Here is a 57671-nt window from a genome sequence, read left to right as displayed (position 1 = left end):
CCAGGACCAGCGACAGGGGGAACATCGGCAGCATCAGCCGCAGTGTCGAGGTCTGCGGAGTGAAGAACAGCAATAGGTAGACCACATAACAGGAGACGAACAGCTGGCCGGTGAGGCCCATCAACCGACCTGCCGGGCCGAAGATCATTCCGGCCAGGCCTACGAGAAGCACGGCCAGGAGGACCGGCCCCCAGGATCCGGCCAGATCCTCCGACATCCTCACCCATTGGACGAAGACCTGTGAATGCCCGGTCCACGCGGATTCGGTATCGAAGTAGGCCCGCGGTTGCCCGGTGACGATCCAGGCCGCCACAGGATGGACCAGTGCCGCACAGCAGGAGAGCACGCCCAGTGCCCACGAGCACACGATCTGGGGAACCGGATATGCCTCGTCGCGGCGCCGGATGCTGCGCGATACCAGGTGGACCAGCATGAAGAAGGAGAACGCCACACCGATCGGCCGGGACAGGTCCATGAGGAACACCACCGGGATCGCCCACAGGTAGTGCCGCCGGGCGACCAGCAGGAGGGCCGCGGCCAGTAGCAGGAACGTCAGCGCCTCGGCATAGCCGGTGTTGAATACGACTGCTGCGGGAAAGAAGAAGGTGACGGCCAGCCCGGTCAGGGCCTGCTCGGCGCTCGCGTGCAGCCGGAACAGATGGAGCACCAACACGGCCGCCCCGGCGGCGTACAGAGTGGACAGCAGCGGTGACACCAGTTGGTAGTCAAGGCCGGTGACCTGAGCGGTCCATCCGGCCAGCCAGGGATGCAGAGGATAGAAGGCCCAGGAGCTCTGCCCCACGGAACCGTCATCGCGCAGCGGCAGGACGCTCGGATAGCCCTCGGTGGCGATCCTCTCATACCAGCCGGCATCCCAGAAGTTCAGAAAGACGCGCAGTGGGGCGCTCTCGCCCTCGGTCCACCAGGACGGTCCCTGGCGCCGTGCCGCGGCGGCCATGATGAACAGCGATACCACCCGCGACGCAGCGTAGACGGCCAGCGCCTGGAGCCAAACGGGCAGTGCCAGAAGCCATGTCCCCAGCCGGTCCAGACCGGACCGGCTGAGCGTCCGCGGGAGGAGCCCCACACCCTCATCGGCCGCATAACGAGTCCGTTGCCCCCGCTCACGGCTGCGCTTCCGGGCTGCGGCCGCCTCCCACCGCAGGGGAACCCTCTCAGGAATCGGACGGCTCCTTGGGGACTGGGGCGAGCTGCGCAGGCGCCGGCTGTGCACCGGTCTCCAGCTGGGCCTCGAGCTCCGCGATCCGCAGCCGGCACGCGTCGAGGACCGCATCGACCTCGTCGGGCCGGTAGCCACGCAGCGCCGGGGTGAAGCGCAGGGTCGACAGTTCCTCGGGTGCGAAGCCCTCCGGCAGCGCGGCCACCGGTACCGAGGTGGTCTCCTGGGACATGGGCTGATTGAACACGCCCAGCGACCCCGCCAGGGCCACGACCAGGACGAAGAGTGCCGCTGCGACTCCGATGACTAGCCAAATGGACATGCGCTCATTCTTTCACATCCGCCGGCTCACACCAGCCCGCGCAGCGCCCGGCGCGGTGGCCGGTCCCCGGTGATCGCCAGAACCATGTCGATGACCTGCCGTGTTGCGGCCACATCGTGGGTGCGGATCAGCCCCACGCCCGCTTCGATGGCCAGGGCGGTGGCCGCCAGTGTCGCCGGCAACCGTTGGGCGGGGGTGTCCACGCCCACGGATTCGCCGACGAAGTCCTTCCGGGAGATCGCCAGGAGGACGGCATGGGCACCCGCGCTCAGGCGCGGCAGTTCGCGCATCACCTGCAGGGACTGGTATGTGTTCTTCCCGAAGTCCGGGGTGGGGTCGACGATGATGCGCTCATCGGGCATGCCGGCCGCCCGGGCCCGCTCCACCAGCGCTGCCAGGCCGGTGTCCAGGGCCCGTGCGAAGTCCGGACTCGCCAGGCCGTACCGGTTGCGGTGGGCATCGGTGCGCGGATCGAGGCCGCCCGTGTGCGAGCAGACCAGGGCACAGCCGCCGGCTGCGGCCACTCGGGTCAGCTCGGGATCGTAGCCCGCCCAGGTGTCGTTGATGATCAGGGCGCCGGCGTCGATCACCGCGGCACCGACCTCGGCGCGCCAGGTGTCGACGCTGATGACGAGTTCGGGCAGTTCTGCGCCGACCGCCGCCACGATGGGCGCCACCAAGTCGATCTCCTGGGAGGCGCTGACCGCGGGGCCGCGTCCGGCGCGCACTCCCCCGATGTCGACGATCGTAGCGCCGGCCTCCCAGGCGGCACGGGCCGCGGCGACCGCCGCGGCGGTGGATGCCGATGACACGTAGAAGGAGTCGGTGGACCGGTTGACGACAGCCATGATCGCCGGATTCCCCGGCCCCGCCTGACAGCCGGGCAGGTCCAGGCGAGCCGCGGACCCGGTTACCCGGTGCCGGCCCGCAGTCCCCGCGTCCGGCGCACTCATGCCCACGGCGCCACGGCCGCGGGCTCGAGGAAGCTCAGCAGGGCCGAGGCGGCCGCGGTGATCTGTCCCGCCGGGGCGTGCTCATCGGCTTTGTGGGCGAACAGGGCGTCGCCGGGCCCGAAGTTGACTGCGGGGATGCCGAGTTCGGAGAACCGGGCCACGTCCGTCCACCCCAGCTTGGCCGCCGGCGTCGAACCGATCCCCGGCAGGCCGTCCAATGCGGCGATGAACGCCTGGGCCGCCGGCTGGTCCAGGCCCGGCCGCGCGCCGGCTGAAACGTCTGTCACGCGCAGCTCATAGCCGGCGAAGAACTCCCGCAGCCAGGCCTCTGCCTCTTCCGGCGACTTATCGGGGGCGAAGCGGTAGTTCACGGTGACCGTGCACAGGTCGGGAACCACATTGCCGGCCACGCCACCGGATATCCCCACGGCAGACAGGGACTCGCGGTAGTCAAGGCCATCCACGCGCACGGTCTGTGCGGTGTGCCCGGCCAGGCGGTCGAGGATCGGGGCGGCCAGGTGAATCGCATTGACGCCCTTGAAGGCACGGGCCGAATGTGCGCGCACGCCCCTGGTCGTCACCTCCACCCGGATGGTGCCATTGCACCCACCCTCGATCCCGGCATTGCTGGGCTCGCCCAGGATGGCGAAGTCACCGGCCAACCAGTCGGGGTGGTTGCGCGCCACCCGGCCCAGCCCGTTGAGGGACGCTGCGACCTCTTCATGGTCGTAGAACACCCAGGTCACGTCCCGCACCGGATCCCGTAGGGCCGCGGCCGCGGACAGCTGCATCGCCACCCCGGATTTCATATCGCAGGCCCCTCTGCCCCACACCACACGTTGTCCGTCGAGCTCGCGCATCTCCGCTGGCACATTGTCCTCGATCGGCACCGTGTCCAGGTGGCCCGCCACGATGATCCGTTCGGCCGCACCCGTCCGGGTCGCAGCAACCAGGGTGTCGCCGTCGCGGCGGATCTCCAGGGGCGTGCCCTGGGCCGAAATCAGCTCAAGCAGTCCGGCCACCGCATCGGTGATCCGGCCCTCGTCGCCGGAGACGGAGGGGATGTCGCACAGTGCCTGGGTCAGTGCGGTCGGGTCGTCCAGGAGCCCTGCCAGGGCCAGGGTATCGGGGTTGTTCGGCGTCAAAGCAGTCATATCGTCCATCCTAGCCAGGGTGCTCGCCGTGGACCCGGAAACCGCTAGGCTTGTCCTATGACTTCACGTTTCGTATCCGGCGTCGGCCTTGCCACCGTGCACTCCGGCCGCACGCTCTCCGTCTGGTATCCCGCACCCCGTTTCGCCGAGGACGCCGAGGTCGCCCTGACCCTGGCCGAGCAGGCGGTGTCCGAACTCGACTTCGTGCCGCTGACCGGCACCGACTCCGACCGTGCCGTCGAGAAGTCGGTCGTCACGGTGACGGTGGACTTGGACGCGGCACCTGCCGATGCCGCTGACGCCTATCTGCGCCTGCACGCACTGTCCCACCGTCTGGTCCGTCCCAATGAACTCAACCTCGACGGACTGTTCGGCCGTCTGGAGAACGTGGTGTGGACGAACCACGGCGCCTGTGCCCCGGAGGACTTCGAGGCGACCCGCGCCCGCCTGTCGGTACACGGGCAGGTCAACGTGTACGGGGTCGACAAGTTCCCGCGGATGACCGACTTCGTCATCCCCGACGGGGTCCGCATCGGCGACGCCGATCGGGTCCGCCTGGGCGCCCACCTGTCGCCCGGCACTGTGGTGATGCACGAGGGCTTCGTGAATTTCAACGCCGGCACGCTGGGCACGGCGATGGTCGAGGGCCGGATCTCCCAGGGCGTCGTGGTCGGCGACGGCACCGATGTGGGCGGTGGCGCCTCCATCATGGGGACCCTGTCCGGTGGAGGGACCCAGCGCATCACGCTGGGCGAGCACACCCTGTTGGGTGCGAACGCCGGCGTCGGGGTCTCCCTGGGCGACGATTGCGTGGTCGAGGCCGGGCTCTACGTCACGGCCGGCACCCGGGTGCTGCTGCCCGCCGACGGCGACAAGGTCGTCAAGGCCGTGGAGCTGTCCGGGACGGACAATATGCTGCTGCGGCGCAATTCGATCACCGGCGGCGTCGAGGCGCTGCCCAGGACCGCGGGTATCAGCCTCAATCCGGACCTGCACTGAACCGACCGTTACCGCTGAAGGCCCCCGGCCGATGACGAACCATCGTCATTGGCCGGGGGCCTTCAGCATGCGGCAAGCGCCGCGAGAACCGTCCAGAACTCGGGGTCCGGGAGCTCAGCGCTCCGCGATCGGGGTGTAGTCGCGCGCTGCAGAGCCCGTGTAGATCTGGCGCGGACGGCCGATCTTGCCCTCGGGGTCGTTGATGCCCTCACGCCACTGCGCGATCCACCCGGGCAGGCGGCCCAGGGCGAAGAGCACGGTGAACATGTTCGTCGGGAAGCCCATCGCCTTGTAGATCAGGCCCGTGTAGAAGTCCACGTTCGGATACAGGCTGCGGGAGACGAAGTAGTCGTCGGCCAGCGCGATCTCCTCGAGCTTCATGGCCAGGTCGAACATCTCGTCGTTCCCGCCGAGCTTCTCCAGCACCTCGTGCGCGGTCTTCTTCACGATAGCGGCACGCGGATCGTAGTGCTTGTACACCCGGTGGCCGAAGCCCATCAGACGTACGCCCTTCTCCTTCTTCTTCACCCGCTCCATGTACTTCTCTGCGCCATCGTCGCTCTGTGCGATCTCCTCGAGCATTTCGAGGACCGCGGAGTTGGCTCCGCCGTGCAGCGGGCCCGACAGGGCATTGATGCCGGCGGCCACGGACTGGAACAGGTTGGCCTGGGCGGACCCGACCAGACGCACGGTGGAGGTGGAGCAGTTCTGTTCGTGGTCGGCGTGCAGGATGAGCAGCTGGTCCATCGCCTTGGCGATCACCGGGTCGACCTCGTAGTCCTCGGACGGGAAGCCGAAGTTCACGCGCAGGAAGTTCTCGACCAGGTTCAGATTGTTGTCGGGGTAGACCACGGGCAGGCCCTGGCTGCGCCGATGCGCCAGAGCCGACAGGGTCGGCATCTTCGCCAACAGACGGACGCTGGAGATGTCGATGGCCTGTTCGTCGAAGACATCGAGCGAATCCTGGTAGAAGGTCGACAGTGCGTTGACCGCGGACGCCAGCATCGGCATCGGGTGCGCGTCATAGGGGAACGCCTGGAAGAAGCGACGCAGGTCCTCGTGGACGATCGTGTGCTTGCGCACCCTCTGGTCGAAGGCCGCCAACTGTTCGGCGGTGGGCAGTTCGCCGTACATGAGCAGGTAGCTCACCTCGACGAACGAGGATTTCTCGGCCAGCTGTTCGATGGGGTATCCACGGTAGCGCAGAATGCCCTCATCGCCGTCGATGTAGGTGATGGCCGAGGACAGCGAAGCGGTGTTCGCGAATCCGGGGTCATAGGTTACCTTGCCGGTTTCCTTCAGCAGGGAGCCGATCCGCAAGCCATCGTTTCCTTCGACAGCATCGACTTGGACGAGCTCGAGTTCGGAATCACCCACCCGCAATACGGAATCCGCCGACATATTCTCTCCTCTGCGTTGACTGCATGGAACCCTCTTGGGGCCTCATGGAAGACTACCGTTATTCAGCACAAACTCTAAATCTGTACTCAAACTTCTCCGATTCTAGACAACCCTCGAATCGTGGGGAGTATGAGGTTCGCCCTGCGGACGCGGCCGGGCGGATCAGGTTGGCCCGCTCAGGACCTGGCGGCATCGCGTAGCCGCGTCGCCGCGGCCAGAATGCGCTCATCGGTTGCCGTCAGGGCGATCCGCACGTGTTGGGAGCCGCCTGCCCCGTAGAACTCACCGGGACCGGCGATGATGCCCAGTTCTGACAACCGGCCCATCGTGATCCAGCAGTCCTCGCCCGCAGTGGCCCACAGGTAGAGGCCTGCGCTCGAATGATCGATTCGCAGGCCGAAGGCCTCGACTGCCGGATACAGGGTGTTCCGACGGGCGCGGTAGACCTCCTTCTGGGCCAACACGTGAGAGGTGTCCTGCAGGCCTGCGACCATCGCGGTCTGGATGGGGCCGGGCACGATCATCCCCGCGTGCTTGCGCGAATTCGTCAGCTCCGCGATGAGCTCGGCATCGCCGGCCGCGAAGGCCGCGCGGTAGCCTGCCAGGTTCGACTGCTTGGACATGGAGTAGACGCTGAGCACACCGGTGTAGTCGCCGTTCAATGCCGAGAGCACGCTGGGGGCCGGTTCCTCGGACTCCCAGTTGAGCAGGCCATAGCATTCGTCGCTGGCGACGACAACCCCAGCCCGGCGGGCCCGCTGGACCACCCGGGCCAGCAGCTCGGCGGGCAGGACCTCGCCGGTGGGATTGCCCGGGCTGTTGATCCACAACAGTCCGATGCCCTCCAGGGAGGCGCCGGCGGCGATGTCGCGGACGTCGAGGCGGACGCATTCAACCCCGGCGATCACCGCGCCCATCTCATAGCTGGGGTAGGCCGCTGTCGGTGCCGCGACCTTCAACCCCAACTGGCGCAGGCCCAGCAGGGTGGGCAGCCAGGCCACGAGTTCCTTCGAGCCGACGGTGGGCAGGACCTGGGTTGCGGGATCGAGTTCGATCCCGTGCCACTGCGCGTACCAACCGGCGATCGCCGCGCGCAGCTGAAGCGTACCGGCCGTGGTCGGGTAGCCGTGCGAGTCAGCGCCGGCGGCCAGGGCCTCCTGGATCACCCGCGGTGTCGCATCGACCGGGGTGCCGATCGACAGATCGCATACACCGTCCGGGTGCGCCGCGGCACGGTCTCGGTAGGGGCCCAGCTTGTCCCAGGGGTATTCGGCCAAGTGCAGCCCGAAGTCCGCGGAGGTCCTGTGCATATTCATAGTCCTTCAGTCCTGGTTCTGCGGGGGGAGGTCGGCGATCATCGGATCGTCGGAACCGATGTTACCGAGTTTGGCGGCGCCGCCGGGCGAACCGATCTCATCGAAGAAGTCGGCGTTCGCCCGGGTGTAGTCCTCCCATTCCTCGGGCACATCGTCCTCGTAATAGATGGCCTCGGTGGGGCAGACCGGTTCGCAGGCGCCGCAGTCGACGCATTCGTCCGGATGGATGTACAGGGTCCGTGCACCCTCGTAGATGCAGTCGACCGGGCATTCGTCGATGCACGCCTTGTCCTTGATGTCGACACAGGGCTGTGCAATGACATAAGTCACGTGAGTCTCCTCGGATGAGCGGATAACACAACGCCACCAGCGTACTCCCCGGTAGGCTTGGACATAAGTAAGTAGGGCCTAGTGCGCAGCCGGTCGTCCACCGGCCGCCGGCCCTCCCCCGACACCGAAGAAGGTCTCCATGCTCGAACCCCGGATCGGTATGCGCATCGTCGTCCGCAGGCGCATACCGGACGGTTCCACGGATGTGCTCGGAGAGGTCGCCGCCGTCACCGACGAGGCGATCTCACTGGCCACGAAGACGGGCCCGCAGACGGTGCACCGGGCGGAGGTGGAGCTCATCCACGAACTTCCGCCGGCCCCGCAGGCTGCGGGCCCCCTGCACCGGATCGTTTCGGCGGCCGATCTGCGCAAGGTCTCGGCCGCGGTCTGGCTGCCGAACGATGTGGCCTGGCTCAACGCCGACAATCTGCGCGCTGAGGCAGCGGGTGCCGCCGGCGAAGCGGGCGCCGCGGATGCCGCGACCGTCCAGACCGGCTGGCTGTTGCGCGCCGCCGGCGGGGTATCCTCCCGCGGCAATTCGGCCCTGCCCCTGCCCGGTTCGGGTCTGGAGGCGGGCCAAGCACTGGACCTGGTCCAGCAGTGGTACCAGGACAGGGGCCTGCCGGAGTCCGTTCACATCTACTCCGGTCGCGGCACGCATGCCCTCGACGAGGCCTGTGCTCCCCTGACTCCCCTGTTCAAGGCCAGGGGCTTCTCGCCCAGCGAACCCACGCTGACGCTGACAGCGGATACCGCCGCCGCTGCCGGCGTGGACGCAGCCCAGGCCGTGCCGACGCCGGCGGGCCTGCAGATCGTATTGGCCGATGCCCCGCACCAGGTCCACTTCTCCGCCTGGGGATATGGGGCCGAGGATGAGCGCCGCGCGCAATTCGCGCAGTTGGTGACATCACCACAGGACTTCACGATCCTGTCCGCTGTGGCGACCCATCCGGACGGGTCGAAGTCCCTGGTGGGCACCGCGCGCCTGGCGATCGCGATGAAGTGGGCGGTCGTGTCGAATCTGGTGGTGGCGCCCGGCCTGCGCCGCAGGGGTGCCGCCCGGTCACTGGTACGCACGGCCGCCCACCTGGCGGCCCGGCGCGGAGTCCGCTCGGTGATGGCCGAGGTCGCAGCCGGCAATGCGGCTTCGCTGGGCCTCTTCGCCTCCTTGGGGTTCACCGAGCACCACCGGTACTGGTACGCCAGGATGGCCTCGGCGAACTAGCCGGGGTCCCGTCCGGCGCGCAGGTTCAGCGCCGCGCCGCCGGCAGTTTCAGGGACTTGAGGGTGAAGGCCTCCACCACGGCGATGATCATCGGACCGAACAACCAGGCCAGGCTGCGCAGGGTGCCGGTGACCAGCAGGTCGTGGCCGGGCCACAGTGACTGCTGACTGAACAGGAATGTCACCCCGGAGACCACGATGGCGAAGAGCAGCACGACGAGGGTGGAGCGGTAGGTGTTGGCCAGATGCCACATGGCCACACCGGCCATCGCCAGGGACAGGACGACGCCCCAGGGCAGGATCACCGCCTGACCGGCCAGGTCCACTGCAGTCGCGTTAAGGTGTTGCAGGGTACCCAGGACCGCGACGATTACCGCCAGCAGCAGTGTGTACAGATAGCCGGCGATCCCGGGGCGTCCGGCTTTCGCCTCCCGAGCGGCCGCTCGGGCCTGACCTGGCGACATGCCGGACAGGGCGGGAGCGGAATCGAGCCCGATGACGTCGAGCACGCTCGTGGCGTGGTCGACCGCGCGGGGTACCGCGCCCACGCCCGAGGCCGTGAAGTACTCAACGGCGCCGATTCTCTGGCCGATGCCGTTGGACAGGGCGAAGAACTCTCCGCGCACCGTGATCTGGGTGGCGTGGGCGGCCATCGCGGCTGCCTTCTGCGCGAATACCCCCTGCACGTCCTCGGCCACAAGAGGGGTGTCCGCGGCCGCGATTGTGGGAGCCGGACCGGCGGCGAAACCGGTCTCGGCGAAGCCCGGCTGGCGCGGGTCGAAAGCCGCTTCCGCCTGCTCGGCGGGGACCTCGGTGTACAGCAGGACGGGGGCCGCGTCCGTCGGCAGGGCGGAGACCGCGGCGACGGTGGCATCATGGGCCCGGCGGTGATCGGGATGGCCATAGCCCCCGCCGGGCCCATAGGTGACGACCAGGTGTGGGCGCAGCTGCGCGATAACGGCACCGATGTAGGCAGCGACCTGGGCTACGGGTGCCGCGCACAGCGCTTCCCCGACCATCGCGGGGTCGGGTGCGGCGTGCCCGTCGGCGCCCCACACCATGCCCGAATCCTCGAACCTGCGCACGGGCCGGCCGGGGCCTGCTCCCCCGGGTTCGCCGGCGCCGAGGAAGCGGTGGTCGGTGACCCGCAGTGCCCGCATCGCCGCGGCCAGTTCACCTTCGCGATGGGCCGCGAGTGCGGCCCGGCGACCCTCCAGGTGAAGGGAGTCCTCGCCGATCACCTCGCCGCCCTCGCCGCGGGTGCAGGTCAGCAGCGTGACCTGGGCGCCCGCGGCGATCAAGCGGGCCATGGTGCCACCGGTGGTGATCGACTCATCGTCGGGATGAGCGTGCACGAACAGCACACGGGCGGCCTGCTCACCGGTGACCTGGGCGTTCAACGGGGCGTCCTGAACGGATTCGGGCACTGCGGCTCAGAACCTCTCAGGCGTTCTGACGGCGACGGGCGCCGGCGGCCTTGTGGCGTTCCTTGCCGTCGAGGATCACCTTGCGGATGCGCACGAAGGCCGGGGTGACCTCCACGCACTCGTCCTCATTGGCGAACTCGAGGGATTCCTCCAACGTCAGCTTGCGCGGGGGCGTCAGGGCCTCGAAGGAGTCAGCCGTCGCCGAACGCATGTTCGTCAGCTTCTTCTCCTTCGTGATGTTGACGTCCATATCGTCTGCGCGCGAGTTCTCGCCGACGACCTGGCCCTCGTAGACCTCGGAGGTCGGTTCGACGAAGAAGGAACCGCGCTCCTGCAGGTTGATCATCGCGTAGGGGGTGACGACACCGGCCCGGTCGGCGACCATCGAGCCGTTGGTGCGGAATTCGATCGCACCGGCCCAAGGGGCGTAGCCGTCGGCGATCGAGTTGGCGATGCCGGTGCCCTTGGTGTCGGTCAGGAAGCGGGTGCGGAAGCCGATCAGGCCGCGCGCGGGGACCCGGAACTCCATCCGGACCCAGCCGGTGCCGTGGTTCGACATCGCCAGCATGGTGCCCTTGCGGGCGGCCATCAGCTGCGTGACATTGCCCAGGAACTCCTCCGGCACGTCGATCGTCATGATCTCCATCGGCTCGTTGAGCTTGCCGTCGATGGTCTTGGTGACGACCTGGGGCTTGCCGACGGTCAGCTCGAAGCCCTCACGGCGCATCTGCTCGACCAGGATGGACAGGGCCAGTTCACCACGGCCCTGGACCTCCCAGGCGTCGGGGCGTTCGGTCGGCAGAACCTTCAGGGACACATTGCCCACGAGTTCCTGATCCAGACGGTCCTTGACCATCCGTGCGGTGACCTTCGTGTTCTTCTCGCGGCCGGCCAGCGGCGAGGTGTTGATGCCGACGGTCATCGAGATCGCCGGATCGTCGATCGTGATCGGCGGCATGGGCCGCGGATCCTCCAGGTCGGTAATGGTATCGCCGATCATGATCTCCGGAATACCAGCGATCGCGACGATGTCGCCGGGACCGGCGGTTTCGGCGGGAACCCGCTTCAGCCCCTGGGTCTCCAGCAGTTCGGTGACCTTGGACTGGGTGATGGTGCCATCACCGTGTGCCCAGGCGACCTGCTCGCCCTTCTTCAGGGTGCCGCCGTAGATGCGCAGCAGGGCCAGACGGCCCAGGAACGGGCTGGCGTCGAGGTTGGTCACGTGGGCCTGCAGCACACCGTCGTCGTTGTACGCCGGGGCCGGGATGTGCTCGAGGATCGTGGCGAACAGGGGTTCGAGATCATCGTTGTCGGGCAGTTCGCCGTCGGCGGGCTGGGTGGTGCTGGCCGCGCCGGCCTTGCCGGAGGCGTAGACGGTGGGCACGTCGAGGACGGCGTCGACATCCAGGTCCGGGTGTTCCTCGGACAGGTCGGCGGCCAGGCCCAGCAGCAGGTCCTGGGTCTCTTCGAGCACACCGTCGATCCGGGCGTCGGGACGGTCGGTCTTGTTCACGACCAGGATGACGGGCAGGTTCGCGGCCAGCGCCTTGCGCAGCACGAAACGGGTCTGCGGCAGCGGGCCCTCCGAGGCGTCGACCAACAGCACGACGCCGTCGACCATGGACAGGCCGCGCTCGACCTCGCCGGAGAAATCGGCGTGCCCCGGGGTGTCGATGACGTTGATGACGACGGGGCCGTCGGTTGCACTCTTGCCGTTGTAGAGCACCGAAGTGTTCTTGGCCAGAATGGTGATGCCCTTTTCGCGTTCCAGGTCACCGGAGTCCATGACGCGTTCGGCAACCTCGCCGTGTTCGCCGAAAACGCCGGTCTGGCGCAGCATGGCGTCCACCAGGGTGGTCTTGCCGTGGTCGACGTGGGCAACGATGGCGACGTTGCGTCGGTCAGCCCGGCGCGAGGTGTGTTCAGTCATGGAGTCCCTTACTTAAGACAGATTGACAAGCGCACCGGTGACTGCCGCCGCGCTCACGGTTCATCGCGCCCGAACCCAGGGCACGGGCGCGCCATAGTCAATTGTACGCATCCGGTCAAAGGGACAGAATGCCCAGCACCGCCCAGACCAGTGCGATTCCCGCCACAGCAACCGCCCACGGGATCCATTGGCGCACCGGAGGGGTCGGGTCGATGCGCGGGTCGTCCAGCGCGCCCAAGGTGCGCAATGCGGAGAAATAGTCCACCACCGCCTGCGCTTTGGGGTCCGGTACCGCGCTCACCGCCTTCTTCTTCTGCCCCTCCTGCTGCCGGGGGCGTCGCTTGGAGCCGGGCAGGGCCCAGGCGGAGTACTTGCGTTCCCACCGAGTGTGCACAGTCAGCCCGAAACGCAGGTCGAAGGATTCCACTGCCGGCCAGGGCAGCGTGGTGACACTGAAGACGTTGACTATTCGCAACCCGGCGGGGCTCAGTTCGACCCGGGGGAAGTAGAAGGCCAACCAAACCGCGGCGCCGAAGGCCAGCGGGATGCCCGACAGGGCGATGGCGTCGGCGGGCCCGGCCTGGACGAACAGGGACACCACCGCGACCACGACGATCACCGCGGTGATCCAGCACAACGGCGCCGAGCCCCCGGAGCGCAGCGTCTGCAAAAGAGCGATATCACTGCCCGGCAGGGTCTGGGCGGGTTCTGGTCCGGTGTCTTCAGGCATGTCCTGCACTCTATCCAATCCAGTTTCCCGGCCCGTGGCTCCCACACTCGAAATGTGCTGTTTCCCACATTCCGACATAGACTTGCGGGATTGTGTCTACTGTGCATTCCATCACGGGCATAATCGGAAGAAACTCCCAGAGAACACTCCGGGAGCGCTTGGGGAAGATCCCCATCCCATGAAAGGACGACAACGTGAAAAAGCGTTTCCTCAGCGCGGCCGCGCTCACGGCGACGGCCGCCCTGCTGCTGGCCGGGTGCACGCCCAATAACGGAGGGTCGGGCGCGTCGGCCGAAGGCGGCAATGACAATGCCGAGGTCAAGGTCATGTGGAACGAGCCCCTGCGCTCGGTGAACAACAACACGACCACCGGCAACGCCACCGCGAACTCGAACATCATGTACATGATGGACGATGCCTTCAAGTACTACGACAAGGACCTCAAGCTCCAGGACAATGAGAGCTTCGGCAAGGTCGAGAAGGTCTCGGACAATCCTCTGAAGATCAAGTACACGATCGCCGACACGGCCAAGTGGTCCGATGGCACGCCCTATTCCGCCGCGGACCTCGTCCTGGCCTGGGGCGCCTTGAGCACTAACTTCAACACCAAGGATCTGACGAAGGTCCAGGACGAAGAGGGCAATGTCAAGAAGCAGAAGGGCGAAACGGTCGTCTTCAACGCCGCAGACCCCGGCGTCGCACTGATCAAGAAGTTCCCGGAGATCGGCGCCGACAACAAGTCGGTGACCTTCGAGTACTCCAAGCCCTTCGCCGACTGGGTGAACAATCTGACCACCACCGATTCCGGCCTGCCCGCCCATATCGTGGCGAAGAAGGCCCTGGGCATCGACGATGCCACCAAGGCCAATGAGGCCGTCCTCAAGGCCTTCAAGGACAAGGACGACAAGTCCCTGGCGAAGATCGCGAACACCTGGAACAACGGCTTCGACTTCACCAAGATGCCCAGTGATCCGGACCTGTTGGTGGGCACCGGGCCGTTCAAGATCGCAGACTTCCAGGAGAACCAATACCTCACGCTGGAGCGCCGCGACGACTACGAGGGCGCCCGCAAGCCCAACGTGCAGAAGATCACGATCCGCTACAACGAGGATCCGACCGCCGCGGTCCAGGCCCTGCAGAACGGCGAGGTCGACATCATCCAGCCCCAGGCCACCGCGGACATCCTCAAGTCCGTCCAGGGCCTGGACGGGGTGCAGACCGACACCGGCGACGACGCCACCTACGAACACGTCGATTTGGTTTTCGACAATGACGGCCCCTTCGACCCCAAGACCTACGGCGGGGACAAGGACAAGGCACTCAAGGTCCGTCAGGCCTTCCTCAAGGCGATTCCGCGCGAGAAGATCGTCACCGACATCATCAAGCCGCTGAAGGACGACGCCGCCGTGCGCAACTCCTTCACCCAGGTGCCCGGATCGCCCGACTACGACCAGATCGTCAAGGACAGCGGGATCGAGAACGCCTTCGGCAAGCAGGACATCGACGGTGCCAAGAAACTGCTGGCCGAAGCCGGCGCCTCCAAGCCCAAGGTCCGCATCATGTACGGCAAGGGCAACGTCCGCCGCGAGCAGGAATTCCAGCTGATCAAGGAATCCGCCGAACAGGCCGGATTCCAGATCGTCGACGGCGCGGACGCCCAGTGGGGCCAGCACCTGCAGCAGATCGACAAGTACGATGCCTCGCTGTTCGGTTGGCAGTCCACCTCGACCGCGGTCACCGAATCCGATGCGAACTTCCGCACCGGCGCCCAGAACAACTACGGCAAGTACTCCAATAAGGCCGTGGACAAGCTTTACGACCAGCTGCAGACGGAACTCGATCCCGCCAAGCAGGCGCAGATCGAGGGTCAGGTCGAAAAGCACCTGGTCGACGACGGCTTCGGCATCACGCTCTACCAGTTCCCCTCGATCACCTCGTATAAGAACACCCTGCAGGGCGTCTCCAATATCACCGTGGCACCCACGATGTTCTGGAACTTCTACGACTGGAAGATGCAGTAACAGCAGGCACACACGAAACACCCTGCATCCGCACCCCGCGGATACAGGAGTTGGTGGCCCGCATCCGATCCCCGGATGCGGGCCGCCGTGCATTCACCCCTCGGACGGAGCATGCGTTTGCCCAGTTCAGCCCGGTCACAGGCCACATGAATATGACGGTCATGTAACGCCATAGGATCTCCACGTCACAGATTGTGCGAACGACCACATTGTGGAATAGAGTGGCGTTACTCATGCACCGTGCATCGGGCTCCCACTCCTTTCACAAGTGAGGGCTTCGGGCACGGGGACCCGGATCCTCCGGTCATCTACTGGGTCGAAACGACCCGTACCTACGAAAGGAGAAGAAGTGAAGAAGCGCTTCTTGTCTCTCGGTGCGGCAGCCGCCGCCACCGCCCTGCTGCTGTCCGCCTGCACCCCGAACAACGGCGGTGGCGATGCCTCCGCTGATGGCGGCGGCAACGGCGATGCCGAACTCAAGGTGATGTGGAACCAGTCGTTCTACTCCTCGAATATCAATTCCTCCACGGCCAACGCCGTCGCGAACTCGAACATCAAGTACTTCACCGACGACGCCTTCAGCTATTACGACCATGACCTCAAGGTCCAGCCGAACACCTCCTTCGGCAAGGTCGAGAAGGTCTCCGACAGCCCCATGAAGGTCAAGTTCACGATTGCCGACACGGCCAAGTGGTCCGACGGCACTCCCTATTCGGCTGCCGACTTGGTCCTGGCCTGGGGCGCCCAGAGCACGAACTTCAATACGAAGGACGCCGCCAAGGTCGCCGATGATTCAGGCAACGTCAAGAAGCAGAGCGGCGAGAACGTCGTCTTCAACTCCGCCGACCCCGGCATCGCCCTGATCAAGAAGTTCCCCGAGATCAGCGATGACGGCAAGTCCGTGACCTTCGAATACTCCAAGCCCTTCGCGGACTGGGAGATCACCCTGAGCCAGCAGGACTCCGGCCTGCCCGCCCACATCGTGGCGAAGAAGGCCCTGGGCCTCGACGATGCCACCAAGGCCAACGATGCCGTCCTCAAGGCCTTCAAGGACGACGACAAGGCATCCCTGACCAAGCTGGCCAATGTGTGGAACACCGGCTTCGACTTCACCAAGCTGCCCAGCGATCCGGATCTGCTGGTGGGCACCGGTCCGTTCAAGATGACGGAATTCCAGGAGGGCCAGTTCCTGACCCTGGAGCGCCGCGATGATTATGCGGGCGAGCGCAAGCCCGACTTCAAGAAGATCACCTTCCGCTTCAACGAGGATCCGACCGCCGCGGTCCAGGCCCTGCAGAACGGCGAGGTCGACATGATCAACCCGCAGGCCACCGCGGACATCCTCAAGTCCGTCAAGGCAATCGACGGGGTCAACGTCCTCAACGCCGACGGCGCCACCTATGAGCACGTGGACCTGGTCTTCGCCAACGGCGGCCCCTTCGACCCCAAGACCTACGGCGGGGATAAAGAGAAGGCCAAGAAGGTCCGCAAGGCCTTCCTGCAGACCATCCCGCGCGAGAAGATCGTCAATGACATCATCAAGCCGCTGAAGGAGGACGCGCAGGTCCGCGATTCCTTCATCCAGGTGCCCGGGTCCCCCACCTACGACCAGATGGTCAAGGACGGCGGCTGGGATGCCGCCTATGGCAAGGTCGACGTGGACGGGGCCAAGAAGCTGCTGAGCGAGGCGGGGGTCTCCAAGCCCAAGGTCCGCCTGATCTACGCGAAGGGCAACGCCCGCCGTGAGCAGGAGTTCCAGCTGATCAAGGAATCCGCAGAACAGGCGGGCTTCCAGGTCGTCGACGGCGCCGATGCCCAGTGGAGCGAGCACCTGCCCGACACCAGCCGTTACGACGCCTCGCTGTTCGGCTGGCAGTCCGAGAACACCGGTGTCTCCGCCGCGGACGCGAACTTCCGCTCCACCGGCCAGAACAACTACGGGAAGTACAACAACCCGGAGGTCGACAAGCTGTTCGATCAGCTGCAGGGCGAACTCGATCCGGCCAAGCAGGCCGATATCAGCGGCAAGATCGAAAAGCACCTGGTCGACGACGGCTTCGGCACCACGATCTTCCAGTTCCCCGAGGTCATCGGCGTCAAGAACACCATCGAAGGCGTGAACTCGACCTCCGTGGCGCCTACGCTGTTCTGGAACTACTTCGACTGGAAGGTCCAGTAGACCGCCGGGAGGCGGACAGATAATCGCATATCGAAGATGAACCGACGGCGGTGGACCCGACCCACTTCGGGGTCCGGGCCCACCGCCGCCGGACCGTCAGCGAAGGAAACATCATGATCAAATACCTTCTGCGACGGTTGGCATCCTCCTTGGTCGTCATGATCATCGTGACGTTCATCCTCTACGTGTTGACCGATCTGGCGATCGATCCACTAGCGGATCTGAGGGAGTCGACCTCGCCCAGCAAAGAACAAGACATCGCGAACCGCATCGCGCTGCTGAACCTCGACGTGCCCTCCCCCGTGCGCTACCTCTGGTGGCTGGGCGGAGTCGGGTCCTGCGTCATCGGCAGATGCGATTTGGGACTCGCGTGGAAGACCAACCAGCAAGTCACCGACATGCTGCCGGCGGCTGTCGGCACCTCGCTGAAGCTGGTGTTCGCCGCTACGATCATCGCCATCATCCTGGGCGTGTTCGTCGGCCTGGTCTCGGCTCTGCGCCAGTACACGAGTTTCGACTACGTGATCACCTTCATCACGTTCCTCATGTACTCCCTGCCGGTCTTCTGGGTCGCCGTGCTGCTCAAGCAGTACGGTTCCATCGGGTTCAACAACTACCTGCAGAACCCGCAGACCAATTGGCCGCTGATCATCATCGCGGCCGTGGTGCTGGGCTTGTTCTGGATGGGCGCGATGGGCGGTTCGATGCGCAGAAGGCTCATCAACTTCGCAGCGGCCCTCGTCATCACGCTGGCGGTCCTCATCTTCATCTTCACCACCGGCTGGCTGAACAACCCGGGCATCGGCATCGTCGGCTCCCTGGTGCTGTCCCTGGCAGGCGCCGTGGTCACCACGCTGCTGTCGACCGGGCTGGAGAACCGCAGGGCCCTCTACGCCTCACTGACCACGGCAGTGGTGATGGGCGGGGTCATCTACTATGCGATGCAGTGGTACTACCATTTCTTCAATCCGACCGTCTGGCTCATCATCGCCTTCACCGTGCTGGCCGTGCTGGCCGGAATGGCGATCGGCCTGGCCTTCGGCGGGCCCGATAAATGGCAGTCGGCCAGGACCACGGGCATCGTCGGCCTGATCTCCGGCGTCATCATCTTCATCGACCAGGCCATGCAGTACTGGGGGCAGTACTCCAAGCTCTCGCAGATCTCCGGCCGCCCGATCCGCACGATCGGCGCCAGCGAACCGGGCCTGCAGGGCAACTTCTGGATCCACACCCTGGACACGTACACCCACCTGCTGCTGCCCTCGATCGCCCTGATCCTCATCTCCTTCGCCACCTACACCCGCTACACCCGCGGATCGATGCTGGAGGTCATGAACCAGGACTACATCCGCACGGCCAGGGCCAAGGGCCTCAACGAGCGCACCGTCATCATGCGCCATGCCATGCGCAATGCCCTGCTGCCATTGGCCTCGATCGTCCCGGTCGACGTCATGTCCATCATCGGCGGTGCCGTGATGACGGAGACCGTGTTCGGCTGGGCCGGCATGGGCAAGATGTTCTCCGATTCCCTGGAGAATGCGGACATCAACCCGCTGATGGCCTATATCCTGATCACCGGCCTGTTGGCGATCGCCGCGAACCTCGTGGCGGACCTCGTCTACGGCATCCTCGATCCCAGAATCCGGGTGACAGCATGAGTACTCCAATGCAAGATCCTTCGAAGCACGAAGGCGACACCATCCTCGAAGGCGAAGGCGCGATCGAAGCGCAGGAGACCGCGGGCAAGTCCCAGGGCCAGATCGTCCTGGGCAAGTTCCTGCGCCACAAGGGCGCCATGATCAGCCTGGTCGTGCTCATCGTCGTGCTGCTGTTCTCCTTCTCAGCCCAGGGCGTGGGAGCCATTCCCGGCTGGTGGAAGTACAACCACTACAACACCTCGGACGTAGTCGACGGCGGCGCCCCCAGCTGGAGCCTGTCGCACTTCTTCAACCTGGGCGACCATCCGTTCGGCCAGGACGACATCGGCCGCGACAACTTCGCCCAGGTCATGAAGGGCGTCCAGACCTCCCTGATGATGATGGTCATCATGGGCGCGGTCGCGCTCATCATCGGCGTCATCGTGGGGGCACTCGCCGGCTACTACCGCGGCTGGGTAGACAATCTGCTGATGCGCATCACCGACGGCTTCGTCATGCTGCCGACCATCGTCGTCGGCGCGATCCTGGGTGTGTTGGCCGGCCATATGGACTCCCCCGCCCTCTTGGCGGTCACCCTGGGCGCCATCATGTGGCCCGGCCTGGCGCGTCTGGTGCGCGGCGAGTTCTTGAGCCTGCGCGAACGCGAGTTCGTCGATTCGGCCCGGGTGGCCGGTGCCAGCGACTTCCGCATCATGTTCAAGCACATGCTGCCGAACTCCATGGGCGTCATCATCGTCAACACCACGCTGCTGATGAGCCAGGCGATCGTCCTGGAGACCGCGCTGAGCTTCCTGGGCTTCGGCGTGCACTCCCCCCAGGTCTCCCTGGGCCAGCTGATCAACCAGTACCAGGGTTCGTTCGCAACCCGTCCCTGGCTGTTCTGGTGGCCGGGCCTGTTCATCATCATCATCGCGCTGTGTGTGAACTTCATCGGTGACGGCCTGCGCGACGCCTTCGATCCGCGCCAGCGCAAGATCCCGTCCTCGCGCCAGATGCGCAAGGCCGAGCGCGCCCTGCGGGCCGCCTCGAACCTGGCCGAGCCCTTCAAGATCGGCAAGCCGCTGGCCGCCACACAGGGCGAACCGGATCCGGGCGGATCCGGCGGGGACACCGAGGACGGGCAGAAGGGACGGAACTGACATGGCCGATACGAATACAAAGTCAACGGGCAAGCGCGGACAGACGATCCTGACGGTCGACGGCCTGGGAGTGAAGTTCTGGGTCGGCGACGAATGGTTCACAGCCGCGGACGATCTGCACTACACCCTGCACGCCGGCGAGGTCTTGGCCATCGTGGGCGAGTCCGGCTCTGGCAAGTCCCAGTCCTCGATGTCGCTCATCGGTCTGCTGCCCAAGAACGGACGCGCCACCGGTTCGGCCCGACTGGGCGATAAGGAGCTCATCGGGATGCCCGATGAGGAGTTGCAGAAGATCCGCGGCAAGGAGATCTCCGTGATCTTCCAGGAGCCGATGACCGCGCTCAACCCGGTCTACACCGTGGGCTTCCAGATCATGGAGGTGCTGCGCACCCACTTCGCCATGGGGCCCAAGGAGGCCAAGGAGAAGGCGCTGGATCTGATGCGCATGGTCGAGATCCCGGAGTACGAACGCCGTTTCGACCATTATCCGCATCAGCTCTCCGGCGGTCAGCGCCAGCGCATCATGATCGCCCAGGCCCTGGCCTGCTCGCCCGGCCTGCTGATCGCCGACGAGCCGACCACGGCCCTGGACGTGACGGTCCAGGCCGAGATCCTCAAGCTCATGCGTGAGCTGAAGGACAAGCTGGATTCGGGCATCATCCTGATCACCCACGATATGGGCGTGGTGGCGGACATGGCCGACCACATCCTGGTGATGCGCGCGGGCCGTGTGGTGGAGAACGGTCCGGCCGAGCAGATCTTCCACGATCCGCAGCATCCGTACACCAAGCAGCTGCTGGCTGCGGTGCCCCACCTGGGCAAGGAGTCGGATGCCCCGGCGGCTTTCGGCTCGGAGGGCGCGGCCGATGTCCGCGAGGCCGAACACCTGGACGCCTCCTGGATCCCGGCGAACGTATCCCTGGATTCCAAGGAGACGATCTACCATCCTGGGTCGCAGCCGTCGACCGCCGATGTCGCGCTGCGCTTCACCGACGCCGCGATCGAATATCCCAAGGTCGGCCGGACGCCTGCGTTCCGGGCCGCCCACCACATCGACCTGACCATCGCCCCCGGCGAGGTCGTGGGCCTGGTGGGCGAATCGGGTTCGGGCAAGACGACGATCGGGCGCGCGGCCCTGGGCCTGCTGCCCGTGGTCGAGGGTTCCATCGAGGTCAACGGCCACGACATCACGGGGCTGGGCGATAAGCAGTTGCGGCCCTATCGCAAGGAAGTCGGAATCGTCTTCCAGGACCCGGGCTCCTCGCTCAATCCGCGTCTGCCAGTCGGTGAGAGCATCGGCGAGCCGATGATGCTCCACGACGGGATCAAGGGAGCGGAACTGAGCAAGCGGGTCGAGGCCCTGCTGGACTCCGTCGAGCTGCCCCGCTCGATGCGCAACCGCTATCCGCACGAGCTCTCGGGTGGGCAGCGGCAGCGCATCGGCATCGCCCGTGCGCTCTCGCTCAAGCCGAAGCTGCTGATCGCCGACGAGCCGACGTCCGCCCTGGACGTGTCGGTGCAGGCGAAAGTGCTGGAGCTGTTCAAGGGGCTGCAACAGGAGTACGGCTTCGCGTCCCTGTTCATCACCCACGACCTGGCCGTGGTCGAGATGCTCTCCGACCGGATCGCCGTGATGCGCCACGGCTACCTGGTGGAGGTCGGGCCCAGCGAAGACGTTGTCGCGAATCCCGTGCACCCGTACACGCAGCGCCTCATCGCGGCCGTTCCGGTGCCCAACCCAGAGGAGCAGCGGCAGCGCCGCACGGCCCGCGATCTGCTCATCGCGGCGACCAGCGAGGACCTCGCCGCCAAGTGACCTGCGCCGGCTGGGACCGGCAGTCGCAGGTAACAGGGCAGGGGCCCCGGGAATCGTTCCCGGGGCCCCTGCCCTGTTAACCGCTGGAGTATCCACACAGGCGATGGTTCACCCGTGGCGGGCCCTCACCGCCCGCGGCTCCTCACCAGCGGCGGGCCAGCCATTCGGGGATGTGTGGGCGCTCCGCCCCCAGGGTGGTGGTATCGCCATGGCCCGGCAGGACCAGCGCATCGTCGGGGTACACCGCGAAGATCCGCGCCTGCAGGTCCGCCATCAGGGAGTCGAAATCCGCCTCGTTCCACGTCTTGCCCGGCCCACCGGGGAACAGCGAGTCGCCGGAGAAAATGATGGTCTGTGCTCCGTCTGCCAGCACATATGCGATCGACCCGGGGGTGTGCCCGCGCAGTTTGACCGCGTGCAGGGTGAAGCCGGGGAAGGCGAGGTCCTCCAGGTGGTTGATCTGCCTGTCAACCGGCGCTCCGGATTCCTCGGCCACTGCCTGGGCATCGTCGGCTCCCGCATAGACGGGAATCGTATTGCCCTCGGCCCCGGTGCCCGCGATTTCGGCCAGGGCCCTGACATGGTCCCAGTGCCGGTGGGTCGTCAGGATCGCCACCGGTGCACTGCCCGAGCCGGCGGCGATGAGCTCGCGGATCGCCGGAGCGTCCGCCGCCGCATCGATGAGCACCTGTGCGCCGGTGGCCGCCGAGGTCAAAAGGTAGACGTTGTTTTCCATATCGGAGACGCTGATCCAGCGGACCGTGACGTCGCCCAGTGTGATTGTCTGCATATCGGCAGCCTAGTGGATGTGACCACGGTGGGGCACGGCCCGGTGTGCTAGTTTCGATTCGGGCGCCGACCGCGCCAGCCGACGAATGGCAACGTACCGGCCCACGCGCAAAGACGTTCCCCCGAATTCCCATGACCGATTTATCCTCCGGTGCGGCCTGGCTGGTACTCATCGCCGCCGGAATGTGCGAAATCATCTGGGCGGCCGCCCTGGCAGCCCGCAATACGCGCTTGATCTGGCGCATCGTCTTCTACATCCTGGGATCCCTGTTGTCCCTCGGTGGCCTCGCCTGGGCGCTGACTGCCATCGACGTAACAACCGCGTACGCCGTCTGGGTCGGAGTGGGCGCATTGACCACGATTGTCTATTCGGTGGTCCGTGGCCGCGAACGCCTGAGCGTTCTGCGCTGCCTGTTCATCGCCTGCCTGCTGGGCGGGGCGGTCGGACTGAAGGCGGTGGGCTGATGAGCACCATGCAAAGCCTACGAGCTTACTCCCCCACCAAGGCCTGGGCGTGGCCGATCCTCATCGTCGCCGGGATGTTCGAAGCGGTCTGGGCACACGCCCTGGACGCCGGGCTCTTCCACCCGTGGAATCTGGCTGGCTTCGTCATCGGCATGGCCCTGTCCGTGGGCGGCCTACAGGTGGCGATGCGCAGGATTCCCCTGGGCACCGCCTATGCCGTATGGGCCGGTGTCGGCACCGCCGCGACCGCGGTCTGGGCCGCCGTGGCCGGTGAGCCCTTCAGCATCACGAAGATCCTCTTCCTGGCCCTCGTCCTCATCGGCGTGGTCGGCCTCGAACTCACAACCCCCGCCGAAGACGGCCGGTGACCTACCAGCGACCACGGGTGTATTGCGGCGGGTAGGGTGCTGTGTGCCAGTCAAGGCCCAGTTCGTGTGCGGCGCGCTGCGGCCAGGCGGGTTCGCGCAGTGCGGCCCGGCCGATTAGTGCGATATCCGCCTGACCGGTGACCAGCAGGGATTCCGCCTGGGCGGGTTCCGTGATGAGCCCGACCGTGCCGATGGCCGGCACGGCCCCTGCGGCCGAGGCGCCTGCCGACTGCGCGCGGGCGGCCAGTTCCGCTTTGATCCGCGCGGCCAGGGGTACCTGATAGCCAGGACCCACCGGAATCCGCGCCGGGGTGTTGCCGGAGCTCGACACGTCGATCATGTCCACCCCGCGCTCGGCCAGCCAGCCGGCGACCGTCACCGCATCGTTAAGCGTCAGCCCCCGGACGGTGGGATCGACCGAGTCGTCCGCTTCGTCGAGCCATTCGGTCGCGGACATCCGGACCAGGAGCGGACGGTCCTCTCCCAGTTCCGCGCGCACCAGGTCGACGGTGTCCAGCAGGAGCTTGGCACGGCCGGCCAGATCACCGCCGTAGGCGTCGGTGCGCCGATTCGAGATCGGCGAGAGGAACTCGTGGAGCAGATAGCCGTGGGCCGCGTGCAGCTGCACGGTGTCGAACCCGGCGTCCACGGCCCGGCGCGCGGCGGAGGCGAAGGCGCGGGAGACCTCGGCGACTTCCCCTGTCGTCAGTTCCCGCGGTGTGGCCAGGCCCGGATAGGGCAGGACCGATGGCCCGACAGGCTCCCATCCACCGGCGGATGCCGGTGCCACACCCGTGGGCTCCCCCACGAATCCCCGGTAGGTGCCCGCCTTGCGGCCGGCGTGGGCCAGCTGTACGGCGATGGCGGCACCCTGCCCGTGGACGAAGTCGACGATCGGCCGCCAGGCATCGCGCTGGGCGTCGTTCCACAGGCCCGCATCCTGTGGGGAAATACGCCCCTCGGGCACGATGGCGGCGGCTTCGGTGATGAGGAGGCCGAAGCCCCCTGTCGCCCTGGCGCCCAGGTGTACGAGGTGCCAGTCCCCCGGCATCCCCGTACCGGTGGGCGATGAGTACTGGCACATGGCCGGCAACCAGATACGGTTGCGCACCGTCAGGCCGCGCAGCGTGATGGGTTCGAACAGATGGGTCGGATTCGCTGAGTCAGTGGGCAAGGAAGAGCTCCTCCAGGTGGTCGGCGACGAGTTCGGGGTGTTCGGCCAGGCACAGATGGGCCGAATCCGGGATGGTGACGAACTTCGCGCCGGCGATCCGTGCGGCCAGGGATTCCATCAGCTCCGGGGTAGCCCCGGGGTCCTGAACCCCCGCGATGTAGAGTGCCGGCACGGTGATGGCCTGGGTGCGACCGGTCAGGTCGTAGCCCGCCAGGGCCCGGCAGGCCGCCGCGTAGGCAGCATCATCGGTGCCGGCGAGCATTTCGAGCACGATCCCGGCGGTCGGATTGTCCTCGTCGAGGAATCCGGCGGCGAACCACCGGTCCGCTGTATCGGCCACCAGCGAACGCGTCCCGTCGCGCAACACCTCGGCCGCCCGGTCGAGGTAGGTCTGCGGATCGCCGAAGCGCTCCTGGGAGCACAGGACGGCGACCGAGGCCAAGCGCTCAGCATGGTCCAGGGCCAGGTGCTGGGCCACCCCGCCGGAGATCGAACAGCCGGCGAAGTGGAAGGTGTCGAGTTCGAGCTCATCGGCGATCGCCACCACACCGGTGGCGAGGTCGGCGACCGTATAGTCCAGTTCTCCGGCGCGGGCGGCCGCCAAGTTCTCCAGGTCCAGACCATGGCCGGGCAGATCGTAGGTCACCACGCGGAACTCCTCGGCCAGCCTGTAGGCCACACCGGCCCAGACGGCGGCGTGGGCCCCCAGGGGCGGACCCAGGATGACGGTGGGAGCGTGGGTGTATTCGGGGTTGAGCACCGAGTACGTCAGTTTCAGCATGGCTCCACGCTACCGCAGGCCCTCACCCCAGGCGGCCGCCCGACTCCTCGAGGTAGCAGGCAGGGCACAGGGATTCGTAGGTCGCTTCGACCCCGTCGATGGCGACCTGGTCGCCGGCGAAGACGAACCGGCCGTCGATGCGGCGGCCGTTGAACATCGCCTTGCGCCCACAGCGGCAGATCGTCTTGAGTTCTTCAAGGGTGTGCGCGATCTCCAGCAGCCGGGCCGAGCCGGGGAACGCCCTGGTCCGGAAGTCCGTGCGGATGCCGTAACACATCACGGGGACCCCGCGCAGCGTCGCGATGCGCATCAGTCCGTCGATCTGCTCGGGCGTCAGGAACTGCGCCTCGTCGATCAGCAGGCAGGCCACCGGTGGGACACCGCCGACCGATTCCAGCAGGGCGTCGTGGGCGATCATCCCGGCCTCGTCGTTGAACAGCGCTTCGACGTCGTCCTCGACGCCGATGAGGAAGTCGACCGCGCGGGTCACGCCCAGCCGCGACATCACCTGGCCCGCGCCCTTGACGTCGACTGAGGGTTTGGCCACCAGCACCCGCTGGCCGCGCTCCTCGTAGTTGAAGGCGGCCTGCAGCAGGGCCGTGGACTTCCCCGAATTCATCGCGCCATAACGGAAGTAGAGCTTGGCCACGGGCTGTCGGACTCCTCTGGGTCGTACGCGGGACCCCGGCCGCAGGCGCGCGGGTCGTATCGAGCGCCGGACGGCGCGCCTCCCAGAGTAACCCACCCGATAGACTGACCGTGCTTAAACCCTTAAGAACGATCTGGAGTGGTTCTTCACTATGGCAAAGATCATGTACACCCGGACGGATGAGGCGCCGCTGTTGGCGACCTATTCGCTCAAGCCGATCATCGACGCATTCGCCCACAAGGCCGGTGTCGGGGTCGAGATGCGCGATATCTCGCTGGCCGGACGCATCCTCGCACTGTTCGCCGACCGTCTGCCCGCCGAGCAGCAGCGCCCCGACGCGCTGGCCGAACTCGGCGCACTGGCCAAGACCCCCGAGGCCAACATCATCAAGCTGCCGAACATCTCGGCCTCCGTCCCCCAGCTCAAGGCCGCGGTGAAGGAGCTGCAGTCCCAGGGCTTCGACATCCCGGACTACCCGGAGGAGCCCTCGACCGACGAGGAACGCGACATCCGCGCCCGCTACGACTCGGTCAAGGGTTCGGCCGTCAACCCGGTTCTGCGCGAGGGCAACTCGGACCGCCGCGCCCCCAAGGCCGTGAAGAACTTCGCGAAGAAGCACCCGCACTCGATGGGCGAATGGTCCAAGGACTCCAAGACCAACGTCGTCACCATGGGCCACGACGACTTCCGGTCCAATGAGAAGTCCGTCATCCTGCCCGCCGACGATGTGCTGACCATCCGCCTGACCGACGCCAAGGGCGACGTGACGGTGCTCAAAGACGGCCTGAAGGTGCTCAAGGACGAAATCGTCGACGGCACGTTCATGAATGTCGCCAAGCTCGATGAATTCCTCACCGAGCAGATCGCCGCGGCCAAGGAAGCCGGCGTGCTGTTCTCCGTGCACCTGAAGGCCACCATGATGAAGGTCTCCGACCCGATTCTGTTCGGCCACGTCATCAAGGCGTTCTTCCCGACCGTGTTCGCCCAGTACGGCGCACAGCTGGCCGAAGCCGGACTGTCGGCCAACGACGGCCTGGGCGCGATCCTGGCCGGCCTCGACGAGCTCGACGCCGACACCGCCGCGGCCATCCGCGCCGAGGTCGACAAGGCCTTCGCCGACGGCCCCGCACTGGCCATGGTGAACTCCGCCAAGGGGATCACGAACCTGCACGTGCCCTCCGACGTGATCGTCGACGCCTCGATGCCGGCGATGATCCGCGTGGGCGGCAAGATGTGGAACAAGGACGACCAGACGCAGGACACCCTGGCCGTCATCCCCGACTCCAGCTACGCCGGCGTCTACCAGGCCGTCATCGAGGATTGCCGCGCCAATGGCGCCTATGATCCATCGACCATGGGCGATGTGCCCAATGTCGGTCTGATGGCGCAGAAGGCCGAGGAGTACGGCAGCCACGATAAGACCTTCGAAATCCCGGCCGCGGGCACCGTCGAGGTCGTCAACGCCGCCGGCGAGGTACTGCTGAGCCACGAGGTTTCGGCCGGGGACATCTGGCGCGCCTGCCAGACCAAGGACGTGCCGGTGCGCGACTGGGTCAAGCTGGCCGTCACCCGCGCCCGCCTGTCCGGGACCCCCGCGGTGTTCTGGCTCGATGAGACCCGCGCCCACGACCGCAACCTCATCGCCCGGGTCAACGAATACCTGGCCGAGCACGACACCGACGGCCTGGACATCCGGATCATGAACCCGATCGAGGCCACGAAGTTCTCCGTCGAGCGGATCCGCCGCGGCGAGGACACGATTTCCGTGACCGGCAATGTGCTGCGCGACTACAACACCGACCTGTTCCCGATCCTGGAACTGGGCACCTCGGCCAAGATGCTCTCCGTCGTTCCGCTGATCGCCGGCGGCGGTCTGTTCGAAACGGGTGCAGGCGGTTCCGCTCCGAAGCACGTCCAGCAGCTGGTCGAAGAGGGCCACCTGCGCTGGGACTCCCTCGGCGAATTCTTCGCCATCGCCGAGAGCTTCCGCCATCTGCTCAACAATGAGGGCAACGAGCGCGCCGGTGTGCTGGCCGACACCCTCGACGCGGCCACCGAGACCTTCCTGGGTGAGAACCGTTCGCCCTCGCGCAAGGTCGGCGAGATCGACAACCGCGGCAGCCACTTCTACCTGACCCTGTTCTGGGCCGAGGAACTGGCCAAGCAGACCACGGACGCCGAACTGGCCGAGGCCCTGGCCCCGGTCGCGGCCGAACTGCGCGCGAACGAGGACACCATCGTCTCCGAGCTGTTGGCGGCTCAGGGGCAGCCGGTCGAGCTGGGCGGCTACTACAACCCGGACGATGCTCTGGTCACCGCGGCCATGCGGCCCTCGCAGACCTTCAACCGGATCATCGACGCGCTCGCCTGAGCGGTCGGCGGCTGACGCCGTCCGATAGTCGGCACACGGGCCCGGTCCCACTCCGCGTGGAGTGGGACCGGGCCCGTGTGTCGTTGATAGGGTTCTGCCATGGACGAATCCACAACACCCGCAGACGAGAACTCCCCAGTCGACCCGCAGGAACAGCTGCCCGGACGCGAGGTCATCGCGGCATCGGACCGGACCGGGTCACCGGACGCCCTGGAGCCGACTCAGCCAACCGGCGAGGACGGCCCCGAAGCGCCTACCGAAGCCGAGGTCGTCCCCCCGGTCACGGTGCCGGGAACCTCCGGGCTGAGCATCGGCATGTGGATCTCGCTCATCGTGGGCGCAGTCGTGCTGGTGCTGCTGCTGGTCTTCATCGTGCAGAACAACGAGGCCGCGGTCTTCCACTACTTCGGTTGGGAGTTCAGCCTGCCCCTGGGCGTTGCGATCATCCTGTCCGCCATCGCCGGCATCCTCATCGCCGGCGTTGTGGGCAGTGTGCGGATCATGCAGCTGAGTCACCGCCTGCACAAGGTCGGCAAGGCTCTGAAGTAAGCCGGCGACCGCTGGGGGCGCGGGCGGGCAACCGCCCGGTTCCACCCGCCCGCCGGGTGCTCAGTCCAGTTCGGTGTGCGCCTCGAAATCCACCCGCGCACCGTGTTGTACGGTGCGCGAGACCGTGCAGTACTTCTCGTGTGAGAGCTGCACCGCCCGCTCCACAGTGCCGGCGGCCTTGCGCCCGGCCTCTGTGTCGGGGAATGCCAAATCGAACGACAGATGCACGTCGTCGAGTCGATTGGCCCCGTCCTCTGTGACCTTGCGGGCGGCAGCCGTGACATCGAAGCGGTCCGGCTCGCCGCGCCTGCTGGTCACCACGTCGACGTCGATCGAGGAGCAGCCGGCGATCGCGGCCAATAGCAGTTCGACGGGGCTGAACAGTTCCTCGTCGCGCCCGAACTCGAGCGTGTTCCCCGATGCATTCCGGGCCAGGTATCGGCCCTCTGCAAGGCGGGTGATCGTCACTGAGCGCAGCTCGTCAGTGGGCAGGTCGTTCTGGTTTTCGGTCATGACCCGATTGTCCCACGTGCGAACGGCGATCTGTGCCCGGTCCACGCGAGGGCGCCGTGCCCCGTTAGAGTTCGGAGTATGGGAACCAGAATCTCCGATACGGCCCTGGTCTTCGAGGGCGGCGGCATGCGCGCGGCCCTGACCAGCGCCTTTGCGGTGACCCTGTTGGAACAGGGCATCGATTTCGATTGGGTGGCGGGTATCAGCGCCGGTGCTTCGAATGCCGCGAACTACGTCTCCCGCGACGCCAAACGCACCCGTAGGTCCTTCGTCGACTTCCCCGCCGATGAGCGCTTCGGAGGATGGCGCAGTTTCAGCCGGGGCCAGGGCTATTTCAATGCCCGGTACATCTACCGGGAGACCTGCGAGCCGGGTATGGCCCTGCCGTTTCACTGGCGGGATTTCCAGGACAATCCCGCCGATATGCTGTGCGTGGGCTTCGATGTGCGCACCGGCGCGGAAGTGGTGTGGTCGAAGGCGGACTATGCGCGGATGGACGATCTGATGGCCAGAGTACAGGCATCGTCGACCATGCCGGTCATCATGCCTCCGGTGGACATCGACGGCAGGCTCTACGTCGACGGGGCCATGGGCGCCGATGGCGGTATCCCCCTGACCCTGGCACAGGAAGCGGGGTTCGAGCGCTTCGTCATCGTCTTGACCCAGCAGCGCGATTACGTCAAGGAGCCGGTGGGCATGCGTTCCTTCCTGCGCGCCCACTTCCGGAGCTATCCCCGCCTGGTGGAGGCCATGTTCACCCGCCATGAGCGCTACAACGCGACCAGGGAGCGGATCTTCGAGCTCGAACGGCAGGGCAGGGCACATATCTTCGCACCCGAGGTGATGCCGTTGAAGAACAGCACCCGTGACCTGTCCCGCCTGGCGGCGGCCCATCGGCTGGGCCTGTCGCAGGCCAGGCGGGAGCTGCCCGCGCTGCGCGAGTTTCTGGGCCTTGCGCGCCCCTAGAGATCCTCGACGTACATCCAGCGTCCGGCCCGGCGGGCGAAGGTGGAGACGCAGTGCATCACACCCGGGCCGGCCCCGGCCCCGACGTAGTGCGCGGTGAATTCGACGGTGCCGGTCTTGTCCTCGGCTCCCCCTCCGATCACCCGGCCGAGCTCCAAGCCGGTCCAGCGGGTATTGGCGTCGCTCAGCCGGCCCGGCGGCCGGGTGCGGGGGTGCCAGGTGCGGAACAGATGGTCTTCATCGGCCAGCGCGAAGGCCGTATAGCGCGAACGCATCAGGGACTCGGCCGTTTCGGGCCAGCGGGCACCGGAAAGGGCCGGTCCGCAGCAGTCTGCGAACGCGGCCCCCTCTGGTTTCCCGCCGCACGGGCAGGTGCCCGCCAACGGGTTGTCGATCATGCGGCCTTGACGGCTTCGACGGCGGAATCGTAGTCCGGTTCGGTCGTGATCTCCGGGACCAGTTCGGTGTAGACGACCTTGCCATTGGCGTCGGCGACGACGACCGAGCGGGCCAGCAGGGCGGCCAGCGGGCCGTCTTCCATGGTCACGCCGTAGTCCTGTCCGAAGCCGGAGCGGAAGCCCGAGGCGACGATGACGTTGTCGATGCCCTCTGCCCCGCAGAAACGGGCCTGGGCGAACGGCAGGTCGTTGGACACGCACACTACGGTGGCGTCGAGGTCTGCGGCGAGTTCGTTGAACTTGTGCACGGAGGCCGCGCACACACCGGTGTCCAGCGACGGGAAGATGTTCAGGACGAGCTTCTTGCCGGCCAGATCGGCCGAGGTCACGGGGGCCAAGTCGCCGCCGACCAGTTCGAAGGCGGGCAGGTCCGCGCCGACTGCGGGCAGCGAGCCGGTGGTGTTCACGGGTGCGGAATTGAATGCGGTAGTAGACATACCCCCATCCTGCCCCGGATCGCTCGGCATTTCCAGTGGCGCGCACGCCATATACTTGGCCGGTATCCCGTGAGCCGAACCGGAGGAGGGCCATGAGCGGAGGCTTGTTCGCGCTGCTGGACGATATCGCGACCCTGACGAAGATGAGCGCCGCACACGTGCGCCCCCTGGCCGATGCGGCGGTGTCCACCAGCCTGAAGACGACCGGGGTCGTCGTCGACGACGCGGCTGTGGCCCCGCAGTTCGTCGAGGGCATCAAGCCCTCGCGCGAACTGCCCGTGATCGGCCGGATCGCGCTGGGCAGTGCGATCAACAAGATCCTCATCATCCTGCCGGCGGCGCTGCTGCTCAGCCAGTTCGCACCCTGGGTGCTCACCCCGCTGCTGATGATCGGCGGGAGCTATCTGTGCTTCGAGGGCGCCGAGAAGGTCTGGCACTGGCTGCGCCCGGGCTCCGACGGTGCCGCCGGAGCCGCATCGCCCGTTCCGCCTCCGGTGGCCCTGCGCGGGCCCGAGGCGGAACGGGCGATGGTGCGTCAGGCGGTGACCACCGATTTCATCCTGTCCACGGAGATCATGGTCATCAGCCTCTCCGAGGTTGCGGGACAAGCGTTCTGGGACCGCTTCACCACCCTTGTCATCGTCGCCCTCATCCTCACCGCCCTGGTCTACGGGGTGGTGGCCGTGATCGTGAAAATGGACGATGTGGGCGTACTCATGTATCGCAGGGGTCGCACACCCGCGGGCCGGGCCTGCGGTGGATTCCTGCTCTGGGGCATGCCCAGACTGCTGACGCTCCTGTCGGTCGTGGGCACCTTCGCCATGCTGTGGGTGGGAGGCCACATCCTGCTCAAGGGAACATCCGACGTGGGCTGGCCGGTGGTCTACCACGGCGTCGAGCACCTCGCCGGGCTCGTGGCACAGGCCACCGGCTTCCTGGGACCCGTCCTGGGCTGGTTGACGGAGACGGGCTTCTCCTTGCTCACCGGCCTCGTCTGGGGCGCATTCCTTCTGGCCTGCTGGACGGGCATTGCCCGGCTGGTGCGGGCCGGGTCCGCTTAGCGGATCTCGGTACCGGAGGTCTCCGGCGCGAGGAAGATGGAGAGCACGAAGCCCACCGCGGGGAAGGCCGCCAGGATCAACAGCGTTCCGTTGACTCCCAGGCCCGCCATGCACAGCGGCATGACGTAGGTTGCGGTCGCCGCCCCCAGCCGACTCATCGATGCGGCGAAGCCCACTCCGGACGACCGCATCTTGGTGGGGAACATCTCCGATGGGTAGACGAACTGGAGGTTGTTGCTGCCGGCTGAGACGAAGAGCACCACGCCTATGACTCCGGCCAGCAGGACGACCGGCGCATGCGGGAACAGGCCGATGACGGCCAGACCGGCCGCAACGACGGCGAAGGTCCAGATCACCAGGGTGCGACGTCGGCTGGCGGCCAGGATCCAGATGAAGGCGATCGCGCCGGCCAATTCGAACAGGTTCATGATGAGGTCACGGGCATCGCCCTCGGGGATGCCCACCTGGGTGAGCACCGGGGCGATGAACGTCAGGATCGCGAATACCGGGGCCACCTGGCAGATCCAGAACAGCGAGGCGTAGATGGTGTGCGCAAGGTACTTGGGGCTGAACAGTTCGCGGAAGTGGCTGTGTTCGACGCGTTCGGTCGGAGGCAGCTCGGTGCCGGCGGGCCAGTGCTTGTCGAGGATCTCCCTGGCCTGTTCATCACGGCCCTGGGACACCAGCCACTTCGGCGACTCGGGCAGGCCCATGCGCAGCAGGGCGACGATGATCGCCGGGATCGCGCTGGTCGCCAGGATGATCCGCCAGTTGCTCCCGGAGAAGTGCAGGGAGATCAGGGTAGCCGGCACGAAGCCGACGAACCAGACTGCGTTGAGCGCCCCCAACATGAAGGAGCGGTTCTTCGCGGGAACGAATTCGGACAGCAGCGCTGCACCCACAGCGTATTCGACGCCGATCGCGACGCCGAGCAGCAGGCGGTATCCCACCAGGTCCCATTGCGAGACCGCCACCAGTTGGAGCAGAGAGAGGACGACGAAGGCGACGAGGTTCCACTGGAACACCGTCTTACGACCGAAGCGGTCGGCCAGACGGCCGAAGAACAGGCCTCCGATGAAGATGCCGATCAACGCGCTGGCGCCGATCAGGCCCTGCGACAGCAGCGACAGCCCCAGTTCCTCGGTGGCCGGCGGGATGGCCCCTCCGACGATGCCCAGAATGTACCCGTCCAGGAACGTTCCGCCCAGTGTGCAGAACACCGCCAGGGTGTGCAGGCGGCTCCACGGCGCGTTGTCCATGGTGCGCGATTCGGTTTCCGTCTTCACGGCGGCCGTGGGTCTCCCCAGCTTCACCGATGACATGTACCCCTCCTCGATTCTCACAAGTCGGCCTGTTGACCGACCTTTTTCACGCTAGCCCTCGACCAGACCTGCGCAAATCGAGTTTTCCGGCAGGCGAACCTGCTGGAGATCAGTAGGTATATACCCAAGGACAGTATTTTCCCGACACCATAAGAGGGATGAATCGTTATCTTCCCGTTATATTGATCTCAATATATGAGCGGTTGTTCTATTTTTAGACATAGGAAAACCGGCCCGCGGACATCGTCCACGGACCGGTCGGAGGGGAACTACTGCCAGGTCTCAGGCCTTTTCGCGCACCTGGCGTTGAATGCGCGCCAGCATCCCGCTCATGCCGTTCAGCCGCAGCGGGCTGACCAGGTCGGTGATCGACAGGCGCAGCGGCATATCGGCGGGCACCCGCAGGACCTCGGCCACCGAATGGCCGTCCAATCCCTCGGACAGGATGCCGGCGAAGCCGCGCGTGGTGGGCGCCTCAGGCGGCGCGGAGAAGAACAGGTGCACGGTGCCTCCACCGGCCTCGGCCCCGGGTTCCACCTCGACCAGCACAAAGATCGGCGACTGGCATTCGGGCACTGGCTCGAGCAGGTCGGGATCGTCCTGCAAACGCTGCGGCAGCTCCGGCAGTTCATCGGAGAACTCCAGCAGCAGTTCCAACCGCTGTGCGGCCGGCGTTGCGGCGAAGTCCTCGGCGATCTCCTGCAGCCCGCCTGGCAGCGACTCCTGCTCGCTCATTTCGCCTCACCCGGCTGTTCTCCGCGCACGATGGGCACGCCCACCGCATTGCCCCATTCGGTCCACGAACCGTCGTAGTTCTTCACATGGGCGAATCCCAGCAGATGGTTCAGTGCGAACCAGGTGTGGCTGGAGCGCTCGCCGATCCGGCAGTAGGCGATGATGTCATCGTCGGTCGTGTACCCCAGATCGCGCAGGTACAGGTCTTCGAGTTCTGCACGGGACTTATACGTTCCGTCCTCGGCAACCGCCTTGGCCCATGGCACGGACTTGGCGGTGGGGATGTGCCCACCGCGCAGCGCGCCCTCCTCCGGATAGTCCGGCATATGCGTGCGCTTGCCCGAATACTCGTCTGGGCTGCGCACATCGATCAACGGAGTATTGCCGATGGCCGCGCGGACCTCGGGCAGGAAGGCCCGGATGGCGGCGTCGTCGCGGGCGACGACGGGATAGTCCGTTGCGGTGATCTGTGGTTTGGCCCGGGTCAATTCGCGGCCCTCGGCCTCCCACTTCTTCCGGCCGCCGTCCATGAGCCTGACATCTGCGTGGCCGAACAGGGTGAAGACCCACAGGGCGTAAGCGGCCCACCAGTTCGTCTTGTCCCCATAGACGACGATTGTGTCATCGCGGGAGATGCCCTTGGCACTCATTAGGGCGGCGAACCCTGTGCCGTCGACGTAGTCGCGGGTCACGGGGTCGTTGAGTTCGGTGTGCCAGTCGATCTTCACCGCGCCGGGGATGTGCCCGGTCTCGTACAGCAGCACGTCCTCGTCGCTTTCGACCAGGACGACACCGGGGTCGTCCTTGTGCTCTGCCACCCATTCGGTGGTCACGAGCCGTTCGGGGTGGGCGTATTCGGCGAACTTGGGATCCGAGGTGTCTGCGGGAATGGTGCCCACGATGCTTCCTCCTAGTGCAGGGCTTTGTCAGCCGGGTATCCGGCTTCCACTTCAGCGTTCAACGATAATGAACTATTCCTTCCGGTGCGCGCCGGGCGTCGCGTCGGGTCATCGGGCAGTGCCACGGGACTGCATCACCGATCCGTGCTGCGGTCCAGGAACGCGCGCACGGCGGAGACGAACTCCGCCGGCTTCTCCGCATGCACCCAGTGTCCGGCGCCCTTGATCGTGATCTTGGTGCAGCGCGGGAAATACCGTCTCATCTCCGCGGTGTAGGCGGGCAAGACGTACGAGCTGCGCTCGCCCTTGATCCACAGCACCGGCCCCGGATACGGCCCGGTGTGCGGATCGGGGAAGTCCGCCAGACGATCGAGGGAGGCATGCAGCAGGGCCAGGTTCGGCTGCCAGGCGAACCTGACCGCGCCGGTGTCGTCACGGCTCGGCCGCAGATTCTGCAGGAGGAAACCGCGGGTGGCCAGCTGCGGGACGGGGCCACGCAGCTGCTCATCGGCCTGCGCCCGACTTTCCAACCGGTCCAGGTCGATGGCCTCCAGCGCACCCAGCAACTTGTCGAAGTCCTCACTTCCCGAAGCGCGCACCGGAGAGATGTCGACCACTATCAGGTGCGAGATCAGATCCTGGTGCCGCAGGGCCAGCTCCATCGCGACCTTGCCACCCATCGAATGACCCACCAGCACGACCGTGCCCGGACCCTGCGGTTCCGCTGCCAGCCAGGAACGAATCGCCGCGGCTGCGGTATCTGCCATGCGGAAGTAGTCGAAGGTCTTACTCCACGGAGATTGGCCGTGATCGGGCAGATCGACCAACAGCGAGGTGTAGTCATCGGAGAGGTCCTTGGCGATCCGGGTGAAGTTCTTGCCACGGCCCATCAACCCGTGCAGGAACACCATGCGGCCCGGCCCGCCGGGGACCGTCTGAGTGTGTAAGCTCATCACACCTCCAGGCTAGCCCGCCGGACGCTCATTGCCCGGTCCGGGGCGACTACACTGCACCTGTGCACCCCGATCAGAGATCCCGTCCGGCGAATGCCCCGTCTTCCACTGCGGCGCCCACTACCCGCGAACGAGTGCTGGCAAGGCTGCGCTGCCCGGTCTGCGCGGAACCGCTGCAAGCGGCCGAACACGATCTGCGCTGCCCTGCCGGCCATAGTTTCAACATCGCCCGGCAGGGGTATTTCGGCCTGCTCTCCGGCTTCAAGGCCACCAGCGGAGACGATGCCGCGATGGCGCTCGCCCGCGATGCGTTCCTGGCATCGGGAGCCTACGCTCCGCTGGCAGCCGAGGTCGCAGCCCAGGCCGCGGCCGTCATCGGACCGGCTGCCGATCCCTTCATCGTCGAGGCCGGGTGCGGCACCGGCTACTATCTGGCCAAAGCCCTCGAACGGATCCCACCGGCCACCGGTTTCGGATTCGATACGGGCGTGCGCGGCCTGCGCCTGGCCGCGCACGCCCACCCGCGGGCTGCGGTCGGCTCCTGGGACGTGTACCGTCCCTTCCCTCTGGCGAAGGCCTGCGCCGATGTCGTCCTCGATGTCTTCTCCCCGCGCAATCCGGCTGAGTTCCGACGTGTGCTGGGGCCTACCGGCGGGGTCGTCATCGCCCGGCCGACCGCGCAGCACCTGCGCCAGTTACGCGCCGAAGTCGTCGATATGGTCCACATCGATCCGGCCAAGGAGGCCCGCCTGCACAGGGCTTTCGACTCTGACTTCACAGAGACCCACAGCACCACCGTGGAATTCGATATCCATCCCGATCTGGACCAGGCCCGCGCCCTGGTGGCGATGACGCCCTCGGCCAGGCATCTGGATCCGGCCACGCTCACGGCCGCGCAGGTACCCGAGGTGATCACCGCCTCGGTGATTGTCAGCACATGGCGCCCCCGCGGCTGAGATTCCGGCGCGCACTGCCCGCACCGGTGCACTACCCTGGAGGGCATACCCTTTTCATCAGCCCAATCGGGAGGAACACGTGGCCTATTACGCAGATTCATCGGACCTCGACACCAAGGAAATCCTAACGTGGGAGACGTTCGGCACGGGTTCGCGTGAACTCGCACAGCAGATCGTCGACTCCGGATACACCCCCGACATCATCATCGCCGTGGCCAGGGGCGGCCTGTTGCCGGCGGGCGCCCTGTCGTACAACCTCGGTGTGAAGCTCTCCGATGCGATCAACGTCGAGTTCTACACCGATGTCCACGAGACCCTGCCCGATCCCGTCCTGCTCGCACCCCTGCTGGACACCGAATCGATCGCCGGGAAGAAACTTCTGGTCGTCGACGACGTCGCCGATTCCGGCCGCACCCTGGCCCTGGTACTGGACCTGCTGCGCAGCCACGGTGCCGACGTCAAGTCCGCCGTCATCTATGCGAAGTCCGCCTCGGTCGTCCTGCCCGACTATGTGTGGAAGCGCACCGATGAGTGGATCGTCTTCCCCTGGTCGGCGTTGCCCCCGGTCGAACCCCAGCAGGCCTGAGACAGGTTGTGATTGTGGGCCCGGCACCGTTGCAGGTGCCGGGCCCACAATCGTCTACTCAGTCCAGATAACCCTCGACCTGGTCTGCGGGACGTTCCCGGGCCAGGTCCGGGTTCTCACCGGCAGCGCGCAGCGCCTGGCGCCGCCGCAGGAGGTCCCAGCACCGGTCCAGCTGGACCTCGATGCCCTTGAGCTCCTGCATCTCCTCTTGCGAGGAGATCTCCTTGCGTTGCAGCTCGGCGCGCAGTTCGTGTTCACGTTCGACCAGCTGTGAGATGTCGTCATGAATGCTCGACTCGTTCATGTTCCGATTGTCACACAGTCCTACTGCACTGTCATGCGTCGAACTATCCTGGTCCCATGCGCATGCGAAGACCCTCTCCCCTGGGCGGTCGCAGGCCCCGGCGCGCTGAGCTGGCGGCCTTCGCCACAGTCGACTCCCCCGCGGTCGACGACCTCCTCCCCGATCCCGGGTGCCCACTGCGGATGCTCATCGTGGGAGTCAATCCGGGCCTGTGGACCGCAGCGGTCAACGCCCCCTTCGCGCACCCGGGCAATCGTTTCTGGCCCTCCCTCCACGCCGCCGGCCTGACCCGCCGCAGGGTCGACGCCGCGGCGGGACTCCTCGACTCCGACGCCGAGGATCTGCTGGCGCGCGGGGTCGGGATCACGAATCTGGTCGGCCGGGCCAGCGCCAAGGCATCCGAACTGACCCGCGATGAGCTACGGGCCGGGGCGCGCAGCCTGATCAACCGGCTCCCCGAGCTGCGACCGCGCAGCGTGGCCATCGCCGGCATCACCGCGTTCCGGCAGGCCTTCGATCTGCCGCGGGCCGTGCTGGGACTCCAGGACCCTGCGCTGGTTCCCGGCTGGCCCCGAAGCGTCCGGCTGTGGGTCGTGCCGCAGCCCAGTGGGCTCAATGCGCATGAGAATGTGGAATCCCTGGCGGAGAAATGGCTGCGGGTTTGGGATGATTCGGCACAGGATTCCGTAGCGGATTCGGAATCACCGGGCTGATTCGAGTACCCCTCCAGTGTTTTGTGACGTAACCTGAAGTACGTATCCAGAAACGTTCCGCTCGGACCCGGGAGGTGAGCATGCGCAATGCCGTCTTCTGGTCGATTTCCGGCGCGAGCTGGTTCCTGGTGATCGGCGTGTCATGGGCTGTCCTCGAACACCGCAACGGACTGCCCGTTCCCATCGCTTTCGGCCGGGCCGCCTATTTCGTCCTCATCCCCGCCTTCCTCGCCGCCTGCACCGCGGTCCTATTGTGCCGGGCCCGGCCGATGCTGCAGTGGATCTGCTCGTCCCTGGTCGCGGTCCTCGCAACGGCCGGGCTCGCGTGGATCTTCGACACCGCCAACGATCTGGGCTTCTTCGGATATGCCGATTTCGCCTGGATCATCTACGGTCTGCCCATCGTGGCGGTAGCAGGCGGTGCAAGTGTCGTCGACTACGTCAACCGCACCTACCGATAGTCCCAAGGCATGGCTCCCAACATGGCTCCCAGGCCGACTGCGCGCCGGGTTTCGGCTCGATTGGGAAATCCGGCACCGACCGGTGTAGAGTAAAACATGTTGCGGGCGTAGCTCAATGGTAGAGCGCTAGCTTCCCAAGCTCGATACGCGGGTTCGATTCCCGTCGCCCGCTCGCACAGAACCCCGCGCGACCACTGGTCACGCGGGGTTCTTCCATGTCAGGGGTGGCTGCGATCGCAGTTTGAGCACGACTTGAGCGCACCCCACCGTGAATAGTCATCCACCCCGGTGCATTGCCCACCATGTGGACAGTGGTAGGGTTTCGCCTTGGCATTGTGCCCGGAACAGTATGAAACCCACATGAAAGAGAAATAATGTCTTCGACCGCATCCGCGGAGCGGACGTCGCGCAAGGGATTCTTCGGCCACCCCTGGGGGCTTGCGAACCTCGCCGGCGTAGAAATGTGGGAGCGTTTCAGCTTCTACGGCATGCAAGGGCTGCTCGCCTACTACATCTACTATGCGACGACCGACGGCGGCCTCGGCATGTCCGAAGCCGTCGCCACTTCCATCGTGGGCGCCTACGGCGGCCTGGTCTACCTCTCCTCCGTCCTCGGCGGCTGGATCGCCGACCGTGTGCTCGGTGCTGAGAAGACCGTCGTATCCGCCGCCGTCATCGTCATGATCGGCCACCTGTCCCTGTCGCTGCTGCCCGGCGGCTTGGGCCTGGGCATCGGCCTGGTGTGCATCGCTCTGGGATCGGGTTCCCTCAAGGTATCGACCTCGACCACTCTGGGCGACCTCTACGACCTGAAGGACAACCGGCGCGACGCGGCCTTCTCCATCTACTACATGGGTGTGAACATCGGCGGGCTGATCGGACCGCTGGCCACCTCGGCCCTGTGGGGCTGGAAGGGCTTCCACTGGGGCTTCGGCCTGGCCGCCGTGCTGATGGCCGTCGGCCTGGTCCAGTACCTCGCGATGCGCCGCCACACCCGGACCGAATCCAGCTCGCACCCCACCAGCCCCCTGAGCCGGGCCGAGGCGCTGAAGTGGATTGTGATCGCCGTGGTCGCGATCGCCATCGTCGCCGTAGCCGCAGGGCTGGGCTGGCTCAACGCGGGAAACCTGGCCAATGTGGTGGTGGTCGTGACGATCGTGGCCGCCGTCGTCCTGTTCTGCGTGATCGCGGCGAGCAAGAAGATCACCGCGATCGAGCGCAGCCGCGTGTTCGGTTTCATCCCGCTGTTCATCGGTTCGGCAGTGTTCTGGTCGCTGTTCCAGCAGCAGTTCACCGTGCTGGCAATCTACGCCGATCAGCGCCTGGACCGGAATCTGTTCGGGATCGTGTTGCCGCCGTCGATCGTCCAGTCGATCAACCCGTTCTTCATCATCGTCTTCGCCGCCGCCTTCGCCGCCATGTGGACCAAGCTCGGCGACAAGCAGCCCAGCACCCCGGTGAAGTTCTCGATCGGCACGATCGTCATGGGCATCGCGTTCTTCGTGTTCATCCCGCTGGCCGGCGGCGGCGCGAACTCCGTGCCGATGCTCGTCATGGTGCTCGTGTACTTCCTGTTCACCATGGCCGAACTGTGCCTGTCGCCAGTGGGCCAGTCCCTGGCCACCAAGCTGGCCCCGCAGGCCTTCCATTCGCAGATGGTCGCCCTGTTCTTCCTGTCGGTCGCGCTGGGCTCTGCTGCTTCGGGCTCCCTGGCCGGTTTCTACTCCGCCGACGCCGAGGTCCCGTACTTCCTTGTGATCGGCGGTATCTCCGTGATCGTGGGCATCCTGCTGTTCATCTTCCGCCGGCCCATCCTCAAGCTGATGCAGGGCGTGCGCTGAGCGTTCGCAGTTCCTCAACCACTCGATCGAGCCAGGTGCCCACATGGTGCCTGGCTCGCAGTGTGTCCGGGTACCGGCAGCGCAGGTGCAGCCCCTGGTCGTCGACGATGAACCACAGCATGACGCCGTCGGTCGAGACCCTGGCACTGACATACTGGGCGTCCAGTCCCACCGAGTCGATCCGCACGGGCAACCGGCGCAGGTCGAGCCAGCTGATGGCGAACATCTCCGGAGTCCGGGGCATGCCGCCGAACGGCGCCAGGACCTCCGCCAGCGGATGCGAGCCCAGGCCGATCGCCTCTTTCAGCGCGGCGGCTGCCGAAAGGGGGTCGGTTCCCGGCACCTCGATGACGGAATTCGTGATGAACCAGCCCACCGAGTCGTGCCAGCGCTCCTCATAGCGGCTGTGCACCGGGAACACCGCGCGCAACGGCCTGTCCGCCAGCTCCCGCGTCACCTGCGCCATGGCCGCGATGACCAGGGCCAGGGTGGACACGCCCTCGGCACGGGCCCTTTCCGAGAGGGCGGCGGCCTGCTCCCGGTCGAGCACATCGCGCACCTCGACACGTTCGGGGCCCGGCTGTGCCGCGTCCAACGGCAGGGGGAAGGTCGGCATCGCATCGCCGCCGGCGTGCAGGATCTGCGCCCACCGGCGGCGGACCCCGGCCGGGGCGGGCCGGCGCTGCGCCAGTGCCCTGGTGTGCGCGGCGAACTCCTCGGGCAGTGCGCCCCGCGGCCGCACGACGTCCCCCGGTTCCCCGAACCCGCGCGCGGCCTCGGTCGCAGACAGCGCCGTCAGCAGGTCGCGGACGATGACGAGCATCGACCACATGTCCACATGCGCATGATCGGCCGCGATGACCACGGTCGGCGCTGTGGCGGTCTCCACCACGCACAGCCGGTGGGAGGGTCGGCTGTAGGGCCGGCAATAGTCGTCGAACACCCGGCCCAGCGCCTCGTTGACGGCCTGCCCGGGTCCCACGGGGTGTTCCGCCCAGCCCCCGGGACCCACCTGAACCCGGTGCAATTCCGGGCCGTCGGGGCCCGGGGTGAAGACCGAGCGCAGGGTCCCGTGCCTGGCGATGACCTTGAGCCAGGCGGCGGCCAGTGCTGCGCGATCACAGGGTGCGGGCAGGGTGAAGCTCAGGGCCATCCACGACCCGGGCCGATCCCCCTCGCCCACATGGCGCGCCTGGTCGAAGGACACCGGCAGCTCTTCGCCGGGTTCGGAGACACTGACGTCGTAGCCGAACACGCGGCCGAACGGCAGACGCAGCCAGGTGATGTTGCTCAGCCTCATAAATGTATTCTAGGTCACATATAGGCATTCGAGTCCCAAGCCCATCACCCCAGGAGCAGCCCATGCCCAGGTTCACCGTCCCCGGCGCCCAGCTCGACTACGAGATCAGCGATGAGGGCGGCCACCCCGTGGTGCAATTGCACGGCCTGACCTCCAGCCGGTCGCGCGACAGGCTGATGGGACTGGACCTGGGGCGAGGACTCAACGGCACCCGCTTATTGCGCTACGACGCCAGGGCCCATGGCCGCTCCACCGGGCGCACAGAGCCCGCCGACTACCGCTGGTCGGTCCTGGCCGAGGACCTGCTCGCCCTACTCGACGCCGTCTTCCCCGGCGAGCGCGTCCACGGGGTCGGGCCCTCGATGGGCGCCGGCACTCTGCTGCACGCGGCCCTGGCCGATCCCGGCAGGTTCTCCGGGCTGACCCTCATGCTCCCGCCCACCGCCTGGGAGACCCGCGTCCCACAGGCCCGCCGCTACCGCGAATCAGCCGAACTCGTCACCGCCGGCGGTCTTGCGCCATTCATGGCGGCCGATCGGGACGTGGTGCCGCCCCCGGCCACTGTCGGACAGCCGCCCAGCCCGCCGGACATCCCCGCCACACTGCTGCCCTCGGCACTGCGCGGAGCCGCACTGTCCGATCTACCCGCTCCCCTGCTCATCGCCACGATCGGCATTCCCGTGACGATTCTGGCCTGGACCCACGATCCCGGCCACCCGGTCAGTACCGCCGCAACCCTGGTCGAGGTCCTCCCCCACGCCACCTTGGAGGTCGTCAGCTCGCCCGAGGGAGTGTCCTATTGGCCCGGCGTGCTGCGCGATGACGTGGACCGCGCCGGCACCCGGTCCCTGCGACAGAGCTGAGTCCACGCCCGCAGGGCGTGCGGCCGGACCGGCGGGCGTGCTATGTTGGTCCCGTGCACGCGAAACAGACTCTGCAGAACAACTGGTGGCCCGCCTGACCGGCGGCCCATTCGCGTACTCGAATCCAGACCGCCCCGTCGTGGCGGTCTTTTTCGTTTCCCGTTCGGGGATCGCCCACGGAGCCCGACCTCCCGGAGGCACCCTTGAACCCCAGTCCCGCACCCGCTGACACTCCCACTCCCCTCCAGCGCATCACGGCGCTGCGCAGCGCGACCACTCCCTTCGCCCTCATCTCCCGCGGCAACGGCGTCGAACTCCTGACCGGCACCATCGCCGATGTGCAGCAGTTGGCCGACATCCCCCTGCACGATGACGCGGGAAGCGCCCGCGAGGTCCTGGCGATGGTGCCGTTCAACCGGATCCGCGAGCGCGGATACGCCGCACTCGACGACGGCGCACCCCTGCGCTGTCTGCTGGTCGACGAGCACTCAAGCCTGCCGCTGGCACAGACCCTGGACGCCCTGCCCAAACAGCTGCCGCGCGTACACGACGCGGGCTTCACCACATCGGATGAGGAGTACGCGCGGATCGCCCGGCAGGTCATCGACCGGGAGATCGGCACCGGCGCAGGGGCGAACTTCGTCATCCGGCGTGATTTCACCGGGCGCGTCGACGCCGACCCGAGGACCACTGCGCTCGCCTGGTTCCGTGCCCTATTGGAACGCGAGCGCGGGGCCTACTGGACCTTCGCCATCGTGCTGGGCGATCTGGTGGCCGTGGGCGCCAGCCCCGAGGCCCATGTCGTGGCCCGCGGCGGCGCGGTGACGATGAACCCGATCTCCGGGACGTTCCGGCATGTGAACGGCCGACCCGACCCCGCGGCCTTCGCCGAATTCCTCAACTCGACGAAGGAGACCGAGGAGCTGTTCATGGTCGTCGACGAGGAGATGAAGATGATGTCTCAGGTGTGTTCGTCCGGTGGGCGGATCAGCGGGCCCCGGCTCAAGCGGATGTCCCGGCTGACCCATACCGAGTACGTACTGCGCGGCGCCTCGCAGGAAGATCCGCGCCGAGTCCTGCGCCAGACGATGTTCGCCCCGACGGTGACGGGCTCGCCGATGCAGAACGCCTGCTCGGTCATCGCCCGCTACGAAACCTCGCCCCGTGGCTACTATTCCGGGGTTGCGGCCCTGTTCAGCCCGGAGGCCGCCGGCGGCCATGAGCTGGATGCGCCAATCCTGATCCGCACCGCATATCTGCGCGATGGCATGATGAGCGTCTCCGCAGGGGCCACCTTGGTCCGGCACTCCGATCCCCTGAGCGAGGCCGCGGAGACGGCGGCGAAGGTCTCCGGCCTGCTGCGCGCGATCGGCGTGGACATCGCGACCGCGCCGATCGGAGCCACGGCGGCCCCCTCGGCCGAACCCAGTGCTCCGCCCGCCGGCTCAACGGCACCCGGGGAACTCTCCAGCACCGAAGTCGAGGCCCTGCTGCACGCCCGGAATTCCCGACTGGCGGCCTTCTGGTTGCAACGTCAACCAGCTCTGAGCACGCGCAAGGCCCTGCGGGCGCCCTTCACGGGTTTCACCGCGGTGGTGGTCGACGCCGAGGATCGGTTCTCGACCATGTTGGCCCATCAGCTGCGCCATTTGGGGTTGGACGTCGAGGTCGTCGCCTGGGATGCGGTGACCGAGGCCAGGATCACCTCCGCCGACCTGCTCGTCGCAGGCCCCGGCCCCGGCGATCCGCGGAATCGGACCGATCCGCGGATCGCGCAGATGCGTCAGCTGATCGTTCATCGTCGGGCGGCAGGGCGGCCCCTGCTGGCGGTGTGCCTGAGCCATCAACTGCTGGCGCTCGAGTGCGGCCTGGACCTGCGGGCCCTGGACGAACCGCATCAGGGCGTACAGCTGAGTGTGCCGGTGTTCGGCGCCGACGCCCGAATCGGGTTCTACAACACCTTCGCGGCCCGGGTTGCTCCCGGCACCCTGCACGCCGGGGGAGCCGAGGTCGCGGCCGATCCGGTGACAGGGGTGGTCGCGGCACTGCGCGGGCCGGGCTTCGCCTCGGTCCAGGGGCATCTGGAGTCCGTGCTGTCCACGGACGGCTTGACGACGCTGACCCGGCTGGTCGCCCAGGCGCTGGGACACTCCAAGCCCAGATCGGAATCCGCCCCGGTGGCACCCGCGGTTCGTTAGGCTGGAACCCGACATCGGACACACGACTCAGGAGGACAGGATGACGACTCGGAAGACGGCACTGGGCGACGGGGACACGATCGGCTTCATCGGCGTGGGCGAGATCGCCCGGGCCATGGTCGAGGGCCTGGCCGGAGGGCCGGGGGCGCCCGCGATCGTACTCTCCCCCAGGTCGCGGGAGACCTCGGCCGAGCTGGCCAAGCGCTATCCGCAGGTGTCCGTGGCCGCCGACAACCAGGCGGTCGTCGAGGCCGCTGGAACCATTGTCCTGGCGGTGCGGCCCGACCAGCTGCACGAGGCCATCGCCGAACTGAACTTCGGTGCGGACACGCTCATCATCAGTGTGCTGGCCGGAGTCTCGGCAGCCGAGGTCGCGGCTGCCGCGGGCGGTGGCGTGGAGGTGGTCCGGGCGATTCCGATGCCACCGGTGTCCCACCGCGCAGGGCTGACGGTGGTGTGGCCCGAGCATCCTGTCTCCAATGGTCTGTTCGATCTGCTCGGCGGTGCCCTGGTCGTGGCCGATGAAGCCCAGCTCTCGGTGTTCTCCGCAGCCACCGGGGCGGTCACCGGAGCCCTGGAGTACATCCGACAGGTGGCGGTCTGGACGGCTCAGCAGGGGGTACCCCCACAGGTGGCCGAGCCCTTCATCCGCGCTACCTTCGCGGGATTGGCCCCGGCCCTGTCGGATTCCAGCCGCGATATGGCCGAACTCGTGCGCGATCATGAAACGCCCGGAGGGTTGAACGAACAGCTGCGGACCGGATTCTTCGATGAGGAGGGCAGGTCCCGGCTGGTGCGCGAACTCGACGGGCTGCACACCCGTGCGGCGCAGGGCTGAAACCCTGTTCCGCAACCGGTCGTTTCACCCCGCTGCCAGCTTGGCCCCGTAGTATCACAGTATGAGATATGCGATTCTTGTCGATGCAGGTTATTTCTACTCGGGGTTGGCTACGAACATTACCGGTTCGTCGAATCGTGCGGCCGTGAAGGTCCACGAATCGTATTTGATTCAGAAGCTGGTGGAGCAGGCGCACTTCGACTGCGGAGGCGAATTACTGCGGGTGACATGGTATGACGGTGCAAAGGACGGGATCCCCGACCATCACCAGCAGCACATCGGACAGCTGCCGGGTGTGAAACTGCGGATGGGGCGGATCAACCCCTATGGTGAGCAGAAGGGCGTCGATCTGCGCCTGGGCCTTGATCTGGTGTCGATGGCCGTCAATCGGACGGTGCAGACCGCGTATATCGTATCGGGAGACGACGACCTGTCGGAGGCAGTCGAGGACGCTCAGGATCTGGGTCTACAGGTCAAGGTCATCGGTATTCCCAAACCGGACAATGTGGAACGAGCCCTGGGTGTGGCCTACAACCTGTCGCTGGTGTCCGACGGCGTGCTGACGATCGACCCGAAGACGATCGCCACGGGGGCCCAACGCAGGTTGGCCGATAAGGAACCCGGCGAAGCACTCGAGGCGGCGCTGGATCCCGATTCCACCAGCTCGACTCCGTCATCGCCCAGTCCCAAGGACCTGGCCAAACGGCCCACCCCCGCGATGATCGCCGAACGGCAGGCACAGGCCCAGGCGAAGGCGGCACAGGCCGCGCAGATGGCGCCGACCTCCGTGCTGGCGTATTCCTCCGACGGTGGTGTGATCGAGCACGGCGGTCACGGGTCCATTCCGCTCGAGCAGATCCAGGAGGTCGCCCGGCTGACCGCCAAGGTCTGGTTGGACACCGCGACCGAGACCGAGGTGCGCCAGCTCATGCACGACAAGCCCACCGTGCCCCCGGAACTCGACCGCCTGCTGCTCAACGACCTGGCCAATGCCAGTGGCGTCTACGATGTGCCGTTCTGGGCCAGGTACGAACTGCGCGACGAGTTCTGGGGCGCGATGGATCAGTGGCGGTGACCCGGCGCTCCCCCACCGGGAGCCCCGGGGACCCGCTCCGGGACCGGGCGTGGACCCTGCTCCGGGGACGGGGCCGCCGAGGACTCAGCCGATGGCCTCGGCGATCGGGGTCGATCCCTCATAGAAGTTGACAGTCGCCCTGGAACCGGAGCCGGTGGCGATCACATGGGCGATAACCGCGGCGACGGTATCGCGAGACGTCACGGACTCCTCGCGGGTGGGCTTGCGCCCGGCGATATCGCCGTTGGCGTCCGCGATGGTCACCGATCCGGTGGCCGGGCTCAGAGTGAGTAGGCCGGGCCCCAGGATCGTGTAGTCCAGGTCCGTGTCCCGCAGGTGGGCGTCCGCCGCGTGCTTGGCCACGACGTACGGATAGAAGGAGTCCGCCGGATCGACCCGGTCCAGATCGATGCCCACCGTCGCATAGGACACGATGACGAATCGCTCGACTCCCGCTTGAGCTGCCGCGTCCATTGCCCGGACGGCCGCCACATGGTCCACGGCCTCCGTGCGGGCCGGGCTACCGCCGCCCGCACCGGCGGAGAACACGATCGCCGCGGCCCCGGCGAACAGTTCGGCCAGCTGATCGACCGAGGCGTTTTCGATATCGAGCACCACGGGATTCCCGCCTGCTGCCTCCACGTCTGTGGCCTGGGCCGGATTGCGGATCACGGAGTCGACCCGGTACCCGGCCGAGACCAGCCTGGGTGCGGCCAGTAGGGCGACCTTGCCGTGTCCGCCCAGGATCACCACGCGCTTTTCGTCTGTCATCTTCGCCTCCCGGCTCTCGCTGATGGGTGTACCCCATTCACCCTACGCCGTGAGTCGGACACGTCTGGCGGCCCGATACGACTCCAAACCGGCCGGACGGCCGCATCCGCCCGCACCGTCATTCGCAGGAGAAGGCCCACATGACTCCGAAGCGGTCGAACACCTGTCCGTACCAGCCGCCCCAGGGTGCCTGCTCGAATGCCATCCCCTCCTGCCCGCCCCCGGCGACGAGTTTGCCGATCAGTTCCCGGGCCTCATCCGGGGTGTCGGTCGTGTACAGCAGCGAATACGCGGTGTCCCGGACCGGATAGTCCCCCTCGGTGTCCATTGCGTCGCCGCCGGCGATGCTGCCGCCCGGCAGGTCCAGGGTCGCATGGGCGACGGCCTGGGGATCGGGTTCGAAGGGCATTCCCTCGAGTGAGGTGTCACCGTAGCGCAGGATCATCAGCTCACCGCCGAAGACCTCGTGCCAGTGTTCCATTGCCTGCGCGGTGGTCCCAGGCAATGCGATATAGGTTGCAAGCGAGCGTGTCATGGCTCCTCCTCGGCCACACCGGCCCTACGCCACCGTGGCATCGTGCAGTGGATAGTGGAGTCCAAGTATTCCATGCCATTAGCATTCTGCCTATGGGTGATGTGCGGTTAGGACCAGTGGAGCGGGGCGACACAGACGGTCTGGCAGGCACGCAGCCGGAGGCCACGGTAGACGATCAGAACCGGGTTACCTGTGGCTGAGGACTTGAGGATTCTGCCTGGGCCGGGCGCCCCCGTCGGTCTGGTGGTGCCCGCTGCCGAGCTGCTCGAACGTTTCACTCATTCGTCCGGACCCGGCGGACAGGGTGTCAATACCGCCGATTCACGGGTCCAGCTGAGCCTCGACCTGGCGACGACCTCGGCGCTCGACGATGAGCAGCGGGCCCGCGTCATGACCCGGCTGTCGACCCGCCTGGCCGGGACCGTTCTGACCGTCGAGGTGCAGGATCAGCGGGCGCAGCGGCAGAACCGAACGGTTGCCCGCGCGCGCCTGGCCGACCTGATCCGGCAGGCTCTCATCCCGCCGGTGGTGCGGCGTGCGACCAAACCGACCAGGGGTTCGAAGCGGCGCAGGCTGGCGGCCAAGAAACGCCGCTCCGAGGTCAAGCAGAACCGCCGCCGGCCCCACGGCGATTAGCCCAGCTGTCCGTCCGTCCAGGCAGAGAACGCATCGGCGTCCATCCAGGACCGGGCCCGTTAGAGGTCTTCGGGGTACGGCGTCCAGTCGGGACGCCGGGCGGAGACTTCATCGTGCATTCTCGACATGCAGCGGAGACTACCACCGCAACTGTGGGCGGAGTCCTCATCATCGTGCCCGATGAGTACGAGCAGGCCGGGGAACCGCGCGTTCAGGTCGTGGTGGCCGGGACGCGGATACACTTTCTTGGGATAGCCGCAGTCCGACCACACCGACCTGAGGAGATTCCCATGTATGCGGCTCCCACCCGCCCCATGACCCAGGACGAACTCGACCTGATCTGCTCGGTCTGGGCCGACGCCGGCAGCGACGATCCCACTGACCAGTGGCTGGAGCTGTGGGACGGCGGCGATGCCGATGACCATGTGGAACAGCGCGATGCCATCATCGCCATCGCCCAGGATGTCGGGATCGAGTCCAGGATCGAACGCGGTTTCCTACAGGTACGCAAGACCCAGCAGCTCCACGATGAGATCGGTGAGAACTGGGCCTGACGACACGTTGGCGGTGCGTCGTTCGTCGGCGCACACGCGCTACAACCGGCCCCAGTTCATTCGATGAACCGGAGCGGCGAATAGCACGGTGCCGGGTCCGTCTGCAATCGACCGTATGTGAGGACGTCGATTCGATGGCCGTCTATCAGGAACTTGCCCCGCTCGGTCCCCTCATAGACGAATCCGGCGGCCCGGGCGACGGCTCCGGACGCCGGATTGTTGACCCTGTGGCCTAATTCCAGTCTTTCAAGTCCCAGCTCCTGCAGTGCCCAATCGGCCACCGTGGCCGCAGCCGCTTAGCCCACCCCCGGCCTCGGGACCGGTCGGTCATCCAGTACCAGAACCAACCGTTGCGGTTGAGCGCATCGACGTCGACGCAGACCTGTCCCAACACCCCGTGCTGATCCACGATCGCCCAGGGATGATGCGCCCGGGCCGGATCGACCAACCGTTCGATGTAAAGAAGCGCCTCTTCCGCGTTCGTCACCTCGCCCTGCCTGGCCATATCCGGGTTGGAGGCGAAAGCCGCGGCCACGTCGGCGGCGTCCTCGGTCCGCAGCGGACGCAGGCTGGGATCGTTGGGCCGCGCCACGGGTTCGGCTGCCTGGGCCGTGTCCACGCGTGTTTGTGGGTCGGTATCCATCTGGCGACTCTAACAAAGTGACACATTCGGAAACCGTGCATTCGGCGACTCGGGGTGAACAAGAGTAGAGTGGTAGATCTTGGGCACTCGAATTCGAGTTCCCTGCGTCGTATGAACGCCTCATCATGCGGATCGACCTGCGTCATGGAGCCGGTGCCTTCGGCACCGTGCGGATGACACAGTGCGCGACTGCAATTCTGAAGCACCTTCCTTGCGGCGACCGAGAGTACCGAGCGGTGCTCCCGCCCCTTACCAGGCAGCGTGCACACCCTGCACAACACACGTCCGTGTGGCTCCCTGGCGTGAAGAAAGGCTCCACCATAGCTACCTCACCGAACTCCACTGCGCCCGTCACCTTCGCCGAACTGGGAGTTCCCACTCCCCTGGTCAAGGTCCTCGGGAACAATGGGAAGACTCAGGCCTTCCCCATCCAGCAGGACACCCTGCCCGACACCCTGTCCGGCCGTAACGTCCTGGGCAGGGGCAAGACCGGGTCGGGCAAGACCCTGGCCTTCTCCATTCCCATGGTCGCCGAGCTGGCCGCCGAGGACGGCAATCGCAATCTGGCCAAGCGCCCGCGCGGCCTCATCCTCGCGCCGACCCGCGAACTGGCCACCCAGATCGATGCCGTCATCAACCCCCTGGCGGGGGCCTACGGCATGCGCACCACCACCATCTTCGGCGGTGTCAAACCGCACCGCCAGATTGTCGCCCTCAACCGTGGTGTCGACATCATCGTGGCCTGCCCGGGGCGTTTGGAGGATCTGCTCCAGCAGGACGTCCTGACCCTGGACGACATCGAGGTCACCGTCTTGGACGAGGCCGACCATATGGCGGACTTGGGCTTCTTGCCCGCCGTCACCCGGCTTTTGAAGAAGACCCCGGCCCAGGGCCAGCGGATGTTTTTCTCCGCCACCTTGGACAACGGAATCGACAAGCTGGTCAAGAAGTTCCTGCACGACCCGGTCCTGCATTCGGTGGACACCCCCGATTCCCACGTGCCGGCGATGACCCACCACGTGTTCGAGGTCGACCGTGAGGATAAGAACGACCTGGTCCGGGCCCTGGCCTCCGGCATGGGACGCAGGATCCTCTTCACCCGCACCAAGCATCAGGCCAAGCGACTGGCCAAGCAGCTGACCAAGCGCGGCGTGCCCGCCGTGGATCTGCACGGGGACCTGTCCCAGCCGCAGCGCGATAAGCATCTGGCGGCGTTCAGCGAGGGCTCGGTCCGGGTCCTGGTCGCCACTGACGTCGCGGCACGCGGTGTGCACGTGGACGATATCGAACTGGTCGTCCATGTGGACCCGCCGGCGGAACACAAGGCGTACCTGCACCGCTCGGGGCGCACCGCGCGTGCCGGCAGTTCGGGCGACGTCGTCACGGTCATGCTGCCCGAGCAGCGCGATGACACCCAGCAGTTGCTGCGCAAGGCCAAGGTCAAGGTCAAGCCCGTCAGGGTCACGGCGGAGTCCAAACAGGTCGCCGACCTGGTGGGAGAGACTGCGCCCTATGTGGAACCGGCGGAGCCACAGCCCAAGCAGCAGCCGCGCAAGCAGTCCGGGAAGCCCTCGGGTCGTCAGCAGGGCGGTACCGCGGGCGGCGGACGCGGCGGCGCCGGCCGCAATGACAGGCGGGGTTCGGCCCGAGGCGGAGCCGGCGATGCGTCCGGCCGCCGGGGCGGTTCCGGCAGCCGCAGCGGCTCTGGCAACCGTCATGCCTCCGGCAGCCGAGGCGGTTCCCGCCGTGGTTCGGGCAGCGCACTCAAGTACTCCAGCGAGACCGGGGCCCCGGCGGGATCCGGTAGCCGCGGCGGCTCGGGCCGAGGTGGCAGCGGACAGCGCGCCGGAGGGCAGCGTTCGTCCCGTGGCTCCCACAGCCGGGCCCGCTGAGCCTCTGCTGTCGACGGGCCGGCACTCGTGCATGCGGCCCAGCACCATTGCAAGCGCGGATTCACATCGTGCGAGGATATTCCCGCACACGATGTGAATCCGCGCTTGCCATGCCGGGAGTACGATTGGCCGCGTGAGCACCCCCACTACTTCTACCGCCTACCAACAGGACACCACAGCCGTTCTGAGTGATCTGGGCTCCGGCCCGAACGGCCTCACCTCCGACGAGGCCGCACGCCGCCTGGCCGCCGACGGCCCCAATCGCATCGCGACGGGAAAGCAGCGCGGCTGGCCCACCATCCTGCTCGCACAGTTCCGCGACATGGTCGTCATCATGCTCTTGATCAGCGCGGTGGTGGTCGGGTTCGCCGGTGAGCTGTCCACGGCCATCGTGTTCGTCCTACTGGTGCTGGCCAACGCCGGTATCGGATTCGTCCAAGAGCTGCGCGCCCAACGCACCATGGAAAGCCTCCAGCGCCTGGTTCACCCCAGCACCGCTGTGGTCCGCGACGGCAAAACCCAGACGATCGCAACACCGGACCTGGTCGTCGGCGATGTCGTCGAAGTCCAGGAAGGCGATTCCATCCCCGCCGACATCCGGCTCATCCGCGTCGACGGCCTTTCGACCAGCGAATTCGCGCTCACCGGCGAATCAGGGTCCTCAAGGAAATCAACGGACCCCGCACACGCCGAGGCCCCACTGGCCGAGCGCCAGTCCATGGCCTTCGCCGGCACACTGGTGGCGGCCGGCGAGGGCACCGGCATCGTCACGGCAACCGCTGCGGATACGGAACTGGGCAAGATCGCGGACCTGTCATCGGGCGTGCGCGAACGCCCGGGTCCCCTGCAAAGGGAAATGGCGGCCATCACGAAGACGGTGGGCATCGGCGTTATCTGCATCACCGCGGTGCTCCTCGCGGTAGCGCTGGCCACGGCACTGCCATTCCTCAATGCGCTGCTGTTCGCCGTTGGTCTGGCCGCCGCCCTTATCCCACAGGGGCTCCCGGCCGAGGTGAGCACGGCACTGGCGGGGGCCTCGGCCGTCCTGGCCAGGCAGAATGTCCTGGTCAAGCGGCTCAACTCCGTCGAGACACTCGGGTGCACCAGCGTCATCTGCACCGACAAGACCGGTACGCTGACCAAGAACCAGATGACGGTGACCCAGGCTGTGATCGGCGGTGTCACCGTCCAGGTGACCGGTACCGGATACAGCGCGGATGGGGCTCTGCGCCGCGGCGACACGGGGGCCACACTTACCGCCATCGAGCACGGGCACACCGTCGACCTCGCCGAAGGCCTGGGTGCCTTCCTCGCAACCGGGGTGTTCGCCTCCACCGCCGAGGTCCTGCCACCCGACGATGACCATCCGGACCGCTATGTGCTGGGCGATCCCACCGAAGGCTGCCTGATCCCGCTGGCGGAGAAGGCCGGGCTCGATCCGCAACAGCTGCGCGCCTCGACCGAACAACTGCGGGACCTGCCGTTCGACTCCGAGCGCAAGCGCATGACGTCCGTGCGCGACGTGGACGGTTCGCCGGTGGCCTATGTCAAGGGCGCTCCGGCATCCGTGCTGGAGCGCTGTACCCGCATTCTGGTCGACGGCCCCGCAGGCACAGTGCGCGACATCACCGCCGCCGACCGCTCGCAGTTCCTCCACGAAGTCGACAAACGGGCCGGCCGCGGCCTGCGCAATCTGGCTTTTGCGATCCGTTCCCTGGACCGGGGCGAAGTCGGTGGCGACGCCGAGGCGATCGAAAGTGACCTGACCCTGTTGGGCTTGGTCTCCATGATCGATCCCCTCCACGAGGACATCCCAGCGGCGATGGACGTCACCCACGGCGCGGGGATCGCGGTCAACGTCATTACCGGCGACACCGCGCTGACCGCTGCTGCCATCGCCCAACAGGCTCACCTCAGCGGCACCGGAGTCCCGCGCACCGTCACCGACCATCGATTGCACTCCATGTCCGACGCCGAGGTACTGACGGCTGCCGAATCCGGCGGCACCGTGTTCAGCAGGGTGAATCCCGAAGACAAGATGCGCATCGTCACCCTCCTGCGCAATGCGGGCCACGTCGTGGCGGTGACCGGAGACGGCATCAACGATGCTCCAGCGCTACGCGCAGCCGACATCGGCGTGGCGATGGGCAAGGGCGGGACGGATGTCGCCAAGGACGCCGCCCAGATCGTGCTGCTGGACGATTCGTTCTCATCCTTGGTGGGCGCCGTGCGGCAGGGTCGGCGCATCTACGCGAATATCCGCAAGGGTGTGCTGTCGTGTCTGACGTCCAACGTGGCCGAGTTCGTCGTCAATGGCGTCGGTCTGGCATTGTTGGCCATCCTCGGTGTGCCTCTGCCCATCCCGGTGACGCTGTTGCTGGCCATCGACGTGCTGGGCGAGATCCTGCCGATCGCAGCGTTGGGCTCCGATCCCGAAGAAGACGAGACGCTCAAGGAGAAACCCCGCGATCCGTCCGCTCACATTCTCAACCGCTGGACCCTGCTGGATCTGGCTCTGTCCGGATTGGTCATGGGATGCCTGGCGATCGGCGGATATCTGCTGGCCTGGCGCGCACTGGGGATTCCAATCATGGCAGCAGGTTCAGCGGCCGGACAGGATGCGCAGGCGGCCGCAACGGTGACCTATGTGACCGTGTTGTGCGCCCAACTGGCGGCGATCGTCCAGCGGCGCAGCGCCCACGGGGTGTTCACGCGCTACCAGTTGAGCAATCGGATATTCTGGCTGGCGATTGGTCTGGCCGTCCTCATCATGATCGCGATCGTCTATGTTCCCGTGTTGCAGACATTCTTCAACTCCGCGGCGATTCCGCCGGTGATGTGGGCCTATGTTGCCGGTGCCGTGGTGGTCATGATCGCAGCGCGCACCGTCATCGCACGGCTGGCACGACGCTAGGCCCTGGTGCGTATCCACTCATCGTGTTTGGTCCGTCCACACTCCTCCCCCGGGTTGTAGACCAGGCCGTAGTGCAGCGCCAGTATGTTCACCCGGTGCCGGGATGACATAAGGTCTGCGCGTATGTCCCCGGCGACATGCGCGTCCAGTCCTGCAGGCAATACCGGGCCACTGCTTGCGTCCAGATTAAAAGGAGATATAGCCTGCTGTTTATCCGTGCCGGCAATTTGCCGAGCCCGCAATACCACCATGGTTGCGGCGCGCGGACCATCGAACCATGCAGTGCACGATCAAGGAGGATCACATGCAGGTATTCGGAATCGCGGAGCCGGGCGCCCCCGCCGAGGAAATCGAAATCGCAACGCCAGAGCTCACGGGGGCGTCGGTCCTCGTCAAGATAACCCATTCGGGTATCTGCCACTCCGACGTCCACTGCGCAGAAGGCTATTTCGACTTAGGGGACGCGGGCCAGATGCCCGTCACCGACGCAGGTGCCGAATATCCATTCGTGCTCGGCCATGAGATCGTCGGCGAGGTCGTAGCTGCCGGACCCGAAGCCGGCGTGGAGCCAGGAGACACGAAATACATCGTGTACCCCTGGATCGGCTGCGGTGAGTGCCAGCCCTGCCGCGACGACAACGAGAACTACTGCATCGGGGCCAAGCGAAACCTCTCGATCGCGCTCAAGGGCGGTTTCGCCCGCGAGGTCTGGGTCCCGGACTCGCGCTACCTCATCCCGGTGGGTGACCTGGACCCGGCATGGGCCGCGACACTGGCCTGCTCGGGTGTGACGGGCTACGCTGCGGTTTCCAAAGTGCTGACGGAGGAGGTCGACCGGCCGATCGCGGTCGTCGGCACCGGCGGCGTCGGACTGAGCGCGGTGGCCCTGCTGGCGGCACGCGGACACAAGAACATCGTCGCCGCCGACGTCAACGAGGCCTCACTGGAGAACGCACGGAAGGCCGGCGCGACCGCGACGGTGCTCACCACCGGCGCAGACCCCGTGACCGACCTCGTGACGGCCGGGGGCGGCAAGTTGGCCGGGGCGATCGACTTCGTCAACAACGGCGCTACCTCCAGTCTGGCGCTGGGCGCTATGGGAATCGGCGGGAAGCTCGTCAGCGTCGGCCTGTTCGGCGGTCAGTTGGCGTTCCCCACCACGGTGATGGCTCTCAACCAGCTCAAGATCGAGGGCAACTTCGTCGGCAGCCTCCCCCAGTTGCGCGCCCTGGTGGATCTGGCCAACTCCACCGAGCTGCCGAAACTGCCGATCACCGAGGCACCGTTGGAAGCTCAGACCGTCAACGACACCCTCCAGGGCCTGGCCGAGCGCACCGTCGTCGGGCGCGTTGTTATGGTCTCCTGATATCGCCGGAGCCGGGCCGGGAAAGCACCCGGCCCGGGAGCTTGCGGAAGGGGAGCGTTCTTGTCCGCCTTCACCCGATCGCCTGCGGGCCGGTTCCCGTAGTCGGTCGGGTGGCGGGCCGGGCCGAATCCAGTCGGCCCGGCCACTGATCCCAGTGCAGAATCGCCCCGCCGCAGCGCCCTGTTCCGAGCCGTCGGGGAACCGGGACTCGACCAAGTTCCGACACACTGCAACACTTGCCGTCAGGACCCGAGCACCGTGACGATGTAGTTCCTGATCACCGGAAGATCACCCACGAGGGTGTCCCAGACGGCCCCATAGTCCGTTTCCTCATATTGGTGCGCGAGGCGATCTCGCATTCGCTTGATCGGCGACCAGGGCACCTGCGGATGCTCCTCCACGAGCCCGGCGCTCAATCGTGCCACATTCTCACCGATCTTGATGATCACCGACTCCGAGGCCAGACCCGGGACATTCTCCGCGTCGCCGACGTACCAATCATGGCCGCGCGCCGCCAGCGCTTCACCGACTGAGCACAAACGCACAATCTCTCGTAGAGCGGCCTCGTCCCGCGCAATCACACGGCAACCGCTGTCCGGAGAATCTCGTGGCCCGGTGCAAGACCACCATCACTGACGACATCGACCTCGACTCCGAGCAGTTCGCTCGCCGCATCAGCGAATGAGGCAAGGCCGAGCAAGCCGACGCCCCCGGTACGCGTCACCAATAGGTCGAGGTCGCTTCCCGGATGATCGGAACCACGGGAAGCCGATCCGAACACGCGTACATTGCTGAGTCCGAATCTGCCGGCAAGGCTCTCAAGTGCTGCGGCATGCGCGGCAAGCGCCTCATGTGGCAACGGTTTGGCTGCGCGACGCAGCCGTTCGATCATCTGTGGCGATGCCCGTCGGCTCCCCGACTCATAGGCCGCAATGTTCGGCTGTGCGACGCCCGAG

The 57671-nt window shown here is 66.5% G+C and carries 55 protein-coding genes and 1 tRNA gene (1 of these 56 running past the window's edge); 28 read left to right on the top strand and 28 right to left on the bottom strand.

The genetic code is table 11. The features are described 5' to 3' along the window. From NQ036_RS09240 to dapE, 4 genes are all read right to left on the bottom strand, one after another. Nucleotides 1–1087, bottom strand: partial view of a hypothetical protein gene (locus NQ036_RS09240; RefSeq protein WP_257058458.1) — the 5' portion only. 116 nt of this gene lie to the left of the window's left edge; the window shows 1087 of its 1203 coding nt (coding positions 1–1087); the start codon lies at nt 1085–1087; its stop codon lies beyond the left edge, outside the window. A gap of 88 nt (nt 1088–1175) precedes the next feature. After that, nucleotides 1176–1502: a DivIVA domain-containing protein gene (locus NQ036_RS09235; RefSeq protein WP_257058455.1), complete on the bottom strand. Its 327-nt coding sequence runs from the start codon at nt 1500–1502 to the stop codon at nt 1176–1178. A 26-nt stretch (nt 1503–1528) separates the two neighbouring features. After that, nucleotides 1529–2455, bottom strand: coding sequence for a dihydropteroate synthase (folP, locus tag NQ036_RS09230; RefSeq protein ID WP_257058453.1), 927 nt, complete (start codon nt 2453–2455; stop codon nt 1529–1531). Then, a complete protein-coding gene (gene dapE, locus NQ036_RS09225) occupies nt 2452–3609 on the bottom strand; it encodes a succinyl-diaminopimelate desuccinylase (RefSeq protein WP_257058451.1) in 1158 nt (385 codons plus the stop codon). The genes folP and dapE overlap by 4 nt, the downstream gene beginning before the upstream one ends. A gap of 57 nt (nt 3610–3666) precedes the next feature. On the opposite strand from dapE, the gene dapD reads away from it, so the two are divergent. Further along, nucleotides 3667–4608, top strand: coding sequence for a 2,3,4,5-tetrahydropyridine-2,6-dicarboxylate N-succinyltransferase (gene dapD / locus NQ036_RS09220; RefSeq protein ID WP_257058448.1), 942 nt, complete (start codon nt 3667–3669; stop codon nt 4606–4608). Between the two features lie 114 nt (nt 4609–4722). Here dapD and NQ036_RS09215 read toward each other — a convergent pair whose 3' ends face one another. From NQ036_RS09215 to fdxA, 3 genes are all read right to left on the bottom strand, one after another. Continuing rightward, nucleotides 4723–6009: a citrate synthase gene (locus NQ036_RS09215; protein ID WP_257047183.1), complete on the bottom strand. Its 1287-nt coding sequence runs from the start codon at nt 6007–6009 to the stop codon at nt 4723–4725. A gap of 176 nt (nt 6010–6185) precedes the next feature. Further along, complete coding sequence (dapC, locus tag NQ036_RS09210) at nt 6186–7319, bottom strand: succinyldiaminopimelate transaminase (RefSeq protein WP_257058446.1); 1134 nt, start codon at nt 7317–7319, stop codon at nt 6186–6188. 12 nt (nt 7320–7331) lie between these two features. Beyond that, on the bottom strand, nt 7332–7655 hold the full coding sequence (gene fdxA, locus NQ036_RS09205; protein WP_257047181.1) for a ferredoxin: 324 nt from the start codon (nt 7653–7655) through the stop codon (nt 7332–7334). A 139-nt stretch (nt 7656–7794) separates the two neighbouring features. Between fdxA and NQ036_RS09200 the strand changes: the two genes are divergently transcribed. Further along, complete coding sequence (locus tag NQ036_RS09200) at nt 7795–8880, top strand: GNAT family N-acetyltransferase (protein WP_257058445.1); 1086 nt, start codon at nt 7795–7797, stop codon at nt 8878–8880. Nucleotides 8881–8905: 25 nt separating this feature from the next. Here NQ036_RS09200 and NQ036_RS09195 read toward each other — a convergent pair whose 3' ends face one another. The 3 genes from NQ036_RS09195 to NQ036_RS09185 form a co-directional block, all read right to left on the bottom strand. Further along, a complete protein-coding gene (locus tag NQ036_RS09195; protein ID WP_257058443.1) occupies nt 8906–10306 on the bottom strand; it encodes a PIG-L family deacetylase in 1401 nt (466 codons plus the stop codon). Nucleotides 10307–10322: 16 nt separating this feature from the next. Continuing rightward, entirely contained in the window at nt 10323–12236 is a 1914-nt protein-coding gene (gene typA, locus NQ036_RS09190; RefSeq protein ID WP_257047178.1) for a translational GTPase TypA, read from the bottom strand. Between the two features lie 115 nt (nt 12237–12351). Further along, nucleotides 12352–12966 (bottom strand): PH domain-containing protein, encoded by a 615-nt coding sequence (locus NQ036_RS09185; RefSeq protein ID WP_257047177.1) that lies wholly within the window; start codon nt 12964–12966, stop codon nt 12352–12354. 194 nt (nt 12967–13160) lie between these two features. On the opposite strand from NQ036_RS09185, the gene NQ036_RS09180 reads away from it, so the two are divergent. From NQ036_RS09180 to NQ036_RS15670, 5 genes are all read left to right on the top strand, one after another. Next, nucleotides 13161–14987, top strand: coding sequence for an ABC transporter family substrate-binding protein (locus NQ036_RS09180; protein WP_257058441.1), 1827 nt, complete (start codon nt 13161–13163; stop codon nt 14985–14987). A 349-nt stretch (nt 14988–15336) separates the two neighbouring features. After that, entirely contained in the window at nt 15337–17166 is a 1830-nt protein-coding gene (locus tag NQ036_RS09175) for an ABC transporter family substrate-binding protein (protein ID WP_257047174.1), read from the top strand. Between the two features lie 113 nt (nt 17167–17279). Beyond that, nucleotides 17280–18824 carry an ABC transporter permease gene (locus tag NQ036_RS09170; protein ID WP_257047173.1) on the top strand — a complete coding sequence of 515 codons (1545 nt, stop codon included), beginning with the start codon at nt 17280–17282 and terminating at the stop codon, nt 18822–18824. After that, entirely contained in the window at nt 18821–19963 is a 1143-nt protein-coding gene (locus NQ036_RS09165; RefSeq protein ID WP_257047172.1) for an ABC transporter permease, read from the top strand. Before NQ036_RS09170 ends, NQ036_RS09165 begins: the two co-directional genes overlap by 4 nt. Nucleotide 19964: 1 nt before the next feature. Then, nucleotides 19965–21779, top strand: a complete 1815-nt coding sequence (locus tag NQ036_RS15670) for an ABC transporter ATP-binding protein (protein WP_306428115.1) — start codon at nt 19965–19967, stop codon at nt 21777–21779. A 142-nt stretch (nt 21780–21921) separates the two neighbouring features. Here the strand turns inward: NQ036_RS15670 and NQ036_RS09150 are convergent, their stop codons facing one another. Next, a complete protein-coding gene (locus tag NQ036_RS09150) occupies nt 21922–22569 on the bottom strand; it encodes an MBL fold metallo-hydrolase (RefSeq protein ID WP_257047171.1) in 648 nt (215 codons plus the stop codon). A gap of 131 nt (nt 22570–22700) precedes the next feature. On the opposite strand from NQ036_RS09150, the gene NQ036_RS09145 reads away from it, so the two are divergent. After that, the gene (locus tag NQ036_RS09145) at nt 22701–23033 is read left to right on the top strand and encodes a multidrug efflux SMR transporter (RefSeq protein WP_257047170.1); all 333 of its coding nucleotides are present in this window, start codon (nt 22701–22703) and stop codon (nt 23031–23033) included. Then, the gene (locus NQ036_RS09140) at nt 23033–23401 is read left to right on the top strand and encodes a multidrug efflux SMR transporter (protein ID WP_257058439.1); all 369 of its coding nucleotides are present in this window, start codon (nt 23033–23035) and stop codon (nt 23399–23401) included. Before NQ036_RS09145 ends, NQ036_RS09140 begins: the two co-directional genes overlap by 1 nt. Nucleotide 23402: 1 nt before the next feature. Here the strand turns inward: NQ036_RS09140 and NQ036_RS09135 are convergent, their stop codons facing one another. The 3 genes from NQ036_RS09135 to NQ036_RS09125 are packed head-to-tail and all read right to left on the bottom strand — an operon-like array spanning nt 23403 to nt 26005. Next, entirely contained in the window at nt 23403–24575 is a 1173-nt protein-coding gene (locus NQ036_RS09135) for an NADH:flavin oxidoreductase/NADH oxidase (RefSeq protein WP_257058438.1), read from the bottom strand. Next, nucleotides 24565–25356: an alpha/beta fold hydrolase gene (locus tag NQ036_RS09130; protein WP_257058436.1), complete on the bottom strand. Its 792-nt coding sequence runs from the start codon at nt 25354–25356 to the stop codon at nt 24565–24567. The genes NQ036_RS09135 and NQ036_RS09130 overlap by 11 nt, the downstream gene beginning before the upstream one ends. A gap of 22 nt (nt 25357–25378) precedes the next feature. Further along, a complete protein-coding gene (locus NQ036_RS09125) occupies nt 25379–26005 on the bottom strand; it encodes a thymidine kinase (protein ID WP_257058433.1) in 627 nt (208 codons plus the stop codon). A gap of 151 nt (nt 26006–26156) precedes the next feature. Here NQ036_RS09125 and NQ036_RS09120 point away from each other — a divergent pair, with 151 nt between their 5' ends. Together NQ036_RS09120 and NQ036_RS09115 are read left to right on the top strand one after the other, a co-directional pair. Continuing rightward, a complete protein-coding gene (locus tag NQ036_RS09120) occupies nt 26157–28376 on the top strand; it encodes an NADP-dependent isocitrate dehydrogenase (protein WP_257058431.1) in 2220 nt (739 codons plus the stop codon). A 99-nt stretch (nt 28377–28475) separates the two neighbouring features. After that, nucleotides 28476–28925 carry a lipopolysaccharide assembly LapA domain-containing protein gene (locus NQ036_RS09115; RefSeq protein WP_257047163.1) on the top strand — a complete coding sequence of 150 codons (450 nt, stop codon included), beginning with the start codon at nt 28476–28478 and terminating at the stop codon, nt 28923–28925. Nucleotides 28926–28985: 60 nt separating this feature from the next. Here NQ036_RS09115 and NQ036_RS09110 read toward each other — a convergent pair whose 3' ends face one another. Next, nucleotides 28986–29438 carry an OsmC family protein gene (locus NQ036_RS09110; protein WP_257058429.1) on the bottom strand — a complete coding sequence of 151 codons (453 nt, stop codon included), beginning with the start codon at nt 29436–29438 and terminating at the stop codon, nt 28986–28988. Nucleotides 29439–29516: 78 nt separating this feature from the next. On the opposite strand from NQ036_RS09110, the gene NQ036_RS09105 reads away from it, so the two are divergent. Continuing rightward, nucleotides 29517–30404 (top strand): patatin family protein, encoded by an 888-nt coding sequence (locus NQ036_RS09105; protein ID WP_257058427.1) that lies wholly within the window; start codon nt 29517–29519, stop codon nt 30402–30404. Here the strand turns inward: NQ036_RS09105 and NQ036_RS09100 are convergent. Both NQ036_RS09100 and tpx read right to left on the bottom strand, forming a co-directional pair. Beyond that, nucleotides 30401–30802, bottom strand: coding sequence for a YchJ family protein (locus tag NQ036_RS09100; protein ID WP_257047160.1), 402 nt, complete (start codon nt 30800–30802; stop codon nt 30401–30403). The two genes, NQ036_RS09105 and NQ036_RS09100, sit on opposite strands and share 4 nt — an antisense overlap. Next, nucleotides 30799–31299, bottom strand: a complete 501-nt coding sequence (tpx, locus tag NQ036_RS09095; protein WP_257047159.1) for a thiol peroxidase — start codon at nt 31297–31299, stop codon at nt 30799–30801. Before tpx ends, NQ036_RS09100 begins: the two co-directional genes overlap by 4 nt. Nucleotides 31300–31391: 92 nt before the next feature. Here tpx and NQ036_RS09090 point away from each other — a divergent pair, with 92 nt between their 5' ends. Further along, entirely contained in the window at nt 31392–32360 is a 969-nt protein-coding gene (locus NQ036_RS09090) for a DUF808 domain-containing protein (RefSeq protein WP_257047158.1), read from the top strand. Here NQ036_RS09090 and NQ036_RS09085 read toward each other — a convergent pair. From NQ036_RS09085 to NQ036_RS09070, 4 genes are all read right to left on the bottom strand, one after another. After that, on the bottom strand, nt 32357–33682 hold the full coding sequence (locus tag NQ036_RS09085) for an MFS transporter (protein ID WP_257047156.1): 1326 nt from the start codon (nt 33680–33682) through the stop codon (nt 32357–32359). The genes NQ036_RS09090 and NQ036_RS09085 overlap by 4 nt on opposite strands. A gap of 282 nt (nt 33683–33964) precedes the next feature. After that, entirely contained in the window at nt 33965–34417 is a 453-nt protein-coding gene (locus NQ036_RS09080; RefSeq protein ID WP_257047155.1) for a SufE family protein, read from the bottom strand. Continuing rightward, nucleotides 34414–35319 (bottom strand): sulfurtransferase, encoded by a 906-nt coding sequence (locus NQ036_RS09075; RefSeq protein ID WP_257047323.1) that lies wholly within the window; start codon nt 35317–35319, stop codon nt 34414–34416. Before NQ036_RS09075 ends, NQ036_RS09080 begins: the two co-directional genes overlap by 4 nt. 131 nt (nt 35320–35450) lie before the next feature. Next, entirely contained in the window at nt 35451–36269 is an 819-nt protein-coding gene (locus NQ036_RS09070; protein ID WP_257047154.1) for an alpha/beta fold hydrolase, read from the bottom strand. 62 nt (nt 36270–36331) lie between these two features. On the opposite strand from NQ036_RS09070, the gene NQ036_RS09065 reads away from it, so the two are divergent. Then, complete coding sequence (locus tag NQ036_RS09065; RefSeq protein ID WP_257058426.1) at nt 36332–37225, top strand: putative RNA methyltransferase; 894 nt, start codon at nt 36332–36334, stop codon at nt 37223–37225. A 79-nt stretch (nt 37226–37304) separates the two neighbouring features. Further along, nucleotides 37305–37811, top strand: a complete 507-nt coding sequence (locus tag NQ036_RS09060) for a phosphoribosyltransferase (protein ID WP_257047152.1) — start codon at nt 37305–37307, stop codon at nt 37809–37811. A gap of 58 nt (nt 37812–37869) precedes the next feature. On the opposite strand, the gene NQ036_RS09055 is transcribed toward NQ036_RS09060, so the two are convergent. Further along, complete coding sequence (locus NQ036_RS09055; RefSeq protein WP_257047151.1) at nt 37870–38115, bottom strand: DUF2630 family protein; 246 nt, start codon at nt 38113–38115, stop codon at nt 37870–37872. 56 nt (nt 38116–38171) lie between these two features. Here NQ036_RS09055 and NQ036_RS09050 point away from each other — a divergent pair, with 56 nt between their 5' ends. The 4 genes from NQ036_RS09050 (at nt 38172) to NQ036_RS09035 (ending at nt 41130) form a co-directional block, all read left to right on the top strand. Then, nucleotides 38172–38828 carry a mismatch-specific DNA-glycosylase gene (locus NQ036_RS09050; protein WP_257047150.1) on the top strand — a complete coding sequence of 219 codons (657 nt, stop codon included), beginning with the start codon at nt 38172–38174 and terminating at the stop codon, nt 38826–38828. A gap of 74 nt (nt 38829–38902) precedes the next feature. Then, nucleotides 38903–39289 (top strand): hypothetical protein, encoded by a 387-nt coding sequence (locus NQ036_RS09045; protein WP_257047149.1) that lies wholly within the window; start codon nt 38903–38905, stop codon nt 39287–39289. A 101-nt stretch (nt 39290–39390) separates the two neighbouring features. Then, nucleotides 39391–39461, top strand: a tRNA-Gly gene (locus NQ036_RS09040). 202 nt (nt 39462–39663) lie between these two features. Continuing rightward, entirely contained in the window at nt 39664–41130 is a 1467-nt protein-coding gene (locus NQ036_RS09035; RefSeq protein WP_257047148.1) for a peptide MFS transporter, read from the top strand. Here NQ036_RS09035 and NQ036_RS09030 read toward each other — a convergent pair. Beyond that, nucleotides 41105–42430, bottom strand: coding sequence for a peptide synthetase (locus NQ036_RS09030; protein WP_257047147.1), 1326 nt, complete (start codon nt 42428–42430; stop codon nt 41105–41107). The two genes, NQ036_RS09035 and NQ036_RS09030, sit on opposite strands and share 26 nt — an antisense overlap. 62 nt (nt 42431–42492) lie before the next feature. Here NQ036_RS09030 and NQ036_RS09025 point away from each other — a divergent pair, with 62 nt between their 5' ends. From NQ036_RS09025 to NQ036_RS09010, 4 genes are all read left to right on the top strand, one after another. After that, the gene (locus tag NQ036_RS09025) at nt 42493–43293 is read left to right on the top strand and encodes an alpha/beta fold hydrolase (RefSeq protein WP_257047146.1); all 801 of its coding nucleotides are present in this window, start codon (nt 42493–42495) and stop codon (nt 43291–43293) included. Between the two features lie 203 nt (nt 43294–43496). After that, nucleotides 43497–45491: an anthranilate synthase family protein gene (locus NQ036_RS09020; protein ID WP_373566584.1), complete on the top strand. Its 1995-nt coding sequence runs from the start codon at nt 43497–43499 to the stop codon at nt 45489–45491. 40 nt (nt 45492–45531) lie between these two features. Beyond that, nucleotides 45532–46329 (top strand): NAD(P)-binding domain-containing protein, encoded by a 798-nt coding sequence (locus NQ036_RS09015; protein WP_257047145.1) that lies wholly within the window; start codon nt 45532–45534, stop codon nt 46327–46329. Nucleotides 46330–46390: 61 nt separating this feature from the next. After that, a complete protein-coding gene (locus NQ036_RS09010; protein WP_257047144.1) occupies nt 46391–47404 on the top strand; it encodes an NYN domain-containing protein in 1014 nt (337 codons plus the stop codon). 84 nt (nt 47405–47488) lie between these two features. Here the strand turns inward: NQ036_RS09010 and NQ036_RS09005 are convergent, their stop codons facing one another. Further along, nucleotides 47489–48175 carry an NAD(P)H-binding protein gene (locus NQ036_RS09005; protein ID WP_257047143.1) on the bottom strand — a complete coding sequence of 229 codons (687 nt, stop codon included), beginning with the start codon at nt 48173–48175 and terminating at the stop codon, nt 47489–47491. A 118-nt stretch (nt 48176–48293) separates the two neighbouring features. Further along, complete coding sequence (locus NQ036_RS09000) at nt 48294–48710, bottom strand: VOC family protein (protein WP_257047142.1); 417 nt, start codon at nt 48708–48710, stop codon at nt 48294–48296. A gap of 204 nt (nt 48711–48914) precedes the next feature. Here NQ036_RS09000 and arfB point away from each other — a divergent pair, with 204 nt between their 5' ends. After that, complete coding sequence (gene arfB, locus NQ036_RS08995) at nt 48915–49346, top strand: alternative ribosome rescue aminoacyl-tRNA hydrolase ArfB (protein WP_257058424.1); 432 nt, start codon at nt 48915–48917, stop codon at nt 49344–49346. 290 nt (nt 49347–49636) lie between these two features. After that, nucleotides 49637–49900: a hypothetical protein gene (locus tag NQ036_RS08990; protein WP_257047140.1), complete on the top strand. Its 264-nt coding sequence runs from the start codon at nt 49637–49639 to the stop codon at nt 49898–49900. Nucleotides 49901–50132: 232 nt separating this feature from the next. Here NQ036_RS08990 and NQ036_RS08985 read toward each other — a convergent pair whose 3' ends face one another. Beyond that, entirely contained in the window at nt 50133–50543 is a 411-nt protein-coding gene (locus NQ036_RS08985; RefSeq protein WP_257047139.1) for a GNAT family N-acetyltransferase, read from the bottom strand. A gap of 302 nt (nt 50544–50845) precedes the next feature. On the opposite strand from NQ036_RS08985, the gene NQ036_RS08980 reads away from it, so the two are divergent. The 3 genes from NQ036_RS08980 (at nt 50846) to NQ036_RS08970 (ending at nt 56715) form a co-directional block, all read left to right on the top strand. Continuing rightward, nucleotides 50846–52435 carry a DEAD/DEAH box helicase gene (locus NQ036_RS08980; protein WP_257047138.1) on the top strand — a complete coding sequence of 530 codons (1590 nt, stop codon included), beginning with the start codon at nt 50846–50848 and terminating at the stop codon, nt 52433–52435. A 133-nt stretch (nt 52436–52568) separates the two neighbouring features. Beyond that, nucleotides 52569–55349, top strand: a complete 2781-nt coding sequence (locus NQ036_RS08975) for a cation-transporting P-type ATPase (protein ID WP_257058421.1) — start codon at nt 52569–52571, stop codon at nt 55347–55349. Between the two features lie 304 nt (nt 55350–55653). After that, the gene (locus NQ036_RS08970; RefSeq protein ID WP_257047136.1) at nt 55654–56715 is read left to right on the top strand and encodes an alcohol dehydrogenase; all 1062 of its coding nucleotides are present in this window, start codon (nt 55654–55656) and stop codon (nt 56713–56715) included. Nucleotides 56716–56957: 242 nt separating this feature from the next. Here NQ036_RS08970 and NQ036_RS08965 read toward each other — a convergent pair whose 3' ends face one another. Continuing rightward, nucleotides 56958–57260 (bottom strand): HepT-like ribonuclease domain-containing protein, encoded by a 303-nt coding sequence (locus tag NQ036_RS08965; protein WP_257058485.1) that lies wholly within the window; start codon nt 57258–57260, stop codon nt 56958–56960. 32 nt (nt 57261–57292) lie between these two features. Then, a partial coding sequence (locus NQ036_RS08960) for a nucleotidyltransferase family protein (protein ID WP_257047134.1) occupies nt 57293–57671 on the bottom strand: 379 nt, incomplete at its 5' end.

The sequence above is a fragment of the Brevibacterium sp. 91QC2O2 genome, assembly GCF_024580695.1.
GTDB lineage: Bacteria > Actinomycetota > Actinomycetes > Actinomycetales > Brevibacteriaceae > Brevibacterium > Brevibacterium moorei.
Note: the sequence above shows the minus strand (reverse complement) of the source record. Positions and strands in the feature narration are given on the sequence as shown.

Coding starts and splice junctions, on each gene's coding strand:
- NQ036_RS09090 (WP_257047158.1), top strand. CDS start 31,392: ATGAGCGGAGGCTTGTTCGCGCTGCTGGACGATATCGCGACCCTGACG.
- NQ036_RS09105 (WP_257058427.1), top strand. CDS start 29,517: ATGGGAACCAGAATCTCCGATACGGCCCTGGTCTTCGAGGGCGGCGGC.
- NQ036_RS08990 (WP_257047140.1), top strand. CDS start 49,637: ATGTATGCGGCTCCCACCCGCCCCATGACCCAGGACGAACTCGACCTG.
- NQ036_RS09150 (WP_257047171.1), bottom strand. CDS start 22,569: ATGCAGACAATCACACTGGGCGACGTCACGGTCCGCTGGATCAGCGTC.
- NQ036_RS09100 (WP_257047160.1), bottom strand. CDS start 30,802: ATGATCGACAACCCGTTGGCGGGCACCTGCCCGTGCGGCGGGAAACCA.
- dapD (WP_257058448.1), top strand. CDS start 3,667: ATGACTTCACGTTTCGTATCCGGCGTCGGCCTTGCCACCGTGCACTCC.
- NQ036_RS09010 (WP_257047144.1), top strand. CDS start 46,391: ATGAGATATGCGATTCTTGTCGATGCAGGTTATTTCTACTCGGGGTTG.
- dapE (WP_257058451.1), bottom strand. CDS start 3,609: ATGACTGCTTTGACGCCGAACAACCCCGATACCCTGGCCCTGGCAGGG.
- NQ036_RS08985 (WP_257047139.1), bottom strand. CDS start 50,543: ATGGATACCGACCCACAAACACGCGTGGACACGGCCCAGGCAGCCGAA.
- NQ036_RS09120 (WP_257058431.1), top strand. CDS start 26,157: ATGGCAAAGATCATGTACACCCGGACGGATGAGGCGCCGCTGTTGGCG.
- NQ036_RS09115 (WP_257047163.1), top strand. CDS start 28,476: ATGGACGAATCCACAACACCCGCAGACGAGAACTCCCCAGTCGACCCG.
- NQ036_RS09170 (WP_257047173.1), top strand. CDS start 17,280: ATGATCAAATACCTTCTGCGACGGTTGGCATCCTCCTTGGTCGTCATG.
- NQ036_RS09140 (WP_257058439.1), top strand. CDS start 23,033: ATGAGCACCATGCAAAGCCTACGAGCTTACTCCCCCACCAAGGCCTGG.
- tpx (WP_257047159.1), bottom strand. CDS start 31,299: ATGTCTACTACCGCATTCAATTCCGCACCCGTGAACACCACCGGCTCG.
- NQ036_RS09050 (WP_257047150.1), top strand. CDS start 38,172: ATGCGCATGCGAAGACCCTCTCCCCTGGGCGGTCGCAGGCCCCGGCGC.
- NQ036_RS09215 (WP_257047183.1), bottom strand. CDS start 6,009: ATGTCGGCGGATTCCGTATTGCGGGTGGGTGATTCCGAACTCGAGCTC.
- NQ036_RS09185 (WP_257047177.1), bottom strand. CDS start 12,966: ATGCCTGAAGACACCGGACCAGAACCCGCCCAGACCCTGCCGGGCAGT.
- NQ036_RS09025 (WP_257047146.1), top strand. CDS start 42,493: ATGCCCAGGTTCACCGTCCCCGGCGCCCAGCTCGACTACGAGATCAGC.
- folP (WP_257058453.1), bottom strand. CDS start 2,455: ATGAGTGCGCCGGACGCGGGGACTGCGGGCCGGCACCGGGTAACCGGG.
- dapC (WP_257058446.1), bottom strand. CDS start 7,319: ATGCACAGGACCTCCGCGGACTTCGGGCTGCACTTGGCCGAATACCCC.
- NQ036_RS09235 (WP_257058455.1), bottom strand. CDS start 1,502: ATGTCCATTTGGCTAGTCATCGGAGTCGCAGCGGCACTCTTCGTCCTG.
- NQ036_RS09200 (WP_257058445.1), top strand. CDS start 7,795: ATGCTCGAACCCCGGATCGGTATGCGCATCGTCGTCCGCAGGCGCATA.
- NQ036_RS09035 (WP_257047148.1), top strand. CDS start 39,664: ATGTCTTCGACCGCATCCGCGGAGCGGACGTCGCGCAAGGGATTCTTC.
- NQ036_RS09145 (WP_257047170.1), top strand. CDS start 22,701: ATGACCGATTTATCCTCCGGTGCGGCCTGGCTGGTACTCATCGCCGCC.
- NQ036_RS08970 (WP_257047136.1), top strand. CDS start 55,654: ATGCAGGTATTCGGAATCGCGGAGCCGGGCGCCCCCGCCGAGGAAATC.
- NQ036_RS09005 (WP_257047143.1), bottom strand. CDS start 48,175: ATGACAGACGAAAAGCGCGTGGTGATCCTGGGCGGACACGGCAAGGTC.
- NQ036_RS09085 (WP_257047156.1), bottom strand. CDS start 33,682: ATGTCATCGGTGAAGCTGGGGAGACCCACGGCCGCCGTGAAGACGGAA.
- NQ036_RS09000 (WP_257047142.1), bottom strand. CDS start 48,710: ATGACACGCTCGCTTGCAACCTATATCGCATTGCCTGGGACCACCGCG.
- NQ036_RS09070 (WP_257047154.1), bottom strand. CDS start 36,269: ATGAGCTTACACACTCAGACGGTCCCCGGCGGGCCGGGCCGCATGGTG.
- NQ036_RS09055 (WP_257047151.1), bottom strand. CDS start 38,115: ATGAACGAGTCGAGCATTCATGACGACATCTCACAGCTGGTCGAACGT.
- NQ036_RS09080 (WP_257047155.1), bottom strand. CDS start 34,417: ATGAGCGAGCAGGAGTCGCTGCCAGGCGGGCTGCAGGAGATCGCCGAG.
- typA (WP_257047178.1), bottom strand. CDS start 12,236: ATGACTGAACACACCTCGCGCCGGGCTGACCGACGCAACGTCGCCATC.
- NQ036_RS09015 (WP_257047145.1), top strand. CDS start 45,532: ATGACGACTCGGAAGACGGCACTGGGCGACGGGGACACGATCGGCTTC.
- NQ036_RS09130 (WP_257058436.1), bottom strand. CDS start 25,356: ATGCTGAAACTGACGTACTCGGTGCTCAACCCCGAATACACCCACGCT.
- NQ036_RS09110 (WP_257058429.1), bottom strand. CDS start 29,438: ATGACCGAAAACCAGAACGACCTGCCCACTGACGAGCTGCGCTCAGTG.
- NQ036_RS09165 (WP_257047172.1), top strand. CDS start 18,821: ATGAGTACTCCAATGCAAGATCCTTCGAAGCACGAAGGCGACACCATC.
- NQ036_RS15670 (WP_306428115.1), top strand. CDS start 19,965: ATGGCCGATACGAATACAAAGTCAACGGGCAAGCGCGGACAGACGATC.
- NQ036_RS09030 (WP_257047147.1), bottom strand. CDS start 42,430: ATGAGGCTGAGCAACATCACCTGGCTGCGTCTGCCGTTCGGCCGCGTG.